Origin of the sequence: Salidesulfovibrio brasiliensis JCM 12178 (genome assembly GCF_001311825.1) — a bacterium.
In the GTDB taxonomy this organism is placed as follows: domain Bacteria; phylum Desulfobacterota; class Desulfovibrionia; order Desulfovibrionales; family Desulfovibrionaceae; genus Pseudodesulfovibrio; species Pseudodesulfovibrio brasiliensis.
The window spans coordinates 1-52,511 of the sequence record NZ_BBCB01000013.1 but is presented as its reverse complement, the minus strand read 5'-3'; the positions used below and the strand labels follow the sequence as shown (position 1 = coordinate 52,511).

The following is a 52,511-nucleotide window of genomic DNA, read 5'->3' as shown; positions in this document are numbered from 1 at the left end:
CAATCTTGATGACCGCTTGGCACAAATCTTCTGCCGGGGTATACGGGGAATATGATTCATTGGGCCTACGATAAACGCTGGCTGCTCATTGCCTTTGCGCTCGGCTTTGGACTGTTGTTGATGCCTGTTCCGAGCGGCTTGACGCTGCCGGGGTGGAAGGTGCTGGTGATGACGCTGTGCGCGACGGTTCTGTTCATCAAGGAGCCTGTCCCGCTTCCGTCCGTGGCCCTACTAATCATTCTTGGACAGATCTTGTTGCTCGGCATCGACTCGTCCACGGTGGCTGGCAGCCTCATGAAAGATTCCGTGCTGTTCATCATGGGTTCGCTCATGCTCGCGGTGGCGCTGGTCAAGCAGCATTTGGACAAGCGACTTGCCCTTGTCATTGTCCGCTTCACCGGGTCCAACGCATACCGCATCGCGTTCGGGCTTTCGGTTGTGTCGGGTCTGCTGGCCTCGTTTGTCGGCGAGCATACTGTAGCGGCCATGATGCTGCCCGTGGCCCTGACGTTGGTGCAGTTGGCCGAGAAGGATGAAGAGCGTCGCCGAAGGCTTGCGATCCTGTTTCTTTTTTCCATTTCTTACGCATGTTGCATGGCAGGGATCGGCACCCCTTCCGGCGGGGCAAGAAACGCCATTATGATCGACTACTGGCGCGAATTCTTCGTCAAGCCCGGCGACCCCGCAACTGCGATCTTTGATGTCAGCTATACCCGCTGGATGCTTTTTGCGTATCCGGTCTTCATCGTTCAGATTCCCTTGATGCACTGGGTACTGAAGAAGACGTGCCACGCGCCCAAGGAAGACCTTACGCGCGCGGTGCGTCAGCTCAAGGTGCAGGTGGGGCGTGAAGGGGCCATGCAGGGCCGTCATTACGTGGCCATTGCCCTGTTCATTGCGACCTTGTTCTCGTGGATATTCCTGTCCTCGTATGTAGGCATGGGGACCGTTGCCGTTGCCGGAGCCGCAGCTTTTTTGGTGACTGGGCTGGTGCGCTGGCAGGACCTCAATTCCGGCGTCAACTGGGGCGTGGTGCTTCTTTATGGCGCAGCGATTTCCCTTGGTCAGCAAATGCAGGCCACCGGGGCGGCAGGATGGGTTGCCGGGCGGTTTCTTGATCTTCTCTCGCCCATTGGCCTCGGCACGGGCGCAGGTCTGCTCGCGGCGATCATGCTTCTGACCACCGCCTTGACCAACACCATGTCCAATGGCGCGGCGGTAGCCGTGCTCGGGCCGGTTGTGTTGAGCATTGCGGTGGAGGCGGGCATCAACCCGCTTGCTGCCGGATTTGTCACCGCGCTGGCTTCGTCCTTCGCCTATTTCACGGTCATCGGCACCCCGGCCAGCACCATCGTGCATTCTTCCGGGTACCTTGCCGGGCCGGATTTCATGCGTGTGGGCTGGCGGCTCGGGGGCATGTCCTTCGTGATCCTCATGCTTTTCGCAACCCTTTACTGGCCGCTGTTGGGAGCCTAGGAGACGATCATGCAATCCAGACTCAAGATACTTGTCAGCATCGGCGGCGGCCCTGAAGCATATTCCGCGCTCGCCTTTGCCGCGCTCCTGAGCCGAAGGGAGTGCGCGGACATCAGCCTGCTGACCGTTCGCGAACCGGACCGGGGGCTCAGTTCCGGCGGTCTGGAGCTACGCGTGGCCCGAGAGCACATGCTCGGCTGGGGGCTTGAGCTGCCCGGCTTGCGACGGCTCAAGAAGGCGCGCGACATCTTTGCCGAGCTCGGGGAGATTCCCGGCGACAGTCCGGAACAGTGGGAACACCGCTCGCTCAAAGGCGACCCGGCAGGGGAATACGTCGTGTCCTATCAGACGCCTTGCGGTGGAACCGTCAGCCTGCACCTGCAGACAGGAACGGACCTTCCCGGCATTGTGGCCGATCAGTGCGACCGGGAGAATGTGTCCGTCGCCGTTGTCGGCGCACCCGGTGACAACCCCTCCGGCATCAAGCGACTGGTGCAGGGCAAGCCTCTTGCCTACCGGATCGCGCAGCGAACGCAGTGCCCGGTCATTGTGGCCCGCAACCTCGACGCCAAGAACGGCATTCTCGCCGTGCTCGACGGCTCGGAACGCGCATCCCGGTCCCTTTCTTTGCTTGCCCGAGTGGCTGTGTCCTGCATGACGCATCTCTCCATCGCCACCACTGCCGGGACCGAGGTTGTTGACCGCGCCCGCAAGGCCTTGCCTCTGGATACGGCCCCAATCCACGAGGTGTTTGAGATACACTCAGACGCCGAAGCCGTGGTTCAGGCTGGCAAGGACTACTCCCTGATCGCCGTACCAGCCCCGGAAGGCAAGTTCCGTGGCAGCTTTGCGGAGAATGTCCTGCACAAGGCCGGAAATTCCGTGATGCTGCTTAAGTAGAGTGCTGTCCTGACTTGGCTGGAGGCTCTTGCTTTGGCAGCAAGGCCTGCCTGCATCGCGAACAACAACAAACTGCAAGCCACTCTGCAATAGAGCACAAAAAAACGGAGAAGGGTCATAACACCCTTCCCCGTTTGGATATCCGGTTGTTGAACGGCTACGGAATCCGCTCTTTGTACCAGTTGAGGCGGCCTGTGCTGTTGCGGAGTTCCTTCCAGTCCGGATAGGCCTTCAGCTCTCCGTTGAGCTTGGCGATGCGCTGGTCGAGGGGCGGGTGCGTTCCGTACCACGAGCCCTTGACCGTGGAGCCTTTCTGGCGCTCCTCGAGAATCCTGAGGACTTCGATCATGGCGTGCGGAGAATAGCCGGTGCGGTAGGCGGTCTGCATGCCCAGACGGTCTGCCTCGAACTCCATGGAGTGGCTCAGCCCGGTATCGAAGAGCGTGGTGGCCATGTTGCTGACCGCCTTCTGGAATTTGCGTCCCTCCTCGCCCTGCATGCCTGCGGCGGTCATCTGGGAGAGGCCTTGCAGAAGCTGGCCCTGCTGGATGGTCTTGACCGCGTGCTTTTGGGCAACGTGGGCGATCTCGTGCGCCAGAACGTTGGCGAGCTGGCCCTCTGTCATAAGACTTTTGACCAGCCCTGATGAGAGGATGATGATGCCGCCGGGGCAGCTGAACGCATTCTTGAGCGGGCTCTTCACCACCACGAAGTGATACGGGATGTCCGGGCGGTTGGAGTTCATGGCCAGCGCGTTGCCCATGAGGTTCACGAAGCGGCGCACGTGCTTGTCCTCCACGGGCATGCCGTAGCGTTCAAATCCCTTGAGGGCGAGGCTTTCACCCAAAGCGAGTTCCGACTTGTAGTCGAGGCCCTGCGTGCTGCGCATGATGGTGCCAAGGCCTTGAAGCAGCTTGCGCTCCGGGCTGCCTTCCTTGGTGTGTTCCTTTCCGATGGCGTCAAAGAGGCCGCTCTGGGCCTTGGCCGGGGCGGACATGCTCAGCATGAGGACCGCCGCGAGAACTGCGAGTACTGTTTTCTGCATGGTCATGTCGTCCCCTTACTGTGCGAATTCGCCGATTTTGCCTTTCCTGAGGAATTCAATGACCTCTTCGCGCGTCACTTTGAGCGCCATGACCGAATCAAGCGCCTTCTGGTATTCCTCGGGCGTTTTCGTGGCCTTGGCGTAGGCTTCGGCCTCTGGAGAGAGGCCGCGCATGGCGCGGTCCGTGCTGGCCCGGTTGGCGGCGATGTCGGAGTCGAGGCTGCCGAACAGGCCGGGGGCACCCTTGGCCTTTTCACGGGCGGGCTTCTGGGAACTGATCCGGCCACGGTAGACCCAGCCGCTCTTGCCTGCGTCGGTCTTGACCTTGTACCAGCGACCGGCACGGTCGAGCACGCTCAAGCGCTCATCAAGCTTGAGGTCCACCACCACGGCGGACGCTCCCTTGGGTTCGTTCTTGAGTTCCGTTCCTTCAGAAGCCACCCACACATAGCGGGCAGCGAGAGCAGTGACGGCAAGCGCCACGAAAAGGAGTGTCATTGGAATTATTCGTTTCGTCATAAATATCTCCCGTTTTGGAGCGATCAGTATAGCCCCTCGGTGGGGGAATGCAACCACCGCTTTTTAATTGTCGCGAGTCCGGCAAAACATAGCTGACTATACATCAATATATAGCAAACTATTCTATCGAGCGCACAGAGCCTCTAACACCACGCTATTTAAGGACTTCCAAAATCTGAATCCGTGCCGCCTGCCACGCGGGGTATGCTCCGGCGATAATGCCGAGGGCAAAGCTCGCAAGCAGGGTCCCGAACACCACGAGCGGGTCGGCTATGTACGGGAATCCGCCGAATTTGGCCACCAGCCCGGCAAGCCCGACCGACAGAAGCACCCCGCCCGTGCCGCCGATGCCGGACATGAGCGCGGCCTCAAAGAGGAACTGACGGACGATGTCGCCCTGCTTGCCGCCCACTGCGCGGCGGATGCCGATCTCGACACGGCGGGCGCGGACCATGAGTATCATGATGGAAAGGATGCCGAGGCGCCCACGGCGAAAGACACGCCCGAGGCTATGCCGCCGAGCGTCTGCATGAGATCGAGAGCCTGTGTTTGCAGTTGGATTGCATCCTTGGCAGAGAGCGTGCTGAAGTCGTCATCCTCGCCCGGCCCGATTCTGTGCCGCCGCCGCATGATGTCATTGACCGACTCGTCGGCCATTGCCCGGTCAGCTCCCTTGGCGAGGGTCATGAACACCCCGTCGATCCAGTACTGGTTGCTGGCCCGGCGCATGAAGGTGGTCAACGGCATGAGCAGAATCTCGTCCTGATCGTCGCCGGAAAGATCCCTGCCCTTCTCCTCCATCACACCGATGACCCGGAACCCGGCCCGATAGATGTAGACCATGCGTTCAAGCGCTGCTTCGGGCGTGCCGAAAAGCCGGGTGGCGATCTTTCGTCCAAGCACGCAGACCTTGGCGGACCGCTCCACCTCTTCTCGCGTGAAAAATCGACCTATATCCGGCTTGTGGCTGCGTATATCCGTGTATGATTCCCACGAAGCCGTCACTTCCGCTGTCACGGCATTGCCGCCGCCTCGGACCGGCATGCCCTGAACGACAAACGGGGTGTAGTTGAGCACCGACGGGACGCCCGCAGCCAGCGCCTTGGCGTCGGAGACCGTAAAGGTGCGGGCATAGTTGAAGATACGTGCGCTGCCGCTTTTACGGAACCGCACCTTTCCGGCTACCACGGCATAGAGGTTCGGGCCGAGCTTTTCCGTCTCGATCTCCGCATTGCGGACCATCATCTGAGAGATGTTCTGAACCCCAGTAAACGCCAACGCGCCGAGAAAAACGCCGAGCATGGCAAGAATCGCCCGCAGCTTGTGCGCCGAGAGCGAAGAGATGGCGATGCGAAGATTCAGTGGAAGCGCCACGTTCAGCCCTCCACCGGGTACGACTCGCGGTTCCACACCTTATAGCCGTTGAAGATCAGGTGCCACAGCCGCTCGAAAGCGTGCCCTGTGTTATGATGATCGCCGGGGTCGGCCTCGATGAGCGACAGGGCGTATTCGTAAAAGGCTCGCGGCCGGGTACGAATGCGCTCCGCCCTCACGGCGAAATTACCGGTCGCGCCTCTGGCAATGAACCGTTCGGGCGTCTCGGCAGCGAAGAGCTTTTCAAAGATTTCTGCAACAGGGATATCCCGCCCCCAGCCGTTCCAGCGGCCTTCGTTTTCCGGCTTTTTCAAGTCATGGGGCCTGCCCAGCCCGTCACAGTCGAGCTTGAACCACGCCAGCCCGGTGAACGGACGGTTCATACGCCGACACCCGGCAATGGCCGCGCGCAGATCATCCGGTGTTCCGCCATGCGGGAACAGGTGGTCAAACGGACCTCCTTGCAAAAAGACATTCAGGTCTGCCAATTCGTCGTAATGCCTGATGATGTGCGTCAAATACGTGTGTGCCTCCCGGCCAATGTTCGGCAAGGGGACGGTTCCGGGAAGGGGATCGCCGCTTTTGTCATAGACGGTGGCCGGGTAGCCGAGGGCGTCGACCCATTCCACGTCTTCGCGATAGCGGGCTATGATCAGGTGCACACCGTTCATGGTTTTCTCCGAACTCTGAATCTAGGCGTGATTGGCGTGATCGTAAAGCGCCGCGCGTAGAAAAGTAGGGTTGTCGTCGCTTGATCTGGAGCCTGACCCGAACCCAATGCCCCGCAATGCTCCGCAAGGCTCCTCTCCGAAGCGATCGACAATGGTCCGCAACAGGGCAATCCCTGTGGGCGTAGCCCGTTCCGAGCCGCAATCGGAGGCCACCGTGGGCAAAGGCTCGGCCAGCAGCGCAACAGCCGGTGCGGGCACAGGCAATGTGCCGTGGGAAAAGGTCACGAACCCCGAGCCGAGGTCAATGGCAGACGCAAGGATCTCGTCGGCCCCGACAGCTTCCACAAGAAGCGAAACCCCAACCATGTCCGCAACCGTATCCACCGCGCCGATCTCATGAAAATGTACGTCCTCCAAAGGCACCTCATGTACCTGGGACTCCGCTTCTGCCAACAGTTCAAGGGCAGAGAGCGCACGGGTACGCACAGGGCCGGTCAGCGAGGACTCTGTCAGAATCCGCCGAATATCGGCAAAGGTCCGCAACGGCTGTCTGGCGGTTTCAACAATGTCGACACCAACAGTCTGCGTCCCGGCGACGTTTCGCCTGAGACTTCGTACTTCAAAACCACGAATGCCGGTTTCCGCAAGGCCGTCCTGCAGAGCCTTAAGCCCGCTTCCGGGCTGTCCGTGCAGCTCGTCCAGCAGGTCGATGAGGGCGGCCAGCAGCATGTCGCCGCTGACGCCAGTACCGCAGTCGAGATAAAGGGACCTTTCAGGCGTGATCAACAAATGACTCCAAACTATTCTGCAACGTTTTTGGTGAAATTTCGGTCTTTGCCGGTTCGTGAGCGGAGGTTGATCTTGTGGGCCATACACGCCGCGCCGAAGCCGTTGTCGATATTGACCACGGAGACACCGGGCGCGCAGGTATTGAGCATGGATAAAAGCGCCGCCAGCCCTCCGAATCCTGCGCCGTACCCGACACTTGTGGGGACAGCCACCACCGGTGCGGGGCTGACTCCCGCCACCACCGAGGCCAGCGCCCCTTCCATGCCCGCAACCGCGATCACGGCAGCGGCGTCCACAAACTCTTCGGCGCACTTCGCGACCCGGTGAATTCCCGCAACCCCGCAGTCATAAGCGCGGACCACGTGACTTCCGAGATATTCCAGCGTCCCTGCGGCTTCCTCGGCAACGGGCAGATCGGACGTACCGGCAGATACCACAACCACTTTCCCGAAAGGCTCGGAAACGCGTCCGGCCCGAAGCAGTTTCGACACCGGGTCGTAGGAGCAGTCCTTCAAACCGCGAACCGCTGCGACGTGTTCCGCAGTAGCCCGGGTGCCGAGGACACTGCCCTGCTCGCTTGCCAGCCGGTACATGATCTCCGCCACCTGCCCCGGTGTCTTGCCTTCACAAAACACGACTTCCGGCACGCCAGTGCGCTCCCGACGGACCACATCCAGCTTTGCGCAGGCAGTTTCAGCGACTCCCACGCCCTGCAATCGGCGCAACGTGGTTTCAAGGTCAAGCTCTCCGGCCCTGAACGCCCTGAGCAACGCTTCTCCGGATTTTTTTACCATGGAACAAACTCCGGTGCGGACATGCCCGCTGCACGGCAAAGCTCGTGAGCACGGCGACGCAGATCATTGGACAACGGTCCGTTTTCATTGGAATAACGAACGCTCATCATCATATCATCAAGCCGTGCACGCACCCCGGTAACGTCTTCGGAATGGAGCAGGGCCTCCACCGCTTCAACCAGCTCCAGACGTGCGGCAGTCAGACGGGTCCCCGTCCGAACTCTCGTGGCGAGGCAACTGTCGGGCTCCACGTCCCAACCGGGTGACCGGAGTTCGCGGGCCAGTGCGGAGACTTCCTTTTTGGTCAGGCCGAGCTTTTCCAGCGGGGACACCACTCCGGCTTCGACAGCCGCGCGGCGGCCGGGTCGTTCGGGGTCATCATCGGCCGTGGTGCCGTCGCAGAGAACGGCCCCGGACCGTGGCTTGAGCAGGGAAAACACGTTTTGTTTGCAGTAATAGCAGCGCAGTTCGTCGTTGACGGCCAAAGTCTCGTCGCTGACCGGGCACAGCTCGTGGATGACCTGCGGCAGGTTGAGCGAGGACGCACCGAACATGGCGACTGTGCGTGCGCGGGTGGAAATGTGCGGACCGACCACGGTGGCGAGCGTCACCTGAACTCCGGCGTCCAGCAGGGCCCGCGCCAGCAAGCCGCTGTCCATGCCGCCGGAAAACGCTACCACGGCGCGTGGCCCGGTGATCCGGGCAAGGTCACGAAGAATCAGGCGTGCGTCCATGGGTGCGACACTACCCGACCCCCTGCCGGAGTCAAGAATCTCCACGCTCCAGTATGTCCAAATCCCGCCAGACCCCGCTCCTGTATCGCCAATAGAAGACCCCGGTGAGAAGAACAACATACATCAACAGACAAGCCCACGCCGCCTGATACCCGAAGCCCATCCACTTCACCAGAACGGTCAAGGGGAGTATCATCCCGAAAACAGAACACAATCCCATGGTCTTCATGATGAAGCGGGTATCGCCTGCTCCCTTGAGCAGCCCCATGATGCTCATGACCACCGCATCCAGAATAGTGTAGGCCGCAACCCAGCGCATAAGCACCACGCCTGCTGCAAGCACAGCCGCCCACTCGGCATCACTCAGGTTTTCGCTTCGGAACCAGTTCACGAACATGTCCGGCACCAGCACGAACAGGAGCCCCATGAAGCCCATGTACACCAAAGTCAGGTGCATGACCGAGTTCATGGCATAGGACGCCTCTTCCGGCTTGCCCCGACCCATGGCCTGCCCGACCATGACGCTGCATGCGATGGACATGCCGATGGCCGGAAGGAAAGCCAGCGTGTCGATGCCGATGGCAATGTTGGTCGCGGCCAGACCGACCCAGTCGAACCAGCCGACCACCACCCCGAAATAGGAGATGGCCAGCATGTCCAGAAAGAACTGCGCCCCGCCGGGCAATCCGTACTTCAGAAACCGCCGGAAGAGGTTCGGATCGAACCGTCTTGCCGACCGGATTTTGTAGCATTCTTCGTATTTGGCCCGGAAGACCAGCCCGGCCATGACCGCGAAATTCACGAAGTAGGCGCAGGCCGTGGCCAGCGCCGCACCGGTGATTCCAAGCTCCGGGAAGCCGCCGTACCCGTTGATGAGACAATAGTTGAGCGGGATGTTCACCAGCGCGGAGAGCATGTTGGCCACCATGACCGGACGGGTGATGCCCCTTCCTGAAAAGAAGCATGACAGCGCCACGGCTCCGAATCCGAACACACTGCCAAAGGAGAGCGTCTGGAAGTAGTCCACCTCGAGCTGTCTGATATCTGCGCTATGCCCAGCCAGTTCAAAGAGTTCACCGCAATAGATGCCGACGACGATCATGAACACCGAAGCCGGAATCACGAAGTAGAGCCCCTGCCATACGGCCGCACCCACACGCTCCGGCCTGTCCGCGCCTGTGTATTGGGCCACGAACACGCTCACGTACTCAAGCGTTCCGAGGAAGAAGGAATAGAACAAGAAATAGCTGATGGTAGCGGGGAACGACGCGGCCAGCGTCTCCACCGAGTACCAGCCGAGGAACATGCGGTCCGCAAAGATCATAAGCGTGGTGGATGCCATGCTTATGACCAGCGGCAGGCCGATTTTGAGGGCCTCTCTGTACCCGTTTGGTGCGCTCCAGCGATGTATCATGAGTTTCTCGTATTGTATTCGGGCAGCATGCGCCTCAGGTTTCTTTTGAACTTGACCGAATGAATCGTTTTTCCAAATAAAACGGCCGGGACGACGACGTCGCCCCGGCCGGAATCGTCTGTCTCTCGTCTATGATGATTCGGGGCTTTTGCCGCTCTGGGTCTCTTCCTGCGAGATGATCTCGCGGACCATGTACGGCCGGGTCTGCATCACGCTGTCCATGGTGTCACCGAGGGCTTCGAGGATGAACCCGGTGGACATGAAACCGAGCGAGGTGATGTAGAACAGAATCGCTGCGAGGAACGGCGGCCTTGTTCCCATATGCACCCCGAAGAAGACCTTTTCAAACAACACCCACGCCGAAAGCAGCGAGGCGGTGATGAAAAACCCCAAAGCGATGCGGCCGAAGAGGTATACCGGACGCTGCTTGAAGGCATTCTGGAACCACAGGGTCACGATGTCGAAAAGCACGTCGATGCTGCGACTCAGCCCGTAGTGGCTCTTGCCCGCGAAACGGGGCGGCGCGGAGGTGGGCACCTCGGTGACGGACCCGCCCAGCCGGTAGACGAGGGCCGGGATGATCCGGTGATGTCCCTCGCGCAGTTGCAGGCTGCGGGCGATGTCCCCCTTGAGGCAGGACAGCCCGCCCATGTCGTGAATCTCGCACCCGCTGGCGCTGCGGATCATCCAGTTGGCGATTTTGCTCGGCACCAAACGCAGCCATTTCGATTCACTGCGCTTCTGACGCATTCCGGAGACGAGATCCCAGCCTTTCCTGATCTCCTCAACCAGCGAGGGGACTTCCTCGGGCTTGTGCTGCAGGTCGCCGTCCATGATGACCACGTAGCGGCCCCTGCTGTGCTGCAGCCCGGCATAAATGGCCGTACACTGGCCCCGGTTACGCGATAGGCAGACACAGCGCACGTTGGGGTCCACTGTGCTGATCTGGCGCATGAGCTGTTCGGTTCTGTCCGTGGACCCGTCGTTCACCAGAATGATTTCGTGCTCGTAGCCCGCGCCCTGCATGGCCGCGCTGATGCGGCGGTGAAATTCCTCGATGCAGAGTTCCTCGTTATGCATCGGGGTGACGATGCTGACTTCGATATCCCTCACGGCTGGCTCCGTTTATCCAAGGTCCGAAAAGCGGACCAGTGTGGCGTTCAGTTCGGTAAATGCGTCCTTCCATGCCGGATCGCTCAGGGCTTCATACTCGTCTTTCCACTGCGCGTCCACGCGCATGGTCCCGTAATCCGACGAAAGTGGCGGATCGCCCGGCTCCGGCAGCCCCGGATGGCAGCAGATTTCCACCACCGCGTCCTGCCGGTCAAGCCCGTTGCGCCTTACATAGTCAATGAAATACTCCGGCCGAAGCCGCTTCCCCTGATCCGCAATGCCCCAGATGGAATCGGGCCATGATACGGACGTCGGTTTCTGCTGGAAGAAGGAGCAGACGCGCAGGAATCTTACCCGCACACCGCCTTTGTCCAGACGCGACAGCTGCGAGCACTCAAGCGGCCTGCGAATCCAGCCGATATTGAAACGCTTGGCGACCCTTGCGGCCACGCCCATGAGCGTGGGCCACGCGTGAATGTGTTTTTCGCTGTCCAGATGATCGGGCGTGATGCCGAGCTCGATCAGCCGCTCCACCTGAAGCACCCACTCGTGGTAGACCTCTTCGGGATCGACGCGTCCCGTGACGTAGCGACCGAACAGACGACCGTAGTCGCCCAGAAACATGCCGTCGTCATCAACAAGCGTGGTCAATGCGTCAGGATTGCCGAGCGGCCTGCCTCGCAGAATGTTCAGATGCGCGCCAAGTCCGGCCCCGGATATGGACGCGGCATCGTGTGCGTGATGCCCGTTGGCCATGACCGTGGCCGACGAGACCGTGCCGAGCGCCGCAAGCGACTCCACAGCCCTGTTCACTGCCGGATGCAGCCCGGCGTCGTCCACATTCACGATGATTTTCATCCCGGTTTTCTATCCCTAACGACTCCGCCCGTAAAGGCACAATTCCCTTGTTTGCACTCATATTGCCTGCTATCCAGCAAAACATGGCTGACGATCTTTTTACTTCGGAAACCGATTCCGCCTTTCTGCTGCAATCGCTTGACCGGCTCTCCCGTCTCAACACCCGCTGCCTGTCGGAGCGCCTCAAGCCGTATGGCTGTGCCCCCGGCTACACCGCCATTCTCGACGCGCTCGCTGCAGGCGACGGGATAACGCAGAAGGAACTGCTTGATCGACTCTCCATCGAACAGCCGACGCTCTCAAAAAGTCTTGACCGCATGGAGCGGGACGGCATTCTGACCCGCAGCCGGGACGACCGTGACAGGCGCCGCCTCGTCATTCGTCTTGAAGAACGCGGAAAGCGGCTCATTTCTGTCGTTTCCAACGCACGCAAGGAGCTCGACACCGTTGCATCGCAAGGGCTCACCATCAACGATATCAGATACTTCAAGCGCATCTCTCGCCAGATAGCTGCATCGCTGGAACAGGACGCCGACTCCCCCTTGCTCGTGTTGGCCGATGTTCTGGACGAGTAGCCCTGTTGCCAAGCGCCTCAAGGACGGGTATTCAACCCCCGAATCGTTGTTCGGATCACACGTCGCTTCACACCAGCGGCTTAGTCGCCACCACAGTCAGGCGTGGTTTCCGGACAGTTCATGAGCGCGTGAACGACAAGTGTCGTATTCATGTAACGGCTACGCCAACAACTCAGAAGGCATTCATGCTGATCGTGTTGCAGAATTGACAGGCAAGGCGAGCACCCTCAAGGAAACCAAAGTCGATCAACGGAGCCTACCCGTGAACATATCTCAATCTTTCCGCACCCGTCCCGACATTTGGGCAGCAGTTCTCATCATAGTCACGTTTGCCATTCGCTTGTGGTTCGTGGCTACCGGCCAGCTCAATCTGGTCCAGGACGAATCGCAGTACTGGGACTGGACCCGGCATCTCCAGCTCACCTACTATTCCAAAGGCCCGCTCATCGCATGGATCATTCACACTTGGACCTCAGTTTTCGGTGACACTGAGCTCGGGGTACGTTTCGGCTCCATTCTCGGCATGGCGCTGACGCAGATCGTTCTCTACATCGGCATCTCCCGTCTCTTTCTGCGCCCCGGCATTGCCCTGCTCACCCTGTTCATCACCGCCACCATGCCGCTTTTCATGGCGCTCGGCATCCTGATGACCACCGACAATTCATTCGTCTTCCTCTGGACAAGCGCCATGTTCTCGCTCTACGCGGCCTCTCTGCCGGAAGGCAACCTTCCTCCGGTACACAGCCGAGTCCGCACCTGGCCGTTCATCCCCATAGCCCTCTGCTTCGGCATCGGGATACTCGCCAAGTATACCATGCTCGGGTTTGCCGGACTCGCCGTTGTTTACGGCATTCTCCTTCATTGGCGGCGCATGCTCCCTTCCGGCTTCTGGCCGCGCCTGTTCCTTGCCCTGTCAGCAGGTATTGTCATCGGCTTTCTCCCAACGTTCATCTGGAACCTTCAAAACGATTTCGTCGGCTACAAACACGTTTTCTATCTCATCGGCGTATCCGGCAAGAAAGCCAGCCAGTTGATCCGCTTCGACCGCTTCCCCGACTACATCGGCTCACAGTTCGGACTGGCCACACCCTGGTGGATGATCTTCGCCCTCATCGGCGGCGGTTCCGCGTTCTTTCGCTATTTTGATCAGAAACCGGCCATCGTGGATTCCGAGACCCCTCGCATGAACGTCAGGCAGGCCACGCTGCTGGCAGTGTTTTTCTGGCCCATGTGGCTCTTCTTCCTGCTCTGGAGCTTCCACGCCAAAGTCATGCCCAACTGGACCACGGTCGCTTACGTATCAGGGTCCATTCTCGCGGCATACGCCTTTGCCGGGTTCTCCCGAAAACAGGGCAAGGCAAAGGTTGTCCGTAACTCCGTTGTCGGCGTTTCCATCTTCTTCTATGTGCTCATTAACATGGCTCCGCATCTGCCAATCCCGGCCGAAATCAACATCACGAACCGGCTCAAGGGCTGGACCGAACTCGGCCACAAGATTGAAGAGATCAAATCTACCAGCTTTGAGGACCCGGACAAGGTGTTCATCTTCTCCGACCTCTACGACATGACGGCCGCCACGGCCTTCTATTCTCCCGGTCAGCCTCGGACCTATTGCGCGTGGATTCACGACCGGCGGATGAACCAGTACGACCTTTGGCCCGGTCCTCAGGACAAGGTAGGCTGGGACGCCATCATGGTCCGCAAGCATGAATATGGGAATCCGCACAAAGAAGTTGTAAAAATGTTCGAGTCGGTTTCCGATCCAATTGTATTTACCGCCACTTACAACGGCCAACCTACGCGGACCTTTACCTTGTACATCTGCCGCAACTATAACGGCTACTGGCCGTCACGCGAAGGCAAGTTCTAGCGTTTTCAGCAACATACCACAGCACCCTCTCCGCAAGTCTATATTTCTAGACTTATTTTAGACTTGTTGTGCTGCGTTGTACTTTGTTGACAATGGCTGTCATACTGTGTCATCCGGTGTTCAGTGATTGAAACCGCTGGAAAGTACGCTCATGGATACGAACAGCAAGACGCCTGTGCTATTGACAGTCAACGAAGTCGCAGACATCTTGCGCGTCCACTACCGAACCGCGTATCGACTTGTGATCGGCGGGAAGATAAAGGCCATCAAGATCGGAACCCAGTGGCGCATTCCTGAGAAGGCGCTGATGGAATTCATCGAGGAAGGCTGGAAAGAGGCGGTGCCGTCGAAACGCACAAAGACGGCTCCCGGACCGCAGCAACTGAAGCTGCCCTTCGACAAGGAGTAGAACAATGGTGAGAAAACCCATGGCCGGATTCAACCCCGGCACCGATCCCGTCGTCGACATCACGCTTCCCAACGACTTCGGGAAGAACATCAGCTTCACCGGCAAACTCGTTGACGAGGAAATGTACTTCAATGACGACACCGGCATGTTGACCATGGAAAAGCTTTACCACGATGACAATGACACCTACGCATACAGCATCATCTCCGCTATTGGCCACGCTCGTGAGCGCCGGTCCTACCGCGTCACGCCGGGCGAAGAACTGACCCGCGTGGACAATGGCACACTGGAGCTTGATATGCCTACCGACCTGCTCTTCGAACTGCTGGCCCACGCCATCCAGACGGAGAACTCCAACGAGGCGCAATCCAACGAACACGTTCGCAGACGTCTTGCGGTCAACGAATAGTTTTTTCAGAACAGGAAAAAAACAGCCGGAAGGAGTGATCCTTCCGGCTGTTTTTCTTTGCGGTGTATTGTGGACCTGTCACCCTTACAGCAGGCTGCGTACCTCAACCTCGGGCAACTCATCAATGGAGTCGACAACCTGCCCGGGCGATGCGGTGGCCGCGCCGATCTGGCCGACCACGATTCCGGCAGCATGATTGGCGAGCGTTGCCGAATCCACGAGGGATCCGCCAGCTGCGAGTCCGAGGGCCAGCGTCCCGATAACAGTGTCCCCTGCCCCGGTAACGTCAAAGACCTTTCTTGCAAACGTCGGGATGTGGCTGACGGTTTCGCGGTCATGGAAGAGCGCCATTCCGTCACGGCCAAGCGTCACCAAAAGATGCTTGCACTCCAGCCTGTCGAAAAGCTTCTGCCCGGCCAGTACGGCCGATTCCATGCTGTTGACCGCCATACCAGCGCCCTCTCCCGCCTCCTTGGTGTTAGGGGTAAGAAGGTCCACGCCGGTATACAGATCATAGTTCACGGTCTTGGGGTCAACGAGAACGTATGGCCTTGACTTCAACGACTGCAACGCTGTCCACAATCTGTCCATGAACGGCCTGCAGATAAGGCCCTTCCCGTAATCCGAGAGGATTACCACCGGCGCACTCTCCAAGTCCTCCGCAATGAGTTCAAAGAGTTCGTCAAGCTCGGCGTCGCTGGGCTGGCCCAGGTCTTCATGGTCGACCCTGACGATCTGCTGGTTGGCGGCCATGACCCGGGTCTGACTGTGGTTGGTCGCGACTCAGAGGCGAGGACGCGGGTGGCCAACCCTGCCGACGAGCAGTGGTCTTTCAACCTCTGGCCGTGAATGTCCTTGCCACGCATACCGGCCAGGACCGGCTTGCCGCCAAGCTCGGCGATGTTCCGCGCCACGTTTCCGGCCCCGCCAAGTACGTGGGTCTCCTTTTCGACCCGCACCACAGGCACCGGCGCTTCCGGTGATATGCGCTCAACCGTCCCCAGGAGGTAATGATCGAGCATCAGGTCGCCGATGATAAGCACTTTCTGCCCTGCAAGACGGCCGAGCAGTCTTTTCAAATCTTCCCGCATAGGTCTATGCCCTGCCTATTCTCTCTTCATTGTCGATCACGCTACTATCACCCTACTCTTCAGGCCACGCTTCGCCGAGCATTTCCACAAGAGACCGCAATTCTTCTTCGGTGCCAAATTTAATTGACAGTCGACCTTTCTTCGTGCTTCCGGACAAAGAGACTGCAACATTCAGCGAAGAGCTCAGGGATTGCTGCAATTCGCTCAACACAGGATCAAGCTCAGCTTTTCCGCTCGACTGCGACGGTGCTTTTCCCCGTGGCTCTTCACCGGTACCGGGAAGGCGTCCATTCTGCTTCCAGAAAACACCTTGCGCCTCAGCCTGTCGCACAGTCAGCCCGTTTTCAGTAATACGCCTGTGCAACTGCTTCTGAACTTCCGGATCAGTCACGGCCATAAGCGCACGGCCATGCCCGGCAGAGAGGTTTCCTTCGGATATGTCCTTGCGTATCTCGTCCGGAAGATTCAGCAAACGAAGCGCATTGGCAACAGCTGATCGGCTTTTTCCGACCTGCTGCGAGAGTTCGTCCTGACTTAATCCGAACTGCTGCTGCAACTGCTGGTAGCCGAGTGCTTCTTCAACAGGGTTGAGATCTTCACGCTGCAGGTTTTCGATCAGGGCGACCGCGAGACTCTCCTGATCGGTCATCTCCTTGATCAGGGCGGGAATGCTCTCCAGACCTGCGAGCTTGGATGCTCGCAAGCGACGTTCACCGGCCACAAGCTCATATCGATCATCACCGAGCGGTCGAACGAGCACTGGCTGCAACACGCCCTGACTGCGAATTGAGTCCGCAAGGTCTCCAAGGGCAGCTTCGGAAAACTCCCTGCGAGGCTGATTCGGGTTGGCGACGATATCCGCCACCGGAAGCGAGGTGACGGACGCCGCATCAACTCCCTTCTGCTGATCTTCACGAACGCCGCCCAGCAGCGCGTCAAGCCCGCGCCCCAAGCCTTTTTGCATAGAACTCATGGTTAATTCCTCCATCTTTTCAGGCCGCGGCTCTTGCCCACCTGCTGACAAGCGCCTATATACCTCTTGGCCCAGAGAGCCAGTTACTTCAAAAAGGACCCATTCATGAAAGAGCACATTCGCGAACTGTATGACAAGGACGGCACCCTGATCGGCTGTCTTTTGACCGCCGAGGCCTGGCAGGCCGCCGGAGATCAGATCAAAGAGCTTCTCGGTCTCAAGGAAGAGGTGCAGCAACCCAAAGCCAAAGAGCCTGTTCAAGAGTGGAACACGCTCAAGGAATACTGGGACTTCCCCTACCAACCCAAAAACGACGTCCGTTGCGACGAATGTGGCAGCTCAACCGAAGACTGGCTTCAGGACGAGCCCCGCAAGTTCACCATGACCTCAGCCACTCTTGGCGGACTTGTTTCCTATCGTTGCGAGAAATGCCGGTCCCGGGTTCAGAAAAAACATTTCAAAGACGAAGTGGTCTTCGAGTGCACTCCGTACCTGGACAGCAAGACAGAACGTCTCGAAGCCAAGTACTAGCCGAAAACGGGGAGGCTAGCCCTCCCCGCCCTTTCTCACCACTTCCTGCGCAAGAGCAAGATACGCCTCGGCCCCCTTGCTCTTTATATCGTAATTAATCACCGGCTTGCCGAAGCTCGGTGCCTCGGAGAGTCGCACATTTCGCGGGACTATCACCTCAAAAAGATTCTCGGGAAACGCCCTTCTCACCTCGTTCTTCACCTGCCAGGACAGCCTGTTTCTGGCATCGTACATGGTCAGCACCACGCCGAGAATATCCAGATCCGGGTTCAGGCGTTTTTTCACCAATTCGTATGTCATGAGCAGCTGCGCAATGCCCTCCAGTGCGTAATACTCGCACTGCAGAGGGACCAGCAATTCCGTGGCTGCGCAGAGAGCGTTCACGGTCAAAAGGCCGAGAGACGGTGGGCAATCGATGATGATGAATTCGTAATCATCATCCAGCGTCAGCAGCAGATCCTTGAGATAGAATTCGCGGCCGAGCTTGTCCACCAACTCCACTTCCGCCCCGACGAGGTCCTGCGTTCCTGGAAGAATATCAAGATACGGAACGCTTGTTTCGTAGACCGCCTTGCGGGAATTCTTGTTGTCAAAAAGCACCGAGTAGATGTTGTCCCGGCGATCGCCCGGATAGAAACCAAGTCCGCTGGACGCGTTCCCCTGAGGATCGCAATCAACGATCAGGACCCGCTTTTCCATCACGGCCAGTGATGCACCAAGGTTGACCGCAGTGGTTGTTTTTCCAACCCCGCCCTTCTGGTTTGCTACGACAATTCGCCTCGCCACGTTGAGCCTCCTTCTTGAGGTCGAGCTACCGACATGAATTGTTTCACGTGAAACACCGATCAGGTGATCACCATTTGGTGTAAGTGCTCTGAAGAATGATGGCAAGAAAAACAAACCGAGAGGCACAAAAAAACCGGCCCGAAGGCCGGTTTCAATCACTTGATGATGAACCGATTATTCGCCGTAATAGTCGCGGTACCAGTCTACGAACTTACGGATTCCCTCTTCAATGCTGGTGTCCGGCTTGAATCCGACATCTGCCTGAAGGTCGGACACGTCGGCCTCGGTGGCGGGAACGTCGCCGGGCTGCATGGGCATCATGTTCATGATGGCCTTCTTGCCAAGGCACTCCTCAAGCACTTCAATGTAGCGGGAAAGCTCAACGACCTGGTTGTTCCCGATGTTGTAGACACGGAACGGGCAGGAGCTGGTAGCCGGGTCAGGTTTATCACCGTCCCAGTCCGGGTTGGGCTTGGCCGTATTCTGGGTTACTCGAACAACGCCTTCGATGATATCGTCGATGTACGTGAAGTCGCGGCGCATCTTGCCGTGGTTGAACACGTTGATGGGTTCGCCTGCAAGAATGTTTTTGGTGAACAGGAACAGCGCCATGTCCGGGCGTCCCCAGGGTCCATATACGGTAAAGAACCGCAGCCCGGTGGTGGGCAGGTCATAGAGGCTGCTATAGGAATGCGCCATCATTTCATTAGCCTTTTTGGTGGCGGCGTATAGCGACATCGGATGGTTGACGCTTTCATGTGTGGAAAGCGGCATATGCGTATTCAGTCCGTAAACGGAGCTGGAAGATGCGTAGACAAGGTGCTCTACCTTGTTGTGTCGGCAGCCTTCAAGGATGTTCAAAAAGCCGACCACGTTGGAGTCTATGTATGCTCTCGGGTTCTCAAGGCTGTAGCGGACCCCTGCTTGCGCTGCGAGGTTGACGACATGAGTGAAGCCCTCTTCCCGGAACAGAGCGTCCATAGCTTCTGTGTCGCCAAGATCAATGTGCGCATGGCTGAAGGAAGGCTGATCCTTGAGGATAGCAAGCCGGTCCCACTTGACCTGAGGGTCGTAGTAATCGTTTACAATATCAAGGCCGACCACTTCATGTCCCATGGAGAGAAAGCGGTTGGACAGGTGGAACCCGATGAATCCGGCTGCGCCGGTAACAAGAATTTTCATCTACTCTTCCGTCGTTGTTTTCAGGTGATTGTCATCCGCAATCACGGTCGCTGTCTGCCTGTTGGACGCGAACATGTTGATCATGTCCAGCGGAACCGGGATTACGGTAGAGGCCTTGCCGTCGGAAGTCATCTCCCGAAGCGTCTGGAGATACCTGAGCTGAAGCGCTTCCGGGTAACGCGAGATTATGTCTGCAGCCATGGAGAGCTTTTCCGAGGCCTGATATTCACCTTCAGCGGCAATGACCTTGGCGCGGCGTTCACGCTCGGCTTCCGCCTGCTTGGCCATGGCACGCTGCATCTCGCTCGGAAGGTCGATGTACTTGACCTCAACAGTCGTGACCTTGATGCCCCACGGATCGGTGTGATCATCAAGAATGGACTGTATCTGGCTGTTGACCTTATCCCGCTGTGAAAGCAGATCGTCCAGCTCGACGCCACCACATACGCTACGAAGGGTGGTTTGGGCAAGCTGCGAGGTGGCGAACATATAATCCTCAATCTCGAGAATCGCCTTCACCGGATCAATGACGCGGAAATAGACAACCGCGTTCACGCTTACAGACACGTTATCCTTGGTGATGACGTCCTGATTTGGCACGTCCAGGGCAAGCACCCTGAGGGAAACCTTGACCATCTTATCAATGACAGGGATCAAGATGATGAGGCCGGGCCCTTTGTGTCCGATGCAGCGGCCGAGCCGAAATACAACGCCACGCTCATACTCGTTGAGCACCTTGAGAGCTGCCGCAAGGAATAAAACAACAAAAATGATGATTGGAAGGAACGTATACATACTGTGACTCCTTGTTAGCCGTTGGTATTTGTGGGTTCCGAGCCTAGAGGCTCAATTTCTGCCGTAAGGCGCTCCTACCGGAAATTCTGACCCTGAGTCCGGGAGAAGGCACAAAATCGCCCTGAGAGGCCGTAGCGGCCCATATTTCGCCTCTGACGCGAATCTGACCCTTTCGACCATCCCATCGGATGACGTTTCCCTCCATTCCGACGATGGTGTCGCCATCAGCAATGTACCGCGTCTTGCGAGATCGAATCACCAGCCAGAGAATGACGGAGATGAACGCGCTGAATACGACCGACGGAATCAGGATGTAGAAAACGGGAATGTGAAGGTATCCATACGGATCGCGGAAGAGGAGCATGCCGCCCATGAACAGGGACACCGCGCCCGCAACCGTCAGCAACCCGAAACTCGTGATGGAGACTTCAAGCCCCAACAACAATAATGCGAAAAGAATCAGCAGAACGCCTGTGACAGACGTCGGAAGAATGGAGAGCGCGTACAGGGCGAGAAGCAAACAGATGCCGCCGAGCACACCGGGAAAAACAGTGCCCGGGTGGGTGATCTCTATGAACAGACCAATCATGCCTCCTAAAAGAAGGAAGTAGGCGATCTGGGGATGGAGAAGCCATGAAAGGATGGAATAGCGGATTCCGGGATCAAAGGTTTCAAGCACGACCTGATCCCCGGCAAAGGTGATTGTCTGTCCCATGTGGGATATGCCCCGCTCCCCCACCGCGTCCAGAAACGAAGGTACGGAGGGGGCGACAATCTCAACGACCTTCATCTCGGCGGCTTCTTCAGCGGTGATGCTGGCGGCAGTCTCCACAGACGATGCATACCACTCAATGTTGCGGCCGCGCCGAGAGGCAACGGATTTCAGCAGGCTGACGAAGTCGTTCTTGATCTTCATCTGCATGGTCTCTTCGATGTCGTCTCCGCCGAGTGAAACGGGCGAGGCTGCACCGATGGTAGTGTACGGGGCCATACCAGCCACATCAGACGCAGCAACGATGAAGACACCGGCGCTGGTGGCGCGCGCACCAGAAGGGCCGACCCAAACCGCCACAGGCACAGGCGAATTGAGAATGGCCTTGACCATGTTTCGCATGGACTCACCAAGGCCGCCGGGCGTATCGAGCCGGATGAGCAGAAGGCGTATATCGTTGTCACTGCAGTAAGAAAGACTGTCGTTAAGCAGTTCTTCCTGCGCAGGGCTGACCGCGCCTGTCAGGTCAACCTGAACAACGCGAAACGGCTCGGCAAAAGCAGACGAAGCTGCCATGACAACAAAGACCACAACAAACAACAGTAATCGGCGCATATTTCTCCTCCGATACCGTCATTGTTCGCACAAAGCGGAAATAATGGGAAGCTATAAACGAATTTCAGAGAGTCTGTCCAAATGGATCAAACGCTCATGGGGGAGCATGGGGCCGAGTTCAGAAAGAGAAGGAAGAACAAGGATGGAAACATCCCCAACGGAAACATACCCTCTTCCTTCATGGTCTGGACAAAGGATATCCACCGCATCGGTTCCGAGGGAAACCACAGTATGTGCGCCGAGACGATCAATCGCCGCCCACGAAGACGAAGCATCCGGTACGATAACACCTTGGTCGGGAAGTCCGACAGGAACAAACCCCGAAGAACCTTTGGGCCAGCGCAGATGGGCAATCAACGAACGTAGCAGCTTTCCCCGCTGCGGATCAGCCTGCCCACAAAGGTCAAAGCCAAGCTCAAAATAGGTCCAAACAACCTTGGGGGACTTGGGCGATTTGGAAAGGACGGACTTCCATTCGTCGGAAAAAGAAACTTTTTCAGGCGGTTGCGAGTCCTTTGCAGACGTTTCATGTGAAACGCTTGGCAGAAGATACTCCAACCCTGCGCAATGCCATGCCCGTAGATGCTCGGGAACGTTTAGCCTATCTGAAGAATATCCCATAAACGCCACGCTACTTCGGTTTTCGGCAGAAGCGGCCACGTTTCACGCCGGCCGTCAGCAGTGGCGACAAACATCTCATTGGTGCGCACACCAAACCCGCTGCCCTCCTTGTCAATACGGTTGGCTGCGATGACATCGAGATGCTTTGTCGTCAGTTTGCGAAGCGCTTCGTCACGGGGGTCTCCGGTCTCAGCAGCAAAACCAATCAGCTTTCGATCACCCTTGTCATCACCGAGCGAGCGAAGGATGTCGGGATTGGACGCAAACTCCACGGTCAAGGTTTCGGCTCCAGCTTTCTTGAACTTGTCAGAACCGTGGGGAGTGGGCCTGAAATCAGCAACCGCTGCGGTGCAGACGCCGACAGTCATCCGAGGCCAGACATCCAAACAGGCAGCATGCATTTCACGGGCTGAAGTGACAGGAATCACGTTGATATCGGGCGGGAATTTGCAATCAACAGGGCCGCATACAACGGTGACGTCCGCGCCACGGAGCCAAGCGGCAACAGCAAGGGCTGCACCCATTGAACCTGTAGAGGGATTGGACCAGAACCGGACCGCATCCCACTGTTCACGAGTCGGGCCGAGGGTGACGAGCACCTTCTGACCGGCAAGATCCTGTTCGGTCACCAACTTGAGTATGGAGAGATGGATAGTGTCCAGATCGGCCAGTCTGCCCTTTCCAATATCCCCGCAAGCCACATGGCCGGATTCGGGTTCGATACAGACCCAGCCGTCCTTTTTGAGCGTCTCCCAGTTACGCTGCACCGCAGGCGAGGCCCACATGGCCGGGTTCATGGCCGGGGCGATCAATCGGGGTCCGGGAAAGGCCATGGCCTGGCAGGAGAGCATGGTGTCCGCTATGCCATTGGCTATCTTGCCGATAATATCTGCCGAAGCAGGAACGAGGGCCAGCGCGTCCGCACTCTGACCGGGTTCAAGATGGGCAAAGGAAGTGTCGGGTCCGGCATCAAACATGCCGGTATAGACAGGAGATGCACCCAATGCCTCAAAGCTCAACGGGGTAACGAAACGGCAGGCTGAATCGCTCAATGTGGCGGAAACAGTGCAGTCAGACTCCTGAAGCGTGCGGCAGAGGTCTAGCGCCTTGTATGCGGCAATGCTGCCGGATATGCCAAGGTGAACACGGCGGCCCATGAAGCCGCCAAAACGGTAATGATTCTGCATTATTCGTTTAAATTCGAAACCGAAGGCGCATCGGACTGAGCGTCCTTGGCCTCGGCGGCGATGATAGTGACCTTGGCGCTGGCAAAGCTGTCCTCGACCTGAATGATGCAGCTCTTGTTGAACTTCTCAAATGAAAGAACGGAAATCTTGCCCTTGACCGAAGCGATCTTTTCCCAATTGTCCTTGGCCATGTTGTTCAGGAAAAACTGAATGAGATCCTGAATAACAACCCGACCCTTGAACTTCATGATGCCGACGCGGAACTTGCGGTTGTCCAGCGTGTAGGATTCCTCATCCACATATTCGAGTTCGCTCGGAATAAGGATGTCCTCGAAGTCGTAGTAGAAATTCGTCTGGGAATACTCACGCTGGGGAGAGTCGGTCTGTTGGCCGGAGGTGGTGTTGGACGAAGTGGTGGTGCAACCGGCAAACAGGCAAAGACCTGCCAGAAGAACAAAGACTTTGGCAAACGTACGCATAACAACTCCTTGAAAAATTATGTATCGGCTTCTGATTTGAGCCTGTCGATCTTGTCTTGAAGGTACTTTTCCATTTCGCGGCGGTCCTTGCGGAGCCGAACCAGCTCGGATTCAAGCGTTTGAAGCTTGACCTTGATGTCGGAAGCGTCAAGCGAAAGGCTCATGGCCATTTCCTCAAGCTCCTGATCCTTCTCCTCAAGTCTCCGATAGGATTCCACAAGCTCGGCCGGTGGTTCGGCCGGAGCAGGAAGCGACTTGATGCGCTTCTGGCTACGGGCGAGCATCACAAACGCTGTCTTGAGCTTGCGAACATCCTCCTGCTGACTCTCGATGACCTGCTTCTGGTCCGCGATGGTTTCCATGCAGGAGGCGACCCTGTCCATTACGTCGGTAAACGCTTGGCTTAGCTCGGAATTACTGAACGGAACCGGAACAGAACAAGGTTCGGACGCTTCAACATCGATGGTTCTGGGCAGCTCGGACCGCAATATATCCTCAATCTCATGGGTAACGCGGCCCTCGGAATAAAGCTGGGAGATCCTGTTGAAGACCTGCACGGACTCTTCTGGATACTTGGTGACCCGACCGACCTTGGTCCCGCAGAGAAAATCCTTGAACAACGAAGCGTAACGACGCGCCGTTGGTGCAGGGATGCGGGTCATCTTGGAGATATCGGCCACCGACAACAGATTCATTGTTTTCAAATACCACGATTGCACAGAAATTCAAGATATTGGAGAGGGTTATGAACAAAACACCGCAACAAACCGGAATATATGGAATTTACTCAAGCTTGCCAGCCGGATGATTCAACAATAGTATGCCGCACGCGAGAAAACACCATGAAAAAAATCCCAAGACAATACAATCTCAATACGTATAATTTCGAGCTTCCGGAAGAACGCATCGCCCAACAGCCCGCAGACAGACGGGACGGGTCGAGGCTGCTCGTGCTCGACCGTGATACCGGCAACCGGACCATAGCGCCCTTTTCGGAGCTCGGCAGGCACCTGCCGGAAAACGCCTTGCTGGTGGTCAACAACTCCCGGGTGTTCCCGGCGCGGATGTTCGGCACCAAGCCTACAGGCGGCAAAGTGGAGTTCCTGCTGCTTACCCCCCTACCACGCATCATCTGTACGGAAGGATCATGCGAATGGAAGAAGGCGCGAGTGCAAGGGCTGCTTCGTTCATCCAAATCGCCCAGACCGCACGAGCTGATCACGTTCTCCGACGACTTCAAACTCGTGCCCAGAGAACGCGGCGACTTCGGCAAGTGGGTCGTGGATATCGAGTGGCATGGCGACCTCGAAGAAATCATCGGGCGGATCGGCTGCATTCCCCTGCCGCCCTACATCGGCCGGGACAGCGATGAAACCGATGCCGAACGCTACCAGACCACCTATTGCCGAAAGGACAAAGCCGGTTCCGTCGCAGCCCCTACCGCCGGTCTGCATTTCACGCCGGAGCTCAGAAAAGAGCTGGAAGACGCCGGACACGACTGGGCCGAAGTAACCCTCTACGTGGGCTACGGTACGTTCAGCCCCGTGCGGGAACGCGACATCAGAAAGCACGCCATGCACTCCGAGTTCATAGAGGTCGGCGAAGAAACCGTGCAAGCGGTCAAAAAGGCGAAATCCGAAGGGAGACCCGTTGTCGCCATCGGCACTACCAGCGCACGGGCACTGGAAGGTATGGTAAAGGAGGCTGGAAAAATAGAAGAATTCCGGGGTGAAACGGATATTTTCATCACGCCCGGCTACACCTTCAAGGTCGTGGACTGCCTGCTGACCAATTTCCATTTGCCAGAATCAAGCCTCATTATTATGGTATCTGCCCTAGCTGGCATAGATACAATCAAGGAAGCGTACAGGGACGCCCTGGACAACGGCTTCCGGTTCTTCTCCTACGGAGACGCCATGCTCATACGGTAGCGGCCCTGCCGCACAATAATCGGAAGGAGATCGTTATGTCCCGAATCGCGGTTCAGGAAGACCGGTGCAAAGGCTGCATGCTCTGCTCCACGGTCTGCCCTGTCCAGATCATCGTTCAGTCAGAGCGGTTCAACCAGAGCGGCTACAAAGTCGCCGAGGTGCCCGCCGAGGACATGGAAAAATGTACGGGCTGCACGTCCTGCGCCCTCATCTGTCCGGACCTCGCCATCAGGGTCTACCGCACCCCGAAGAAAAAGAAGGGGGACGAGTAAATGAGCAAGACAGTCAGAATTTTCGTCAAAGGCAATGAAGCGGTCTCCCGCGGCGCACTCGCCGCAAAATGCCGCTGCTTCTTCGGCTACCCCATCACGCCCCAGAACGAGATTCCGGAATTCATGAGCTCCGAAATGCCCAAGGCAGGCGGCGAATTCGTGCAGGCGGAATCCGAAGTGGCCGCGGCAAACATGCTGCTCGGCGCAGGTGCCTGCGGCGTACGCGCCATGACCAGCTCCTCCAGCCCGGGCGTCTCCCTCAAGCAGGAAGCCATCTCCTACATGGCAGGCTCCGAAATCCCCGCAGTCATCGTCAACATGAACCGCGGCGGACCGGGTCTCGGCGACATCGGCCCGGCACAGGGCGACTACTACCAGTCCACCCGAGGCGGCGGACACGGCGACTACCGTCTGCTCGTCCTCGCCCCCTCCACCGGGCAGGAAGCCTACGACATGACCATTCAGGCCTTCGACCTCGCCTTCAAATACCGCAACCCGGTCATGGTCCTGGGTGACGCCATCCTCGGCCAGATGAAAGAACCCATCACCCCGTGGATTCCGGAAAACATCGAATCCGAAGGCGGCGAAGACTGGCGGCTCGACGGCGCAAACGGCCGTGAAAAACGGCTCATCAAGTCCCTCTTCCTCGAAGAAGGCGCCCTCGCCGGCCAGAACCAGAAGCTGCAGGCCAAATACGACGCCATGAAAGAAATGGCGGACGCCGAACTCTTCGACACCGAAGATGCCGAACTCGTGGTCTGCGCCTACGGCTCCATCGGCCGCATCGCCAAAAGCGCCGTGCGCAAGCTCCGCAAGGAAGGAAAAAAGGTCGGCCTCTTCCGGCCCAAGACCCTCTACCCCTTCCCCGAAAAGCCGCTGCTCAAGCTGGCCAAGGAAGGCAAACGCTTCCTTACCGTCGAACACAACCTCGGCCAGATGGTCGACGACGTCCGTCTGGCCATCCGCACCGTTGCCGACTCGGACTTCTTCCCGATCTACCCCGGCAACCTGCCCACCCCGGACGATTTCGAGGAACCCATCCTCAAGAGCCTGGAGGGTAAATAAATGTCTGAAATGAACGAAAAGCTCGTCTTCGACAGACCCAAAGCGGTCATAGACAGACCCACCCACTACTGCCCCGGCTGCCACCACGGCGTGGCTCACCGGCTCGTGGGCGAACTGCTGGAAGAACTCGGCGTATTCGAGGACACCATCCTCGTCTCTTCCATCGGCTGCTCCGTCTTCCTCTACAACTACCTCAACGTCGATGCCGTCGAAGCACCCCACGGACGCGCACCCGCTGTCGCCACAGGCGTCAAGGCCGCCCGCAAGGACAACTTCGTCTTCGCCTATCAAGGCGACGGCGACCTCGCATCCATCGGCATGGCCGAAATCCTGCACGCTGCCAACCGCGGCGAAAAAATCAGCGTGGTCTTCGTCAACAACACCGTCTACGGCATGACCGGCGGCCAAATGGCACCCACCACGCTCATCGGACAGCGCACCACCACCTGCCCGTCCGGACGCTGCCTCGAACACGAAGGCGCACCCATCCGCATGACCGAAATCATCGCCGGACTCGGTGGCACCGCCTTCGCCGCACGCGGATCCCTCGACAACGTCAAAAACATCCGCCAAGCTAAAAAATACATGCGCAAAGCCTTCGAATGCCAAACCCAAAACAAAGGCTTCGGCTTCGTCGAACTGCTCTCCGCCTGCCCCACCAACTGGAAAATGACCCCAGTGCAGGCAAACGAACGCATCCAGACCGAAATGATCCCCTACTTCCCGCTCGGCGTCTACAAAGACACCGACGAAGGAGGTGCCTGCTAATGTCCCGCTACCTCGACTCCATCATCGCAGGCTTCGGCGGCCAAGGCGTCATGCTCATAGGAAACCTGCTCGCTTACGCCGGAATGCAGGAAGGACTTAACGTCACCTACATCCCCGTCTACGGACCCGAAATGCGCGGCGGCACCGCAAACTGCACCGTCGTCCTCGCAGAAGAGGAAATCGGATCGCCCATCATCAGGCGACCCACCAGCCTCATCATCATGAACCGCCCCTCACTGGATAAATTCCAAACCAGACTGCAAGACGGCGGCATCAACATCATCAACTCCTCGCTCGTGGACATGGAACTGGCAGATACCAAACGCGTCAACTGCTACGCCGTGCCCGCAAACGAAATAGCCGACAAACTCGGCAATACCCGCATGGCAAACATGGTCGCACTCGGCGCATTCATCGAAGCAACCAAAATCATGCCCCTCGACGCCGTCGTCAACTCGCTCGACAACGTCATCTCCGCACACTACTCGCACCTGATCCCCAAAAACGCCGAAGCCCTTCAGGCAGGCGCCGATCACATCAAGTAATAACGAGTAGATACGTACTTAAAGCAGGTCCATGGATTGATCCGTGGACCTGCTTTTTGTGCCTCCGGCGGCTTAAACCCTTTTCCAAAAGGGTTTAAGAATCCCAAAACGTTTTGGCTTGCCAAGCCGCTGGCTCACTAGCCGACAACAAGAAACCTATTTGCGGCTTGGCGGGGTTCTCGATTTCGCTCAATAAGAGATCAGAATACTTGATATTCGACCCGGCTAAACAACAAGACCTGTGTTTCGTGTGAAATGACATATAGGTTGTTATTTGGTCGGGATATTCCACAAAAATGCTTTTTTGTGCCTCCGGCGGCTTAAACCCTTTTCCAAAAGGGTTTAAGAATCCCAAAACGCTTTGGCTTGCCAAGCCGCTGGCTCACTAGCCGACAACGAGAAACCTATTTGCGGCTTGGCGGGGTTCTCGATTTCGCTCAAATAAGAGATGAAACATCCAAAACCCGCCAAACTGCAAGAACTATGTTTCGTGTGAAACGTCACGGAGGGTGCAGTTTGGCAAGCCAAAAAGTTTAGGAGATTCCAAAGAACCCTTTTCAAAGGGTTCTTTGGCCCCCGGAGGGCCGCCGGAGGCAAAAAAAAAGCCGCACTCCCGGGGGAATGCGGCTTGAGCATGTATTGTTCTTGCGCCTAGATGCTGATGATATCTTCTTGTGCTTCGGTGAGGAGGAATTTTCCTTCTTCGATCCACTTTTTGAGCTCATCGGCGATTTCGAGTGACATGGTATAGCTGGTAAGCGGCACGGTGGGTGTGAGCTTACCGTTGACGGTCACTTCGCCGGATTTGAGTTCTTCGAAGGTGGCGTGTCCGAGCACTCGGGGCAGGCCGTTGGGGTAGTCGTAGCCGTAGTCTTTGAGCGGCATCTGGATGTCGCTGTCGTCGACGCCGGTGAACCAGGCTATTTCCTCGTTGAGGATGGGTATGGGGATACCGACGCCCACGTTGAGGGAGCAACCGTAGCCGACGAAGCTGAGGCCGCGTACCCAGCGCGGGTTCATGCCTTTCATATCGCCTTTGAGCATGAGGGTGCCTGAGGGCGAGGTGGGGATGCCTCGTTCGTTTCGTGCGGGTTTGGTCACGTGTTGGGTACCGGAGCCGAGAACCCAGCCGATGCCGCCGCCGAGGAATATCTTTGTCCCCAGCCCGATGGTCTTGAAGTAGGGGTCGTTGAATGCGGGCGAGAGCTTGCCGGCGGTGGCGAAGTTGACGTTGTGGCAGTTGGGTTTGAGCGGCCCCATGTAGGTATAGATGGTTCTGCTCGTCATGTTCACGGCCGCGTTGTAGTTCTGGTAGCAGTTGCGCGGGTTCATGAGCCAGGCATTGGGCAGGTCCGCGAGGGTGATGTCTTTGGACAGTTCCTTTCGCGGGTAGCAGTCGGTGCCGTAGGCTTCTGCGCGCAGGTGGACGGCCTTGCCGCTCAGCAGGTCTTCGATGACGTGTCCGCCGCCGTAGGCGAAGCGTCCCGGGGGTACTTTGTTGAGCGGGTCGTCTTCGCTCGGTTCGGTGCAGCCGAGGTAGGCGTCCACTGCGGCCAGTCCGGAATAGCAGGGCACATTGTTGAGCCACATTCGGGAGACTTTCATGACCGGGGGCTGCTGCCCTATATTGAAGAGCATGCCGGAAGAGCACATGGGAGAGAACGTCCCGGTGGTGACGACATCGACCTGCTGGGCGGCTTTGACCTTGCCATCCCGGCGGACGAGTTCCGTCATCTCTTCGGCGTTGAGCACGACCGCTTTGCCTTTTCGGATGCGATCGTTGATCTCTGCGATAGTCTTGTTGACTTGATGCGAACCCATTTGAAAACCTCCATGTAGCCGCTATTTCGGGTTGCGGCGCAAGACCTCAGATATTGTATCAAAATCAAGCGCAAGGCAAATCATTTGTCCAACCGTTTAATCGGGTATCACTTGGCATTAGGCACAAAATCAGCTATAACTCACAGCTGATCGAATCATGTGGAACCCCTGTGAATAACGTAGTTTAAACAGCAATAAAAACAAACACTTGAACAATCATCAACTGCACATCGGATAAAACGTGAAACAGGCCCTTCGCGAACACTTCAAAAAAACCTGCTCGGAAGAAGAGCTTGCACGCTGGTTCGACCCTCTGAAACTGGCCGTTTCGGCCGAGAACAAGACGGTTACGGTGGATTTTCCCCACCAGTTTTTCGCCCAGTGGTTTGAAGGATCCATTCAGGACCGCTTCGAGGCGCAGCTCAACCTGTTTCTGGGTGCGGGGTATCTGGTTCGTTATTCCAACGGCGGATCGATCGGTACCGGGACGGTTACACCGGGCAAACCGGTCACAAAAAAGATAGACTTTCCTTTTGACAGCCAGTTCAGTTTCGACACGTTTCTGATCAACAAAAAGAACTACTTCCCGCTCGCCTCGGCCCGCGAGGTTGCCAAGCAGTCGGGATCACTCTTCAATCCGTTCATCATCTGCGGCCCGAACGGCTCGGGCAAGACGCACCTGCTCAAGGCCGTGGCCAACGAGATCAGCAAGCGCCATGACAGCTCCACCATCTACCTTTCCAATCTGGATGAGCTGCATACGTTGTTCAACGTCCGTTTCGGCGGGGATGCAATCCGGGCCAGAAACCACCTGTTCGAGCACGATTTCATGTTCATCGACGATTTCCAGCAAATCCGGGCGTATCCGGCCATGCAGCGTGAAATCATAAATATATTCAACCATTTCTACGACAACAGAAAACAGATGGTCATCGGGTGCCGGGATAAGGTATCAAGTCTTGATTTCCTTGAGCCCAACCTGCAGTCGCGTCTCGGCTGGGGGCTTGTGGTCACGCTCAAGGAGCCGGACCTTGAAATCCGCATAGGGTACATTCAGCAGCAGTGCAGGGACAAGAAACTGCCGCTCTCGAAAGAGCAGATTCTCACGCTCGGGCAGCGGTTTTCCGACTTCCGGTACCTTCAGGGAATCCTGCTCAAGCTTTTCGCGTTCCGGGAGCTTGTGCACAAGGACCTCTCTCAGAAGGACTTTGAGCACATACTGAACAACACCGAGGAAAAAGCGCATGATGAGCTGACGCCCAAACAGATCATGTCCGTGGTGGGTGACCACTTCAACATCAACGTGCGCGATCTTGTTGGCTCAAAGCGGCACCAGCCGGTTGCTCAGGCAAGGCAGGTGGCCATGTACCTGTGCAGGGAGTTGCTGAATATCTCCTACCCGGCCCTTGGCCGCGCGTTTGGTGGAAAGGACCACAGCACGGTCCTGTACTCTGTTAAAAAAGTAAAACAATTACGGGAAGATGATAGCAGTTTGAACCAAATGTTGAAAATGCTGAAGAATAAATGTCGCCACAGTGCCGGACAGTGATCAAAGCCGAAAAAGTGTTCGGACAGTTCATGAGCGGTCACTTTGAGTGTCATTATTTTTAACCAATATATCAGCGTATTATGAGAGTTGGTAACATGGCTACAGAGAATACTAAACCTTCTATGAAGGAGTAATTCAATATGTTTTTAAAAGTGAACAGGGATGAAATCATCGAAGGCTTGCAGAAATCGGCCAACATCATCCCGGCCAAGACGGGCGCGGCCTTTCTGAGGACGATTTGGCTGAACTGCGAGAACGGTGCCCTGAACATCATGTCCACGGACTCCAATCTGGAGTTTCTCGGCTCGTACCCCGCGGAGATCACCGAGGACGGTCTTGCGGGCGTGCAGGGGCGCGCTTTCTATGATCTGGTTCGTCAGCTTCGCGGCGATCAGGGCGAGCTGGTGATCAAGACCGACGGCGAGAATCAGAACGTGCTGGTGGAGCAGGGCTCCAGAAAGTACAAGTTCCCTGTGAACGACCCTGAGTGGTTCCAGAAGTTCTCCACCTTCCCTGAGGAAGGCTCGGTATTCTGGTCCGGCGATTTTCTGGACGAGATGATCGACAAGCTGGCTTTCTGCATCTCCGAAGAGGACTCCATGGAAGCCATCGCCTGCCTGTACATGGCTCCTCGCGAGGATGCAGGTGAGCGGATCATCGAGGTCTGCGGCCTGAACGGGCACCAGTTCGCCATGTTCCGGTTCGTCAATGACGACATCCACTCCATGCTTCCCGAGGAAGGGGTGCTTATTCAGCGCAAGTATCTTGCCGAGCTGAAGAAGTGGCTGAGCGCGAGGAGATCGAGATGAACATCTCCGAGAAGCGCCTGTTCTTCCGCACCGGGGACAAGCGCGAGGCCTTCACCCTGCCGCTGTCCTACTACCAGTATCCGAACTACCACAGCTTCCTTGCCAAGCTGGGGGACGACGACGTCTGCAAGCTCAAGGTCAAGCGGGCCGATCTGGTGGACGCGCTCGGCCGCATTCATCTGTTCAACACCGATTCCAACCGCTGCGCGTATTTCAGCTTCTCCCCGACCGAAGTGACGGTCCATGCGCAGGGACAGGACACGGGCACGGCGCGCGAGGCGCTGGACGCGGAATACTCGGGCGAGATGGAGCGCATCGCGTTCCCCACCCGCAACCTCATAGAGATTCTGAACCACTTCAATTCGGAAACCGTGACGTTCACCCTGACCGGCGCCGAAGCTCCCTGCGGCATTACCGGCGAGGACGATCCCGACTACCAGGTCATTGTCATGCCCATGATGATTCAGGAAGAGACCTACTACACCGAGGAAAACGCATAAATGAGCAACCAGTACACTGCGGAAAGCATTACCGTCCTTGAGGGGCTTGAGGCGGTCCGCAAACGTCCGGCCATGTATATTGGCTCCACGGACATCCGCGGGCTGCACCATCTCGTCTATGAAGTCATAGACAACTCCATCGACGAAGCAATGGCGGGCTACTGCGACAAGATCAAGATAACCCTGCACATGGACAACTCGTGCACGGTCTCGGACAACGGCCGCGGCATCCCGGTGGAGATCCACCCGAAGGAAGGCGTCCCCGCCGTCCAGCTGGCCATGACCACGTTGCACGCGGGCGGCAAGTTCGACAACGACTCCTACAAGGTGTCCGGCGGGCTGCACGGCGTCGGCGTCTCCTGCGTCAACGCCCTCTCCGAGTTCATGGAGACCACGGTCAAGCGCAACGGCATGACCTACCGCATGAAGTTCGAGCGGGGCGTGCCAACCGTCGAAGGACTGGAAGAAGTTGGTCCGGCCCATTCCACGGGAACCACGCAGCGGTTTCGTCCTGACGAGGAAATTTTCGAGGTCAACCAGTTCGATTTCGAGGTGCTGAAAAAGCGCTTCCGTGAACTGGCCTACCTCAACTCCGGACTTGAAATCGAGTTCAAGGACGAGCGTTCCAACGAGCGCGAGGTCTACAAGTTTGACGGTGGTATCATTCAGTACGTCAAGGACCTCAACGCCTCCCAGACCAACATCGGCGACATCATCTATGGTCAGGGCGAGGCAGAGAACGTGCTGCTTGAGTTCGCCATCCAGTACACCACGGCGTTCAAGGAAAACACCTATACGTTCGCCAACAACATCCGCACCATTGAGGGCGGAACGCATCTGGCGGGCTTCAAGACCGCGCTGACTCGCGCCATCAACAACTACATCACCAACGCCGAGCTGCCCAAGAAGCTGATCAAGCGCCTGAGCGGCGAGGATGTTCGCGAAGGGTTGACCGCGGTCATCTCGGTGAAGCTGCCTGATCCGCAGTTCGAGGGCCAGACCAAGACCAAGCTCGGGAACTCCGAGGCCACCGGTCTTGTTTCCGCGCTTGTGTACGAGAAGCTGAACACCTTCTTTGAGGAGAACCCGAAAGAAGCCCGGTCCATCATCGAGAAGGTCGTGGACGCAGCCCGGGCCCGCGAGGCCGCCCGCAAGGCGCGCGATCTCGTTCGCCGAAAGGGTGCGCTTTCGGACAACTCGCTGCCGGGAAAACTGGCGGACTGCCAGTCCAAGGACCCGTCCACCTCCGAACTGTTCATCGTTGAGGGTGACTCCGCAGGCGGCTCGGCCAAACAGGGCCGCGACCCCAAGAACCAGGCCATCCTGCCGCTTCGAGGCAAGATCCTGAACGTGGAGAAGACCCGCTTCGACAAGATGCTTTCCAACAAGGAAATCCGTGCGCTCATCACGGCCATGGGCGTAGGCATCGGCAGCGAAGAGGAAGAAATGGACTACGACAAGTTGCGCTACCACAAGATCGTCATCATGACTGACGCCGACGTGGACGGATCGCATATCCGCACGCTTCTCTTGACCTTCTTCTATCGCCAGTACGAGGAATTGATTTCGCGCGGACATCTTTACATCGCCCAGCCGCCGCTTTTCCGCGTGCACAAGGGCAAGTTCGAGCGGTTCATCAAGGACGAGCCCGAGCTGGAAACCTTCCTGCTCAACCGGGTCGGCGGGGACATCACGCTGATTACCAAGAGCGGCCGCAAGGTGACTGGCGAGCCGCTTCTGGAGACGCTCGACACCATCCGCTTCATCAAGAACAAGTTTGAAGAGGCGGACAACATGGGCATCACCCCGGACCTCTTCCTGACCATGCTGCACTATCCCAAGCGGATACAGTTCAAGCATTTCGAGGAGAACGACCCCGAGGAGTTCAAGAAGGACTTTTCGGAAAAGGGTTTCAAGACCGACATCATCACCGAACATGACTACGAGTCCGAGAAGGAACGCGTGTATGTCGTGTTTGAGGACGACAACGGCCGCCGGACGAGGTTGGGTATGGAGTTCTTCCATTCCAAGCTTTACAAGCGAGCCTACGAAGCCTTGGGCAGTCTCAGGGAAGCCTTCGGCGAGTTCGAATTCACGCTGGAGGTCAAAGGCGAGCAGCGTGACGTGTTCGACATCTTCGGCGTGTACGATACGGTCATCAGCGAAGCGCACCGCGGCTGGCAGATCCAGCGCTACAAGGGTCTGGGTGAGATGAACCCCGACCAGCTGTGGGAAACCACCATGCACCCGGAGCAGCGCACCATGCTGCAGGTCAATGTGGAGGACGCGGTCGCGGCCGACGCCATCTTCACCGACCTCATGGGCGACGAGGTGGAGCCGCGCCGCCAATTCATCGAAAAGAACGCACTCATGGTGCAGGAACTGGATATCTAGTCACCGGAAAAGGCAGACACAATCATGAACAATACGATTTCCATCGAAAGCGAACTCAAGAAAAGCTATCTGGAGTATTCGCTGAGCGTCATCATAGGGCGCGCCATTCCGGACGTGCGTGACGGGCTGAAACCGGTCCATCGCCGCATCCTCTTCGCCATGCACGACCTGGGCAACACCTTCAACCGGCCCTACAAGAAGTCGGCCCGCGTTGTCGGTGACGTCATCGGTAAATACCACCCGCACGGCGACTCCGCGGTGTACGACGCCCTTGTCCGCATGGCGCAGGAATTCTCCATGCGCGACCCGCTTGTCGACGGTCAGGGGAACTTCGGTTCCATAGACGGCGACGCGGCAGCGGCAATGCGTTACACCGAAGCCCGCATGGCCAAGCTCTGCGGCGAGTTCCTCTCGGATATCGAGAAGAACACCGTGGACTTCCGGGCCAACTACGACAACACGCTGCAGGAACCGGCGGTGCTGCCCACCAAGGTTCCGAACCTGCTGCTCAACGGCACGGCCGGTATCGCGGTCGGCATGGCCACCAACATCCCGCCGCACAACCTCGGCGAGCTCATCAATGGCACCGTGCATCTTCTGGACAACCCGGAGTGCGCCGTTACCGACCTGATGAAGCACATCAAGGGGCCCGACTTCCCCACCGGCGCCATGGTCTATGGCGGCAAGGGGCTGGAGGACGCCTACCATACCGGGCGCGGTTCCATCCGCATTCGCGGCGTGGTGGAGCGCGAAGAGCGCAAGGGCAACCGGGAATCCATCATCATCAAGGAAATTCCCTACGCCCTGAACAAATCCACGCTGGTGGAAAAGATCGCCCTGCTCGTCAACGAGAAGAAGATCGAAGGCATTACCGACCTGCGCGACGAATCGGACCGCACCGGTATCCGCATCGTCATGGACCTCAAGCGCGGGGCCATCGCGGACATCATCATCAACGCCCTCTACAAGTACACACCGCTTGAAACCAGCTTCGGCATCAACATGATGGCCGTCGTGGACAACCGGCCCATGCTCCTGAACCTCAAGCAGGTTCTGGAATACTTCCTTGAGCACCGCCGTGAAGTCATCATCCGCCGCACCAAGTTCGACAAGGACAAGGCGGAAAAGCGCGTTCATGTGCTGGAAGGGCTCAAGATCGCGGTGGACAACATCGACGAGGTGGTCAAGCTGATTCGCGGTTCCTCCTCGCCGGAAGAAGCGCGCAACAAGCTCATCGAGCGTTTCGAGCTGAGCGAGATTCAGGCCCGCGCCATTTTGGACATGCGGCTGCAGAAGCTCACCGGGCTGGAACGCGACAAGCTGCTGGAAGAACTCTCCGAGCTGCTCAAGCTCATCGAGTACTACACCAGCATTCTGGAGAACGAGGAAGTGCTCAAAGGCGTTATCCGCGAGGAGTTGCAGGAAATTCATCAGAATTACACCACACCTCGCCGAAGCGTCCTGCTGGACCACAACCCGTCGGAAATCGACATCGAAGACCTCATCGCCGACGACGACGCGGTTATCACCCTCTCCCGCCGGGGCTACATCAAGCGCACCCCGCTTTCCAACTATCAGGCCCAGCGCAGGGGTGGAAAAGGCATCGCAGGGGTGCAGACAGGCGACGGGGACTTCATCCTCAACTTCCTGGTCACCACCAACCATCAGTGGCTGCTTCTGTTCACCAATCAGGGCAAGATGTTCAAGATCAAGGCCCATCAGGTTCCGGAAGGGAGCCGTTACGCCAAGGGTGCGCATATCGCGAACCTGCTGCCGCTGCACAAGGAAGAATACGTGGCCGCGGCCATCAGCCTGCGCGAACTCTCCGAAGACCGGTTCTTCCTGTTCGTGACCCGCAAGGGCATGATCAAGCGCTCCAGTCAGGACCTCTATGCCAACTGCCGCAGCAGCGGCCTCAAGGCCGTGAACCTGCGTGACGGCGACGAGCTCATGAGCGTTATGGAAGTGTACCCGCAGTCCGACTGCATCCTTGCCACACAGGACGGCACGGCCATACGGTTCAACATCCGCGACGCCCGCCCGATGGGACGGGCCACCGCAGGCGTGAAGGGCATCTCCCTGCGCGAGAACGATCGGGTCGTGGCCGCTGTCGTCACCTCGGACGACGACCGCACCCAGCTGCTGACCGTGTCCGAAGGCGGTTTCGGCAAGCGTACCGGCATCGACCAGTACCGGGTACAGACGCGCGGCGGCAAGGGTATCCTGAACATGCGCCTGACCGCCAAGACCGGCCAGGTTCTTGGCGCGCGGCTTGTGAATGAAACGGACGAGCTGATGCTGCTCACGTCCACCAACAAGATAATCCGCCTGCGAGCCGACGACATCAGCCTGACGCGCGGCCGTGCCACGCAGGGCGTGCGTCTGGTGCGCATGGACGAGGAAGGCACCGTGATCGGCTTCGATCTGGTGCGCGAAACCGAGATAGACAAGGACTAACAGTGACCGGACGATTCAAAGCGGCCAGCCTCGTGCTGGCCCTTTTTCTCCTGGTCCTGACCGGGTGCGGCAACGGAAGCGACCCCGGGGAAGAGGATATCGTCAAGGCTCGAAAGAGCTTTGACAACGGGTTTTTCCTTGAGGCCGAGGCAGGATACGAACGGTATCTTCAACTCGCGCCTCAGGGAAACCACCGCAAGGAGGCCTGGAGCAGGCTTCTTGACATCGCGCTGAACATCAAGGGCGATCTTGATCGCTCCGTGGCGCTGCTTGAGGCCATGTATCTGGAGCAGAGTTCGGACAAGGCCGACGCGAGCAGCATCATGTTCCGGCTCGGCCAACTTTACCAGCAGCTCGGCAACAGGGACAAGGCGCTCGACTCCTATGAAAAGGCTCTGCGTCTGGCGCAGGGCATGCCGGACAGGATGGTGCCCATCCAGATACGTCTTGCCCGGCTGTACCGGCAACTCGGCAGCTATGATCTGGTGCTTGAGACGCTGGATTCCTGCGTGAAGATTGCGGCCATACCCGAAGAGCGGGCCCAGTGTCTGTACGAGCTGGCCCAGAGTTACAGCCTGATTTACAGCTGGACGCAGGTGAAACGCGCCGTGAGCCAGCTGCTTTCCATCGATGAGGCTTCCGAGGAGCTCAAGGCCATGGGCATCCTCATTCTCGCCGACATGCACGAACACAACAACGAATACGACAAGGCCAGGGAGCTTCTGGAATCCATCAAGGATACCTATCCGAACCCCATGGTCATCAAGAGCCGTCTGAAGAGTCTGCAGTAGAAACAAGAGGCCGCAAAAGCGGCCTCATTGTTTTCGGGAAGCACGCAACCAATCCGGTTGCCCCGGGGACTTTTTCAAAACCGCATTTCCTTGAAAATACATTGCGAAAAGCAGTTGGTCGGAACTGATGGCACCGTTCCTGTCAGCGGGTGATGGTTGCAGGACGCTCAACCAATGGCCGCAAGACTGCTCTGACTGAAAAACAGTTTTTCCGGGTTGTTGAAAAAATTATAGAGTTTTTCAGGATCGATGTTTTGCCTTCGGGAAGCTCAATCCGAGGTCGCTGGGTGTCGTCTTTTTGGCTTGATGCGCAGAAAAGCGCGGGCTTGAATTCACCGAGAAAAACAGCGGCCGGTATTAGAGGATGGGGGAGAGCAGCCGTGCGATTTTCACCAGAACCTTGAACGGTGTGCTGGTACGGTCATACTCGTCCGGCCCGGTCTCGATGCAGTCGGTGAAATCCTTTTCGAACATTTCGCGAATCTGCCCGCAGAATCCCTTGTCCTCCACGAGCATGGTGATCTCGAAGTTCAGCCGGAACGAGCGGTTGTCGAGGTTGGCCGTGCCCACGCCACACAGGAAATCATCGCAGAGAAAGACCTTCTGGTGCAGAAAGCCCCGCCTGTAGCGGTACACGCGGATGTTGTCCATGTGCAGGTCCTTGAGAGCGGCGAATCCGGCCAGCCAGACGACCTTGTGATCCGGCTTCTGGGGGATGAGGATGCGCACGTCCACGCCGCGCAGGGCCGCGAGTTGGAGCGCCTTTATGACGGAGGAGTCGGGCACGAAGTACGGGCTGGCGATCCAGATGCGCTCCCGTGCGGCGTTGATTGCCCGCACGAACATGAGCGAGCAGCTTTCCACGGGGTCGGCCGGTCCGGTGCCGAGGGCGAGCGCCCCGGCCGTTCCGCGCGGGCCGGGAATGACCCATGTCATGTCCAGCACGGTTCCGGTGGCCCAGTACCAGTCTTTGGCGTAGTTGAGTTCCACCCCGAGCACTGCAGGCCCGCTGCACCGGATGTGCGTATCGCGCCAGTGCCCGAAGCGTCGGTCCTGCCCCACGTACTCGTCACCCACGTTGTGACCACCCACAAAGGATGTGTGCCCGTCCACGATGACGATCTTGCGGTGGTTGCGGAAGTTGAGCTGAAAGCGGTTTCCCCGGCCTCTGGTGGACAGGAAGGGGTAAACGTGAACCCCGGCCTCACGCAGGCTCTTCCAATAGCTTGAGGGCGTTTTTCGGCATCCTACCTCGTCGTAGAGAAAACGAATGGTCAGGCCCTGCGAAGCCTTTTCGATCAGCAGGTTCTTCAGGCGATTACCGAGCCGGTCGTCATGCACGATGAAGAACTGGATGAGCACGTAGCTCTCTGCCTGCCTGATGGCGTCGAAGATGGCCCCGAACGTGATCTGTCCGTCCACCAGAAGCTCAAGGTCGTTATCCGGCAGGAAAGGCAGCCCGGCGAGGTGTTCGAACACGCAACGGGCATGGTCCGCGTCTTCGCGCTCAAAGGGCGTCGCCGGTGTCGGGAGCTGGTTGCGGCCGTCCGAAATGCGGTCGTATTCTTCGCGGGCCACGCGCATGGCTTCGACATAACCGTTGAACTTGCTGCGGCCGAACACCCAGTAGAGCGGCACGCCCACCAGCGGGGTGGTCACGAGGAACAGCGCCCACGCGATGGCCCCCTGCGAGGTCCGGGTGTCGCGCACGGCACGGATGGCCGTCCAGATCCCGAGGACTTCCACGGTGGTCCAGAAGAGACCGGCAAGAATCAGAAGCATGGAGGATTCCATGGCTTTCCCCTACCAGATTGCTGCGGGAAAGGAAACGGTCGCAAGCGTTTGACAAAGCCGTTCGGCGGGACCATCATCCGGCGCATGAAAAACGACTCGTTACAGGAACTCACGGCCCGGATGCGCCGCTTCGTGGAGGAGCGGGAATGGCAGCCCTATCAGACGCCCAAGAATCTTGCCATGGCCCTGTGCGGCGAGGCCGGAGAGTTGGCTGCCGAGATGCAGTGGCTTGGCTCGGAAGAGAGCCGTGACCCATCTCCCGGGAAACGGGAGCGCATCGGCTCGGAAATGGCCGACGTGTTGTTGTATCTGGTCAGGATCGCGGACGAACTGGATATTGATCTGGTGGACTGCGCCATGAGAAAATGTGACGCCAACGCGCGCAAGTATCCTGCGGACATGGTCCGCGGAACGCTCAGGCTGCGCGACGAATACGAGGAGAACGACAATGGGTAAGGGAATCTGGACACTGACCATAACCCGGGATTTTTCCGCATCCCACCAGCTGCGAAATTACGGCGGCAAGTGTGAGCGGATGCACGGGCATAATTTCGGCGTGGAAGTGAACGTGGAAGGGGAGAAGCTGGACGAGAAGGTGCAGTACCTCATGGACTTCAAGGAGCTCAAGAAGCTTACGGATGAAGTGCTCTCCGAGTTGGATCACCGGCACCTGAACGAGCTGGACGCATTTACCGAGTCCAATCCGTCCTCGGAGAACATCGCCATGCACATATACAGGGGCTTGGCTCCGCGGTTGCCTGAAAATGTCCGTCTGGCCTCGGTTTCGGTGTCCGAGAAGGCGTCCTCCAAGGCCACGTACCGGGAGGTCTAGATGAAGCTCGTCATCCAGCGCGTCACAGACGCCAAGGTTGTTGTGGACGGTGAAACCGTGGGCGAGATCGGCAAGGGGCTGATGGTGCTGGCCGGGTTCGGCCGCGAGGACGGCGAAGACCTGCCCGGCTCCCCGGTCTGGAAGAAGATTATAGACAAGCTGATCAATCTTCGCATTTTCACGGACGACGCAGGCAAATTCAACCTGAGCCTTTCCGACGTTGGCGGAGACCTGTTGCTGGTCTCCCAGTTCACGCTCTATGCGGATTGTCGCAAGGGACGGCGTCCTTCCTTTACCGGAGCCTGCCCTCCGGAGTTGGCGGATACCCTTTTTGAACGCTTTGTCGAAGACCTGCGCGCCAGCGCGCCAGCAGCGGTGGAAACCGGCGTTTTCGGCGCTGAAATGTTTCTGGATTTCACCAACTGGGGTCCGGTAACCATCACGCTTGATTCGGATGAGATGTAGATACCCGACAATAATACGCTTGATTTTATATTGAACAGATAATAGATATTCGACTCCCAGTATAAGATGGACGCAAAGGGGGTCGAATGTCCAAGCCAAGTGCGAGAAAGAGCCTTGAGCGGCTCAAATCGGAACAGTATCGGGACCTGATCCGGGAAAACGCTTCGTATGACGGGGGCAACCAGTCCCCGGCCAGCGACCAGACCACGCTCAGCTCCACTGAACAGGGTATCGTCAACGACTGCGTGGACATTCTGCGCACCGAGCGCGTTGCCGCCGAGGAACGCCTTGCAGACCACAAGCGTACCCTCATGGGTGGTAACGGCGCGTGCGATGTGCGTGCTGACCGCGCCCTGAAGCGGCTGGATAACGACATCCACCATCTCAAGGAGTCCGAGACCCCGCACCTGATGCACCTCATGAAGATGCGTAACGAGCGGGCCGTGGAGTTGCAGGTCTTCAAATCCCGCCACAAGATCAACCGCCCGCCGGATTATCCGGAAAACCGCATCTGGACCGTGGCGCTGCTCACCGTGGTGCTGGTGCTGGAGTCCGTGCTCAACGCCAACATGCTGGCCAAGACCAATCTCTACGGCATCGTGGGCGGCTGGGCGGAGGCCATCTTCATTTCGCTGGCCAACATCTTTTTCGGCTTTTTCACCGGCCTGCTGCCGGGCCGGTTCATCTGGTATCGCAAGAATCCGACTGTCCAGTCCGTGGCCAAGTGGGTGCTCGGCTTCGGCATCGTCTTCGCCATCATTTTCAACTTCGTCTTTGCCCACTACAGGCTGACCGGCTCGCCGGAACTGACCGGCATCATGAGCAAGACGCTGGAAAACATCATCAACCGTCCCCTCTCGGTATTTCTGGACATCAAGTCCTTTGCGCTTTTCATCGTGGGGCTTGCCTTCTGCGGTCTTTCCGGCTGGAAGGGTTTCGGCTGGGATGACCGCTACCCCATGTACGGCAGGATTCATCGGGCATGGGATAAAGCCAATCAGGAGGTCATGGGCGCACAGGATGCCATCCGCAACAGGTGCCGGGATATCATGGCGGGTATCCGCAAAGAATTGAGCAACAACGGGCGGGATGCGCTCACCCGCGCAGACCGGGCCGATTCGCTGGAGGATGTTTGCCTCAACGAGATGAACGGCTTCAACGGGCTTGCCGAGACGGTCAGGTCCCTGATGGTTCAGCTCCTTTCCGAATATCGGGATATCAACCGCAAGAGCCGCAAGACATCTGCGCCAGCCTACTTCGACACCATGCCGGAGCTGCCGGGCAAGGAAATCAGGCTGGATTGCAATCTCGACAAACTGCGGTTGGACATTGAGGAGTGCAACACCCGCAACAAGTCGGTGGACAGCGAGGTCAACCGCGCCATCGACATGATCCTCGACTCGGAGCAGGAGATAACCAGCAGCCTGACGGCGTATTTTGAAGAGCTTGAAAAGGCGTGTGAAAGCCCGGCCGGGCAGGCCGGGACAGAAGAGGACGACTTCTGGGACGAGGCGGCCTGATGCGACTGTCCGGGAAGAAACACAGCTTGATGAAGGACAAGGTGCTGCCCGTGCTGGTCATTCTGCTTGCGCTGGCGACCATTGGAGGTGCCACGGCTTTTTTCGAGTCCATCAAGAAGAACGACGCGGTTGCGAGCCTTGTGGTGCCGACCTCGCACACGGTCATTCTCATCGACCAGACCGACACCCTCAGTGCGCGCTGTGTGGCACGGCTGGAGAGTATGCTGAAAACCCTGCCGGAAACCATCAAGCCGGGCGAGACGGTGAGCGTTTTTGCCATTCACGCCAATTCGGACATCGCGGTGACGCCGCTCCTGTCAGTGCGAAATCCGGGTCGGGAAGCGAACGAATGGATCGAGAACTACCGTCTCAAACACGAGGCGTTCGACAAGGAGTTTCTTGAACCGATCAGCGAGGTGAGCAGCGGACTCGGGAACCGGCCCACCAGCTCGGCTTCGCCTATCATCGAGACCGTCAACCGCATCGCAGAGTGGCACAAGTTCTGCGACAAGGTGGGCCACCGGCGCATGGTCGTCTTTTCCGACATGCTCCAGAACTCGCCCAACTGTTCGGACTATTCCACATCGAAGGTGGTACATCCGGCGTCCACGGGCTGCCCGGAACTTGTACCGCTCACGGGCGTGGAAGTGGACATCAACTACGTCATGCGCCGCAACAAGACCGGAATTCAGACCGCAGCACACCGGGAACGCTGGAGAAATCTCTTTGAAAAGGCCGGGGCCGAGGTGCACATCACCCCCACCATGTGACCCTCGCGCTCCCGGTTCAAAATTTCGGCCTCCTGCGGGACTATCTCGCAGGAGGTTGAATTTTTTTTACCGCAGACAGCTTGTTGAGCGAGTACTGCCTCGTCTATAGCCTCATTATAACACACCGAAATATAATCAAATAAAAATATTTTCGGTCTTTTTGAAGAGTTTGGCACGGCAAGTGCTAGTAATAAAGCATCCTTCTTTTGCAATACGAGAAACACAATGGCTCTTTCGGGATGGTCCCGAGAGAGCCTTCTCGTTTTCAGAGGGTCGGATGAATATTTTCCGGTTCTTTGAGAGCGCATGAAAAAAGCGTCGACGGGTTGCCCCGCCGACGCTTTTTGTGTCTTTGCCCGATTCGGCTAGCAGCCGCAGGCGCAACCGGAGTTGCAGTCGCAGCCTCCGCCGCCCACCGGGTTTTCCGAGACGACCTGGAAGCCGTATTCGTTGGCGTCCACGGTGATTCCGCCGGTCACTTCCAGCAGTTCCTGCTGGGTGAGCACGGTGACGTTGCCGAAGCTGAATTCGGTGTCGCCTTCTTTTTTCTCGTCAATGGCCAGCATGAGCTGCGGGCCAGCGCAACCGCCGCCGCCGAGGTAGACGCGGATGGGCTGCGGTTCCTTGTCTCCAAAGTGTTCGCGGATTTTCTCTGCCGCGATTTCAGTCATTTTCAACATGTGTCCTCCTAGGGGTTCATCAAGAGGTAAGCACGGTTCGGGGGTGCGTCAAATCGAAATCCGCAATGCCGCGCCCGCCAGACCATAGAGCAGGGCGTGAACTCCCCTACAACAGGAACTTTCCGGTTACGAGTCCGGGTTGTCGATAATCTCCTCGGGCGTTCCCGAGGCCACGATCTGCCCGCCGTGCTCTCCGCCGCCCGGACCGAGGTCCAGCACGTGGTCCGCGCTCATGATGATGTCGGTGTTGTGTTCGATGACGATGACCGTCGCGCCCTTGTCCACCAGCTGGTGCAGCACCTTGATGAGCTTGCCCACCTCGTGCATGTGCAGGCCTGTGGTGGGCTCGTCCAGAATGTACAGCGCGCCGGGCAGCCGCCGTTTGCCCAGCTCGCGGCTGATCTTGATGCGCTGGGCCTCCCCGCCGGAGAGAGTGGTGGCGGGCTGGCCGAGGTGCAAATATTCAAGCCCCACCTGCTCCAGCACCGAGAGCCGCCGCTTCAGGGCCGGATGGTTCTCGAAGAAGACGCCGGCCTGCCGCACGGTCATGTTCAGCACGTCCGCGATGTTTTTCTCGCGGTACGTCACTTCCAGCGTCTGGGCGTTGTAGCGCTTGCCGTGGCAGGTGTCGCAGGTCACATACACGTCGGGCAGAAAGTGCATCTCGATCTTCAGCTGGCCGTCGCCCCGACATTTTTCGCATCGCCCGCCCTTCACGTTAAAGCTGAAGCGTCCGGGCTGGTAGCCGCGCTTCTTGGCCTCCTTGGAGCCTGCAAAGAGCTTTCGTATTTCGTCAAAAATCTTGGTGTAGGTGGCCGGGTTGGAGCGCGGGGTGCGGCCGATGGGCGTCTGGTCGATGGCGATGACCTTCTCCACTTCATCCAGCCCCTCGATGCCGCCGATCTTGCCGGGGTTGTCCGCGCGGTGACCCTGATGCAGCTGCAGATGCTTGTAGAGCGAGTCCACCACCAGCGAGCTCTTGCCCGAGCCGGAAACCCCGGTCACGCAGGTCAGCACGCCCAGCGGGATGTCCACGTCCAGATCCTTGAGGTTGTTGGTGGAGACCTTCTTCAGGCTGATGGCGCCCTTGGGCTGGCGTCGTTCCTTGGGAATCTCGATCTTCAGGTCCCCGCGCAGATATTTTCCGGTCAGGGAGTCGGACGTGAGCAGCTTTTTGGTGTCGCCCTGATAGACGATCTCGCCGCCGAGCATCCCGGAGCCGGGGCCGAGCTCGATGACGTGGTCCGCGTGGCGGATGGTTGGCTCGTCGTGTTCCACCACCAGCACGGTATTGCCGCGGGACTGGAGCGAGCGCAGGGTGTTCAGGAGCCGCTCGTTGTCGCGCGGGTGCAGGCCGATGCTCGGCTCGTCCAGCACATAGGTCACGCCCACCAGCCGGAGCCGAGCTGCGAGGCCAGTCGGATACGCTGGGCCTCCCCGCCCGAGAGGGTGGCCATGTTGCGGCCGAGGTTGATGTAATCAAGCCCCACGTTGACCATGAAGCCCAGCCTGTGGGTCAGCTCCTTCATGAGCGGCTCGGCGATCAGGGTTTCGTGGCCCTCGAAGGTCAGGGATTCCAGCCAGTCAAGCGCGCGCCGGATGCTCATGCTCACGAACTGGAAGATGTTGTGATCGCCCACGCGCACTGCCAGTGCTTCGGGCCGCAGTCTCGCGCCTTCGCAGGCCGGGCAGGGTCGCGTCTGGCGGAAGCTGGCCAGCCAGTGGTCCCACGCGTCGGCCTGACGGAAGCCGAACTCCAGAACCGGGACCACGCCCTGCCAGCCGGTTTTTTCACTGCCGTAGAAGAGCGCGTTCCACGCCTGCTCGGAAAACTCGCCCAGCGGCGTGTCAGGGGTGAATCCGTAGGCCTTGCCGAGCTTCTTGAGCGCCGGGCCGTACTGTTTCTGGCGGTAGGGCGACTTCCACGGGATGATGCCGCCTTCGGAGAGGGAAAGCCCCTTGTTGGGCGCGACGAGGTCCGGTTCAAAATATTCAACCGAGCCGATGCCGTTACACGTTTTGCAGGCTCCCTGCGGGCTGTTGAAGGAAAAAAGCTGCGGACTCAGCCGGGGCAGGGAGATGCGGCACTCCGGCAGGTGGAGAGCGTGGACATGGGAATCTCCTCCCCGTCCCGGTCCCCGCCGACCACGGCGATGATGAGCCGCTCCTCGCCCTGTTTCAGGGCCAGCTCCACGGAATCGGCCAGCCGCTTCTTGATCCCGTCCTTGATGACGAGGCGGTCCACCACCAGCTCGATGGAGTGGCGCTTGTTCTTTTCAAGCTCCGGCAGGTCGTCCAGCGTATAGGGCCTGCCGTCCACGCGAACGCGCACGAAGCCTTCCTTGCGCAGCTTGTCGAAGAGGTCCTTGTGTGTGCCCTTCTGGTGCTCCACCATGGGCGCGAGCAGCATGAACTTGGTGCCGACCTCCATGTCCAGAATCGTGTCCACGATCTGGTCCGTGGTCTGGGCTTCGATGGGCCGGTCGCACTCGGGGCAGTGGAACTTGCCGAGCCGCGCGAAGAAGACGCGCAGGAAGTCGTAGATTTCGGTGACGGTGCCGACGGTGGAGCGCGGGTTGCGGCTGGTGGTCTGCTGTTCCAGCGAGATGGCCGGGGAGAGGCCTTCCACCTTGTCCACCTCGGGCTTGTCCATCTGGGGCAGGAACTGCCGGGCGTACGCGGACAGGGACTCCACGTAGCGGCGCTGGCCTTCGGCATAGACGATGTCGAACGCCAGCGTGGATTTCCCGGACCCTGACGGCCCGCAGACCACCACGAGCTGTTCCCGCGGGATGTCCAGATTCAAGTCCTTGAGATTGTGGTGCCTTGCGCCTTCTATGTGGATGCTGTCGCGTTTGGGATCGGTATTCATCGACCGATGATAAGCATTCCTGAGAGAGTGGCAAGCGAAGATTATAGCTACTTCATGTAATTTTGTAAGCCCTCGTCTACCGCTTTTGTTAAGGCTTGAATCGAAACTATTGCTTTATGTGTGTTTTGATAATTTGATGGAACCTTGTCACCTTCTTGAACTGAGAAGAACTCACCGTAGTTCCTAGCAAAGGTAGAATCAATTTCTCCTTTGTTGTGAACAATTAGGTGGCGGAGCTCGAAAAAAGGCAAAGCTTCAGAAAGCTCTTGATGTGCATTAATATTGAATTTTGAGATGATTCTCTGCAACATTTTTTTGGTGCTTCTTTGCGACTCAAGGCCTTTAAAAAACACATCAAGAATGTGATCGTATAGTTTTTCTAAAGTACTAAAATTAAATATGTCTCTATATTTAATTGAAAACTCATTATCTGAAAGCATTAAGACAGCATAGGGGCGAGTGTCCAACACTTCACGCAGTGAACACTTTAAATAATTACTAAATATAGAATGTAGCTCTACAAGAGCATTTTTGTGCAGCGTGGATTTAGAATAATTAAATATTCGATAACTCTCTGTGGTAGGGTGGTTGAGTCGCGTATAATGCTTTTCTACGGCTAGGGCATCGTTAATAGTTGAAGCTTCAGAATTACTATGAATTGCTGACAATGCTGTTTTAACGGATGCGTCCATAACCGATAGATGAGTGTGTAGGTATTCAATTCTCTGTCTGAATGATTGGTGGGATCGTGTTTCTGGCATTGGTAATCCTTTTTGTAATCTTCTATACAATATAGGATGCCGTTTCAATGAAAATATTCGCTTCCTCTGTCCCCTCCTCGGGTGCCCACGGGGCGAAGTCCTTGTCCGTGGCCTTGGTGTAGGGGCCGGGTTTGACCTCGAAGGCCACGGTGTCCGGCTCCAGCACGATCCATGTGTGCCAGACGCCCGGTTCGATGTCCGCGCCGAAGACCTCCGACCCGGCACGGATCACGAACGAATCCGTCACCGTCCCCTCGTCATCGAAGAGAAGCTGGCGTACCGCGCCGGAGAGCAGCACGAAACACTCGGCCTTGGGCGGATCAAGGTGGCGGTGCGGGCGAATGTAGGTCCCGGGCTGCAAGCAGTTGAGCATCCGGTGCAGCGTGGCGTCCGCGTCCTTGTGCAGCGGCTGGATGACCCGGCCGCGCGGGCTCCTGCGCGAGACGTCCAGCGCTGTGTCCAGCATGGCGCGGTCCAGTTTCGAGACGTTGCCCTCGGGTGCGTCAAGGGCCATGGGAAAGGCTGGCTTGCTCATGAATGGTCCTCCGGTGCGTTCGTTTTTGCGATACCGTGCGAACATGGGCCATTTCCTGCCTCGGCGCAAGGCGGCTTTGTCTGCACGACGAGTGAAAGAAATATGCGCAGGAGTGTTCGTTTTGCGTTCTTTTGTTTATGGTCGGAAACAGACGCGCCGTGCATGATGCTGAAAAGCTTGGCCGGTCCGGAAGGACATGGCCCGCGCGTCGAACCTTGAAAAGGACGGTATGATGCAGCATTTCAATACACTGCGGGAGATTCACGAGCACCTCGGGTGGCCTCCGCCCCTTCATCCCATGTTCAGCATAACGCCTTTCGGCGAAGCTGCGGAAGGGCGCGCCGGGTGCAGCGGCACCGGCTCGGCCATCAGCGGCGACTGCTACCTGATCTCCATCAAGCGGCTCATCAGGGGAGAGCTCTATTACGGCCGCACCAGATACGACTTCACCCACGGAACCATGAAGTTCATGGGCCCCGGCCAGCGGCTGGAGTGGGTGGACGTGGAGATCGAGCCGTGGGGTTACTGCATCATCATGCACAAGGATTACGTGCGCGGGTACGACATCGAATCGCGCATCCGCAAATACGGGTTTTTCTCCTACGCCACCAACGAGGCCCTGCACCTCTCGCCGCGCGAGGAAGAAACCGCGTTGTCCATTTTCGGGGCCATCGAGGGCGAATATCGCACCAACCCCGATGAATTCAGCAAAGAGATCATCCTCGCCCATCTGGATACGCTGCTCAAGTATGCGGACCGCTTCTACAAGCGCCAGTTCACGGACCGCAAGGCGCTCAACTCGGAACTGAGCGAGCGCTTTGAGACCATCCTCAGGGAGTATTTCGAGTCCGGCCGGTTTGCCGAGGACGGCACCCCCGGCATCGAATGGATCGCGGACCAGCTCTCCCTCTCGCCCCGGTATCTTAGCGACACGCTCAAGGCCGAGACCGGCAAGACCGCCAAGGAACACATCCACCTCTTCCTCATCGACACCGCAAAAAGCCTGCTGCTGTCGCCCGGCATGACTGTCTCCGAGACCGCCTACCGCCTCGGCTTCGAGTACCCGCAATACTTCTCGCGGCTGTTCAGGAAAAAGACCGGCTTGTCCCCAAGGCAGTACCAGACGGAAAACGCCGTTCAGTAGTTACGGGCTTCGCAGCCTCCGGAAAAGTGTTCGTTATCCGGGGTTTTGTGCATGGCCGCGACTCGTTTGAGCGTGCACTGTTCAGGCATGACGATGTGCCGGAATCATCCGGCCAAATCGACAAAGGAGAATCACAATGGAAAACTTCGTTTTCAGCATTCCCACCGTGGCATATTTCGGCAAAGGCCAGATCGAGAGCCTCGGCAGCGCCATCAGGCGGTTCGGCGGCAGCAAGGTCCTGCTGGCCTACGGCGGCGGCTCCATCAAGCGAAACGGCGTGTATGATGACGTGGTGAAACAGCTGGACGCGGCCGGGCTTCCCTATGCGGAACTGAGCGGCATCCAGCCCAACCCGCGCCTCAAGAGCGTTGAGGAAGGGGTGGCCCTGTATCGCGAGAGCGGCTGCGATTTCATCCTCGGCGTGGGCGGCGGCTCCACCCTTGACGCCTGCAAGGCCATCGCCGCGGCTGCGGGCTATGAAGGAGAGGTCATGGACCTGCTCGACGGAACGGCCGAGGTTTCGGGGGCGGCCCCGCTCGGCACGGTGCTGACCATGGCCGGGACCGGCAGCGAGATGGACTCCGGCGGAGTCATCACCGTGGGGGAGGACCACAAGAAACACGTGATCTTTCATCAGGAGCTGTACCCGAAGTTCTCGATTCTCGACCCGGAATACACCTTCACGGTGCCGCAGTGGCACTCCATGGCCGGGGCCGTGGACATTCTCAGCCACCTCATGGAGCAGTACTTCACGCCCGACTGCGGCACCGAGGTGCAGGACCGCATGAACGAGGGCCTTATGAAGGCGGTCATCGACAACACGCCGAAGGTTCTCGAGAACCCCGAAGACTACGATGCCCGGGCAAACGTCATGTGGGCCAGCAGCATGGCCCTGGCCGGGTTCCAGTTCCGGCTCGGCAAGCCCATGTTCCCGTTCCCGGTCCACTACATCGGCCACGAGCTGTCGAGCCTCAATGACATGACCCACGGCGTCAGCCTCGCGCTGGTCACTCCGGCGTGGATGCGCCATACAATGCGGAAAAACCCGGAAAGCACCCCGGTCTTCGCCCAATTCGCCAGAAACGTCTTCGATGTGCGCGAGGCGGACGACGCCAAGGCCGCGGAACAAGGCGTTGTGCTGCTGGAGCGGTTCTTTGCCTCGGTCAAGATGCCCGCGAACCTGCGGGAAGCGGACGTACCCGAGGACAAGCTTGAATATCTGGCGGAAAAGGCCGTGGAGCATGGCGAGCTCGGTATTCTGGCGAAGCTGGACCGGGACGACGTGCTCCGGATTCTCAAGGACGCATACTAGAACCGCAACATACACCAACAATGAAGAGCCCATCGTGAATACTATCAGCATTGATTCTGACAAGTGCAGGAAAGACGAAATCTGTATGGAGGAATGTCCCTTCAATCTCCTTGTGGATGGGGGAGATGGGATTCCCACCCCGGTGGAGGCAGCAGGGGAGATGTGCGTCAACTGCGGCCACTGCGTGGCAATCTGTCCGGGTGATGCCATAGCCGTCAACGGCATGACCGCAGAAGACTGCGACGAGGTGGACCCGGCAAAGGCCGTTTCCGCCGAACAGGTGGAGCAGCTGTTCCGTTCCCGCAGGTCCGTGCGGGTTTACAAGGATGAACCCGTGGAACGCGAGACGCTGGAGCGGCTGCTGGACATGGCCCGCTGGGCACCCACGGCGCGGAACAAGCAGCCCGTGCACTGGCTGGTCCTGACCGACCGCGACGAGATTGCGGAACTGAGCCGCATGGTCGCGAGCTGGCTGCGGGAGGTCGGGCGGTATCTGCCGATTGCCGATGCCGTGGACAAGGGCAAAGACATGGTCAACCGTGACGCGCCGTGTCTGCTTATCGCCCACGCGGGGCCGGATGCGCTTAAGCCGGTGGAGGATTGCAGCATTGCCCTGACCACCATTGAGGCCGCGGCCCCTGCCTTCGGGCTGGGCGCGTGCTGGGGCGGGCTGTTCATGGCCGCCGCGCAAAACTGCGAGCCGCTTCGCGACCGGCTGAATCTGCCCGAGGGTCACACGGTGTACGGCGCGCTCATGCTGGGCAGACCCAAGTTTCGTTTCCGTCGCATCCCGCCGCGCGAGGCCGTCAAGGTCACATGGCGCTAATCCCATCATAGCCAAAACAACAAAACCGGGCGGTGCACAACCATGCACCGCCCGGTTTCATATAAATGTTCCTGTTCCGAACCCCGCCAAGCCGCCTACCAGCCATCTCAAGCTACATATCCCGTACCAGCGGCTTGGCAAGCCAAAAAGCTTTGGAGTTCTTAGAACCTTTCCCG

Annotated in this window: 52 protein-coding genes and 4 pseudogenes; 25 read left to right on the top strand and 31 right to left on the bottom strand. The window is 58.1% G+C overall.

Annotation, left to right across the window (positions count from 1 at the left end; all coding sequences use genetic code 11):
- Window positions 1–51: 51 nt before the first annotated feature.
- Both JCM12178_RS05950 and JCM12178_RS05945 read left to right on the top strand, forming a co-directional pair.
- A complete protein-coding gene (locus JCM12178_RS05950; protein WP_054649609.1) occupies window positions 52–1,476 on the top strand; it encodes an SLC13 family permease in 1,425 nt (474 codons plus the stop codon).
- A 9-nt stretch (window positions 1,477–1,485) separates the two neighbouring features.
- Complete coding sequence (locus JCM12178_RS05945; protein WP_054649607.1) at window positions 1,486–2,376, top strand: universal stress protein; 891 nt, start codon at window positions 1,486–1,488, stop codon at window positions 2,374–2,376.
- A gap of 157 nt (window positions 2,377–2,533) precedes the next feature.
- Here JCM12178_RS05945 and JCM12178_RS05940 read toward each other — a convergent pair whose 3' ends face one another.
- The 11 genes from JCM12178_RS05940 to JCM12178_RS05895 form a co-directional block, all read right to left on the bottom strand.
- A complete protein-coding gene (locus JCM12178_RS05940; RefSeq protein WP_245628648.1) occupies window positions 2,534–3,421 on the bottom strand; it encodes a M48 family metalloprotease in 888 nt (295 codons plus the stop codon).
- A 15-nt stretch (window positions 3,422–3,436) separates the two neighbouring features.
- Entirely contained in the window at window positions 3,437–3,940 is a 504-nt protein-coding gene (locus tag JCM12178_RS05935; RefSeq protein WP_083465756.1) for an SH3 domain-containing protein, read from the bottom strand.
- A 154-nt stretch (window positions 3,941–4,094) separates the two neighbouring features.
- Window positions 4,095–4,403: an ABC transporter permease gene (locus JCM12178_RS20720; protein WP_369404468.1), complete on the bottom strand. Its 309-nt coding sequence runs from the start codon at window positions 4,401–4,403 to the stop codon at window positions 4,095–4,097.
- Window positions 4,400–5,314, bottom strand: a complete 915-nt coding sequence (locus JCM12178_RS05930) for an ABC transporter permease (protein ID WP_369404467.1) — start codon at window positions 5,312–5,314, stop codon at window positions 4,400–4,402. The genes JCM12178_RS20720 and JCM12178_RS05930 overlap by 4 nt, the downstream gene beginning before the upstream one ends.
- Before the next feature lie 2 nt (window positions 5,315–5,316).
- The gene (locus JCM12178_RS05925; RefSeq protein WP_054649601.1) at window positions 5,317–5,985 is read right to left on the bottom strand and encodes a DUF3431 domain-containing protein; all 669 of its coding nucleotides are present in this window, start codon (window positions 5,983–5,985) and stop codon (window positions 5,317–5,319) included.
- A 21-nt stretch (window positions 5,986–6,006) separates the two neighbouring features.
- A complete protein-coding gene (gene larC, locus JCM12178_RS05920; protein ID WP_245628647.1) occupies window positions 6,007–6,771 on the bottom strand; it encodes a nickel pincer cofactor biosynthesis protein LarC in 765 nt (254 codons plus the stop codon).
- A 14-nt stretch (window positions 6,772–6,785) separates the two neighbouring features.
- On the bottom strand, window positions 6,786–7,568 hold the full coding sequence (gene larB / locus JCM12178_RS05915) for a nickel pincer cofactor biosynthesis protein LarB (protein ID WP_054649599.1): 783 nt from the start codon (window positions 7,566–7,568) through the stop codon (window positions 6,786–6,788).
- Window positions 7,562–8,347: an ATP-dependent sacrificial sulfur transferase LarE gene (larE, locus tag JCM12178_RS05910; RefSeq protein WP_157054780.1), complete on the bottom strand. Its 786-nt coding sequence runs from the start codon at window positions 8,345–8,347 to the stop codon at window positions 7,562–7,564. The genes larB and larE overlap by 7 nt, the downstream gene beginning before the upstream one ends.
- Window positions 8,334–9,716, bottom strand: coding sequence for an MATE family efflux transporter (locus tag JCM12178_RS05905; protein ID WP_054649595.1), 1,383 nt, complete (start codon window positions 9,714–9,716; stop codon window positions 8,334–8,336). The genes larE and JCM12178_RS05905 overlap by 14 nt, the downstream gene beginning before the upstream one ends.
- A gap of 129 nt (window positions 9,717–9,845) precedes the next feature.
- Complete coding sequence (locus JCM12178_RS05900) at window positions 9,846–10,829, bottom strand: glycosyltransferase family 2 protein (protein WP_245628646.1); 984 nt, start codon at window positions 10,827–10,829, stop codon at window positions 9,846–9,848.
- A gap of 12 nt (window positions 10,830–10,841) precedes the next feature.
- A complete protein-coding gene (locus tag JCM12178_RS05895) occupies window positions 10,842–11,687 on the bottom strand; it encodes a ChbG/HpnK family deacetylase (RefSeq protein ID WP_054649593.1) in 846 nt (281 codons plus the stop codon).
- 83 nt (window positions 11,688–11,770) lie between these two features.
- Here JCM12178_RS05895 and JCM12178_RS05890 point away from each other — a divergent pair, with 83 nt between their 5' ends.
- The 4 genes from JCM12178_RS05890 to JCM12178_RS05875 all read left to right on the top strand — a co-directional run bounded on the left by JCM12178_RS05890 (window position 11,771) and on the right by JCM12178_RS05875 (window position 14,950).
- On the top strand, window positions 11,771–12,262 hold the full coding sequence (locus JCM12178_RS05890) for a MarR family winged helix-turn-helix transcriptional regulator (RefSeq protein WP_054649591.1): 492 nt from the start codon (window positions 11,771–11,773) through the stop codon (window positions 12,260–12,262).
- Window positions 12,263–12,524: 262 nt separating this feature from the next.
- Window positions 12,525–14,132 carry an ArnT family glycosyltransferase gene (locus JCM12178_RS05885; protein WP_054649589.1) on the top strand — a complete coding sequence of 536 codons (1,608 nt, stop codon included), beginning with the start codon at window positions 12,525–12,527 and terminating at the stop codon, window positions 14,130–14,132.
- Between the two features lie 151 nt (window positions 14,133–14,283).
- Complete coding sequence (locus tag JCM12178_RS05880) at window positions 14,284–14,541, top strand: helix-turn-helix domain-containing protein (protein ID WP_054649587.1); 258 nt, start codon at window positions 14,284–14,286, stop codon at window positions 14,539–14,541.
- A 4-nt stretch (window positions 14,542–14,545) separates the two neighbouring features.
- The gene (locus JCM12178_RS05875; protein ID WP_054649585.1) at window positions 14,546–14,950 is read left to right on the top strand and encodes a hypothetical protein; all 405 of its coding nucleotides are present in this window, start codon (window positions 14,546–14,548) and stop codon (window positions 14,948–14,950) included.
- An 84-nt stretch (window positions 14,951–15,034) separates the two neighbouring features.
- Here JCM12178_RS05875 and JCM12178_RS05870 read toward each other — a convergent pair whose 3' ends face one another.
- The 3 genes and pseudogenes from JCM12178_RS05870 to JCM12178_RS05865 all read right to left on the bottom strand — a co-directional run bounded on the left by JCM12178_RS05870 (window position 15,035) and on the right by JCM12178_RS05865 (window position 17,014).
- Window positions 15,035–15,703, bottom strand: a complete 669-nt coding sequence (locus JCM12178_RS05870) for a bifunctional heptose 7-phosphate kinase/heptose 1-phosphate adenyltransferase (protein ID WP_369404466.1) — start codon at window positions 15,701–15,703, stop codon at window positions 15,035–15,037.
- A gap of 74 nt (window positions 15,704–15,777) precedes the next feature.
- Window positions 15,778–15,972, bottom strand: a pseudogene (locus JCM12178_RS20715) (PfkB family carbohydrate kinase); the annotation flags it as partial.
- Window positions 15,973–16,093: 121 nt separating this feature from the next.
- Window positions 16,094–17,014 carry a ParB/RepB/Spo0J family partition protein gene (locus JCM12178_RS05865; protein ID WP_054649583.1) on the bottom strand — a complete coding sequence of 307 codons (921 nt, stop codon included), beginning with the start codon at window positions 17,012–17,014 and terminating at the stop codon, window positions 16,094–16,096.
- 105 nt (window positions 17,015–17,119) lie between these two features.
- Between JCM12178_RS05865 and JCM12178_RS05860 the strand changes: the two genes are divergently transcribed.
- Complete coding sequence (locus JCM12178_RS05860) at window positions 17,120–17,545, top strand: hypothetical protein (protein ID WP_054649581.1); 426 nt, start codon at window positions 17,120–17,122, stop codon at window positions 17,543–17,545.
- 15 nt (window positions 17,546–17,560) lie between these two features.
- Here the strand turns inward: JCM12178_RS05860 and JCM12178_RS05855 are convergent, their stop codons facing one another.
- From JCM12178_RS05855 to JCM12178_RS05820, 8 genes are all read right to left on the bottom strand, one after another.
- Window positions 17,561–18,331: a ParA family protein gene (locus tag JCM12178_RS05855; protein WP_054649579.1), complete on the bottom strand. Its 771-nt coding sequence runs from the start codon at window positions 18,329–18,331 to the stop codon at window positions 17,561–17,563.
- 174 nt (window positions 18,332–18,505) lie between these two features.
- A complete protein-coding gene (locus JCM12178_RS05850) occupies window positions 18,506–19,513 on the bottom strand; it encodes an NAD-dependent epimerase (RefSeq protein ID WP_054649577.1) in 1,008 nt (335 codons plus the stop codon).
- Window positions 19,514–20,308 (bottom strand): slipin family protein, encoded by a 795-nt coding sequence (locus JCM12178_RS05845; protein ID WP_054649575.1) that lies wholly within the window; start codon window positions 20,306–20,308, stop codon window positions 19,514–19,516.
- Between the two features lie 43 nt (window positions 20,309–20,351).
- Entirely contained in the window at window positions 20,352–21,635 is a 1,284-nt protein-coding gene (locus tag JCM12178_RS05840) for an NfeD family protein (RefSeq protein ID WP_054649574.1), read from the bottom strand.
- A 51-nt stretch (window positions 21,636–21,686) separates the two neighbouring features.
- Entirely contained in the window at window positions 21,687–22,193 is a 507-nt protein-coding gene (locus JCM12178_RS18205) for a hypothetical protein (RefSeq protein WP_157054778.1), read from the bottom strand.
- 38 nt (window positions 22,194–22,231) lie between these two features.
- Window positions 22,232–23,443, bottom strand: coding sequence for a bifunctional phosphopantothenoylcysteine decarboxylase/phosphopantothenate--cysteine ligase CoaBC (gene coaBC, locus JCM12178_RS05830; protein ID WP_054649569.1), 1,212 nt, complete (start codon window positions 23,441–23,443; stop codon window positions 22,232–22,234).
- The gene (locus tag JCM12178_RS05825; RefSeq protein WP_054649567.1) at window positions 23,443–23,922 is read right to left on the bottom strand and encodes a hypothetical protein; all 480 of its coding nucleotides are present in this window, start codon (window positions 23,920–23,922) and stop codon (window positions 23,443–23,445) included. The genes coaBC and JCM12178_RS05825 overlap by 1 nt, the downstream gene beginning before the upstream one ends.
- A gap of 17 nt (window positions 23,923–23,939) precedes the next feature.
- The gene (locus JCM12178_RS05820; protein WP_054649565.1) at window positions 23,940–24,617 is read right to left on the bottom strand and encodes a hypothetical protein; all 678 of its coding nucleotides are present in this window, start codon (window positions 24,615–24,617) and stop codon (window positions 23,940–23,942) included.
- 147 nt (window positions 24,618–24,764) lie between these two features.
- Between JCM12178_RS05820 and queA the strand changes: the two genes are divergently transcribed.
- From queA to JCM12178_RS05795, 5 genes are read left to right on the top strand one after another with little or no spacing between them, the layout of a single operon-like run.
- On the top strand, window positions 24,765–25,853 hold the full coding sequence (queA, locus tag JCM12178_RS05815) for a tRNA preQ1(34) S-adenosylmethionine ribosyltransferase-isomerase QueA (RefSeq protein WP_054649563.1): 1,089 nt from the start codon (window positions 24,765–24,767) through the stop codon (window positions 25,851–25,853).
- A 35-nt stretch (window positions 25,854–25,888) separates the two neighbouring features.
- Window positions 25,889–26,125 carry a 4Fe-4S binding protein gene (locus JCM12178_RS05810; protein ID WP_054649562.1) on the top strand — a complete coding sequence of 79 codons (237 nt, stop codon included), beginning with the start codon at window positions 25,889–25,891 and terminating at the stop codon, window positions 26,123–26,125.
- Entirely contained in the window at window positions 26,126–27,190 is a 1,065-nt protein-coding gene (locus JCM12178_RS05805) for a 3-methyl-2-oxobutanoate dehydrogenase subunit VorB (RefSeq protein ID WP_054649560.1), read from the top strand.
- Window positions 27,191–27,958: a thiamine pyrophosphate-dependent enzyme gene (locus tag JCM12178_RS05800; RefSeq protein ID WP_054649558.1), complete on the top strand. Its 768-nt coding sequence runs from the start codon at window positions 27,191–27,193 to the stop codon at window positions 27,956–27,958.
- Window positions 27,958–28,503: a 2-oxoacid:ferredoxin oxidoreductase subunit gamma family protein gene (locus tag JCM12178_RS05795; protein ID WP_054649557.1), complete on the top strand. Its 546-nt coding sequence runs from the start codon at window positions 27,958–27,960 to the stop codon at window positions 28,501–28,503. The genes JCM12178_RS05800 and JCM12178_RS05795 overlap by 1 nt, the downstream gene beginning before the upstream one ends.
- 651 nt (window positions 28,504–29,154) lie before the next feature.
- Here JCM12178_RS05795 and JCM12178_RS05790 read toward each other — a convergent pair.
- Window positions 29,155–30,324 (bottom strand): homocysteine biosynthesis protein, encoded by a 1,170-nt coding sequence (locus JCM12178_RS05790; RefSeq protein ID WP_054649555.1) that lies wholly within the window; start codon window positions 30,322–30,324, stop codon window positions 29,155–29,157.
- Window positions 30,325–30,565: 241 nt separating this feature from the next.
- Here JCM12178_RS05790 and JCM12178_RS05785 point away from each other — a divergent pair, with 241 nt between their 5' ends.
- The 5 genes and pseudogenes from JCM12178_RS05785 to JCM12178_RS05765 all read left to right on the top strand — a co-directional run bounded on the left by JCM12178_RS05785 (window position 30,566) and on the right by JCM12178_RS05765 (window position 38,824).
- On the top strand, window positions 30,566–31,873 hold the full coding sequence (locus tag JCM12178_RS05785; protein WP_054649553.1) for a DnaA ATPase domain-containing protein: 1,308 nt from the start codon (window positions 30,566–30,568) through the stop codon (window positions 31,871–31,873).
- Window positions 31,874–32,013: 140 nt separating this feature from the next.
- Window positions 32,014–33,182, top strand: a pseudogene (gene dnaN, locus JCM12178_RS05780) (DNA polymerase III subunit beta).
- A complete protein-coding gene (gene gyrB, locus JCM12178_RS05775) occupies window positions 33,183–35,576 on the top strand; it encodes a DNA topoisomerase (ATP-hydrolyzing) subunit B (RefSeq protein ID WP_054649551.1) in 2,394 nt (797 codons plus the stop codon).
- 24 nt (window positions 35,577–35,600) lie between these two features.
- Entirely contained in the window at window positions 35,601–38,033 is a 2,433-nt protein-coding gene (gyrA, locus tag JCM12178_RS05770; RefSeq protein WP_054649549.1) for a DNA gyrase subunit A, read from the top strand.
- A 2-nt stretch (window positions 38,034–38,035) separates the two neighbouring features.
- Window positions 38,036–38,824 carry a tetratricopeptide repeat protein gene (locus tag JCM12178_RS05765; protein ID WP_054649547.1) on the top strand — a complete coding sequence of 263 codons (789 nt, stop codon included), beginning with the start codon at window positions 38,036–38,038 and terminating at the stop codon, window positions 38,822–38,824.
- Window positions 38,825–39,181: 357 nt separating this feature from the next.
- On the opposite strand, the gene cls is transcribed toward JCM12178_RS05765, so the two are convergent.
- A complete protein-coding gene (cls, locus tag JCM12178_RS05760) occupies window positions 39,182–40,618 on the bottom strand; it encodes a cardiolipin synthase (protein WP_245628645.1) in 1,437 nt (478 codons plus the stop codon).
- Between the two features lie 48 nt (window positions 40,619–40,666).
- Here cls and JCM12178_RS05755 point away from each other — a divergent pair, with 48 nt between their 5' ends.
- The 5 genes from JCM12178_RS05755 (at window position 40,667) to JCM12178_RS05735 (ending at window position 44,205) form a co-directional block, all read left to right on the top strand.
- Entirely contained in the window at window positions 40,667–41,074 is a 408-nt protein-coding gene (locus JCM12178_RS05755; RefSeq protein WP_245628644.1) for a nucleotide pyrophosphohydrolase, read from the top strand.
- Window positions 41,067–41,450, top strand: a complete 384-nt coding sequence (queD, locus tag JCM12178_RS05750; protein ID WP_054649545.1) for a 6-carboxytetrahydropterin synthase QueD — start codon at window positions 41,067–41,069, stop codon at window positions 41,448–41,450. Before JCM12178_RS05755 ends, queD begins: the two co-directional genes overlap by 8 nt.
- A complete protein-coding gene (gene dtd, locus JCM12178_RS05745) occupies window positions 41,451–41,915 on the top strand; it encodes a D-aminoacyl-tRNA deacylase (RefSeq protein WP_054649543.1) in 465 nt (154 codons plus the stop codon).
- 86 nt (window positions 41,916–42,001) lie between these two features.
- Window positions 42,002–43,435 (top strand): hypothetical protein, encoded by a 1,434-nt coding sequence (locus tag JCM12178_RS05740; protein WP_054649541.1) that lies wholly within the window; start codon window positions 42,002–42,004, stop codon window positions 43,433–43,435.
- A complete protein-coding gene (locus JCM12178_RS05735; RefSeq protein WP_054649539.1) occupies window positions 43,435–44,205 on the top strand; it encodes a hypothetical protein in 771 nt (256 codons plus the stop codon). The genes JCM12178_RS05740 and JCM12178_RS05735 overlap by 1 nt, the downstream gene beginning before the upstream one ends.
- Before the next feature lie 365 nt (window positions 44,206–44,570).
- On the opposite strand, the gene JCM12178_RS05730 is transcribed toward JCM12178_RS05735, so the two are convergent.
- The 7 genes and pseudogenes from JCM12178_RS05730 to JCM12178_RS05715 all read right to left on the bottom strand — a co-directional run bounded on the left by JCM12178_RS05730 (window position 44,571) and on the right by JCM12178_RS05715 (window position 49,053).
- Window positions 44,571–44,885, bottom strand: a complete 315-nt coding sequence (locus JCM12178_RS05730) for an IscA/HesB family protein (RefSeq protein WP_054649537.1) — start codon at window positions 44,883–44,885, stop codon at window positions 44,571–44,573.
- Window positions 44,886–45,011: 126 nt separating this feature from the next.
- Window positions 45,012–46,277 (bottom strand): excinuclease ABC subunit UvrA, encoded by a 1,266-nt coding sequence (locus JCM12178_RS19460; RefSeq protein ID WP_245628643.1) that lies wholly within the window; start codon window positions 46,275–46,277, stop codon window positions 45,012–45,014.
- Entirely contained in the window at window positions 46,268–46,657 is a 390-nt protein-coding gene (locus JCM12178_RS19455; RefSeq protein WP_245628642.1) for a hypothetical protein, read from the bottom strand. Before JCM12178_RS19455 ends, JCM12178_RS19460 begins: the two co-directional genes overlap by 10 nt.
- Window positions 46,658–46,729: 72 nt before the next feature.
- Window positions 46,730–46,816 (bottom strand): annotated as a pseudogene (locus tag JCM12178_RS19450) (hypothetical protein); the annotation flags it as partial.
- A 275-nt stretch (window positions 46,817–47,091) separates the two neighbouring features.
- Window positions 47,092–47,757, bottom strand: a pseudogene (locus JCM12178_RS20710) (ATP-binding cassette domain-containing protein); the annotation flags it as partial.
- Window positions 47,758–47,804: 47 nt separating this feature from the next.
- Window positions 47,805–48,518 carry a hypothetical protein gene (locus JCM12178_RS18200; RefSeq protein ID WP_157054776.1) on the bottom strand — a complete coding sequence of 238 codons (714 nt, stop codon included), beginning with the start codon at window positions 48,516–48,518 and terminating at the stop codon, window positions 47,805–47,807.
- Window positions 48,519–48,540: 22 nt separating this feature from the next.
- Window positions 48,541–49,053 carry a WbuC family cupin fold metalloprotein gene (locus JCM12178_RS05715; RefSeq protein ID WP_054649613.1) on the bottom strand — a complete coding sequence of 171 codons (513 nt, stop codon included), beginning with the start codon at window positions 49,051–49,053 and terminating at the stop codon, window positions 48,541–48,543.
- 196 nt (window positions 49,054–49,249) lie between these two features.
- Here JCM12178_RS05715 and JCM12178_RS05710 point away from each other — a divergent pair, with 196 nt between their 5' ends.
- The 3 genes from JCM12178_RS05710 to JCM12178_RS05700 all read left to right on the top strand — a co-directional run bounded on the left by JCM12178_RS05710 (window position 49,250) and on the right by JCM12178_RS05700 (window position 52,335).
- Window positions 49,250–50,197 carry a helix-turn-helix domain-containing protein gene (locus JCM12178_RS05710; protein WP_218185630.1) on the top strand — a complete coding sequence of 316 codons (948 nt, stop codon included), beginning with the start codon at window positions 49,250–49,252 and terminating at the stop codon, window positions 50,195–50,197.
- 136 nt (window positions 50,198–50,333) lie between these two features.
- Window positions 50,334–51,509, top strand: coding sequence for an iron-containing alcohol dehydrogenase (locus JCM12178_RS05705; RefSeq protein WP_054649532.1), 1,176 nt, complete (start codon window positions 50,334–50,336; stop codon window positions 51,507–51,509).
- A 34-nt stretch (window positions 51,510–51,543) separates the two neighbouring features.
- Window positions 51,544–52,335 carry a nitroreductase family protein gene (locus JCM12178_RS05700; protein WP_054649530.1) on the top strand — a complete coding sequence of 264 codons (792 nt, stop codon included), beginning with the start codon at window positions 51,544–51,546 and terminating at the stop codon, window positions 52,333–52,335.
- Window positions 52,336–52,511: the final 176 nt, after the last annotated feature.

Excerpts from the sequence above, each read along its gene's own strand:
- JCM12178_RS05950 (WP_054649609.1), top strand. The coding sequence starts at position 52 with ATGATTCATTGGGCCTACGATAAACGCTGGCTGCTCATTGCCTTTGCG.
- JCM12178_RS05945 (WP_054649607.1), top strand. The coding sequence starts at position 1,486 with ATGCAATCCAGACTCAAGATACTTGTCAGCATCGGCGGCGGCCCTGAA.
- JCM12178_RS05940 (WP_245628648.1), bottom strand. The coding sequence starts at position 3,421 with ATGCAGAAAACAGTACTCGCAGTTCTCGCGGCGGTCCTCATGCTGAGC.
- JCM12178_RS05935 (WP_083465756.1), bottom strand. The coding sequence starts at position 3,940 with ATGACGAAACGAATAATTCCAATGACACTCCTTTTCGTGGCGCTTGCC.
- JCM12178_RS20720 (WP_369404468.1), bottom strand. The coding sequence starts at position 4,403 with ATGATACTCATGGTCCGCGCCCGCCGTGTCGAGATCGGCATCCGCCGC.
- JCM12178_RS05925 (WP_054649601.1), bottom strand. The coding sequence starts at position 5,985 with ATGAACGGTGTGCACCTGATCATAGCCCGCTATCGCGAAGACGTGGAA.
- larB (WP_054649599.1), bottom strand. The coding sequence starts at position 7,568 with ATGGTAAAAAAATCCGGAGAAGCGTTGCTCAGGGCGTTCAGGGCCGGA.
- JCM12178_RS05905 (WP_054649595.1), bottom strand. The coding sequence starts at position 9,716 with ATGATACATCGCTGGAGCGCACCAAACGGGTACAGAGAGGCCCTCAAA.
- JCM12178_RS05895 (WP_054649593.1), bottom strand. The coding sequence starts at position 11,687 with ATGAAAATCATCGTGAATGTGGACGACGCCGGGCTGCATCCGGCAGTG.
- JCM12178_RS05890 (WP_054649591.1), top strand. The coding sequence starts at position 11,771 with ATGGCTGACGATCTTTTTACTTCGGAAACCGATTCCGCCTTTCTGCTG.
- JCM12178_RS05880 (WP_054649587.1), top strand. The coding sequence starts at position 14,284 with ATGGATACGAACAGCAAGACGCCTGTGCTATTGACAGTCAACGAAGTC.
- JCM12178_RS05875 (WP_054649585.1), top strand. The coding sequence starts at position 14,546 with ATGGTGAGAAAACCCATGGCCGGATTCAACCCCGGCACCGATCCCGTC.
- JCM12178_RS05870 (WP_369404466.1), bottom strand. The coding sequence starts at position 15,703 with ATGGCCGCCAACCAGCAGATCGTCAGGGTCGACCATGAAGACCTGGGC.
- JCM12178_RS05865 (WP_054649583.1), bottom strand. The coding sequence starts at position 17,014 with ATGAGTTCTATGCAAAAAGGCTTGGGGCGCGGGCTTGACGCGCTGCTG.
- JCM12178_RS05860 (WP_054649581.1), top strand. The coding sequence starts at position 17,120 with ATGAAAGAGCACATTCGCGAACTGTATGACAAGGACGGCACCCTGATC.
- JCM12178_RS05850 (WP_054649577.1), bottom strand. The coding sequence starts at position 19,513 with ATGAAAATTCTTGTTACCGGCGCAGCCGGATTCATCGGGTTCCACCTG.
- JCM12178_RS05845 (WP_054649575.1), bottom strand. The coding sequence starts at position 20,308 with ATGTATACGTTCCTTCCAATCATCATTTTTGTTGTTTTATTCCTTGCG.
- JCM12178_RS05840 (WP_054649574.1), bottom strand. The coding sequence starts at position 21,635 with ATGCGCCGATTACTGTTGTTTGTTGTGGTCTTTGTTGTCATGGCAGCT.
- coaBC (WP_054649569.1), bottom strand. The coding sequence starts at position 23,443 with ATGCAGAATCATTACCGTTTTGGCGGCTTCATGGGCCGCCGTGTTCAC.
- JCM12178_RS05825 (WP_054649567.1), bottom strand. The coding sequence starts at position 23,922 with ATGCGTACGTTTGCCAAAGTCTTTGTTCTTCTGGCAGGTCTTTGCCTG.
- JCM12178_RS05820 (WP_054649565.1), bottom strand. The coding sequence starts at position 24,617 with ATGAATCTGTTGTCGGTGGCCGATATCTCCAAGATGACCCGCATCCCT.
- queA (WP_054649563.1), top strand. The coding sequence starts at position 24,765 with ATGAAAAAAATCCCAAGACAATACAATCTCAATACGTATAATTTCGAG.
- JCM12178_RS05810 (WP_054649562.1), top strand. The coding sequence starts at position 25,889 with ATGTCCCGAATCGCGGTTCAGGAAGACCGGTGCAAAGGCTGCATGCTC.
- JCM12178_RS05805 (WP_054649560.1), top strand. The coding sequence starts at position 26,126 with ATGAGCAAGACAGTCAGAATTTTCGTCAAAGGCAATGAAGCGGTCTCC.
- JCM12178_RS05800 (WP_054649558.1), top strand. The coding sequence starts at position 27,191 with ATGTCTGAAATGAACGAAAAGCTCGTCTTCGACAGACCCAAAGCGGTC.
- JCM12178_RS05795 (WP_054649557.1), top strand. The coding sequence starts at position 27,958 with ATGTCCCGCTACCTCGACTCCATCATCGCAGGCTTCGGCGGCCAAGGC.
- JCM12178_RS05790 (WP_054649555.1), bottom strand. The coding sequence starts at position 30,324 with ATGGGTTCGCATCAAGTCAACAAGACTATCGCAGAGATCAACGATCGC.
- gyrB (WP_054649551.1), top strand. The coding sequence starts at position 33,183 with ATGAGCAACCAGTACACTGCGGAAAGCATTACCGTCCTTGAGGGGCTT.
- gyrA (WP_054649549.1), top strand. The coding sequence starts at position 35,601 with ATGAACAATACGATTTCCATCGAAAGCGAACTCAAGAAAAGCTATCTG.
- cls (WP_245628645.1), bottom strand. The coding sequence starts at position 40,618 with ATGGAATCCTCCATGCTTCTGATTCTTGCCGGTCTCTTCTGGACCACC.
- queD (WP_054649545.1), top strand. The coding sequence starts at position 41,067 with ATGGGTAAGGGAATCTGGACACTGACCATAACCCGGGATTTTTCCGCA.
- dtd (WP_054649543.1), top strand. The coding sequence starts at position 41,451 with ATGAAGCTCGTCATCCAGCGCGTCACAGACGCCAAGGTTGTTGTGGAC.
- JCM12178_RS05740 (WP_054649541.1), top strand. The coding sequence starts at position 42,002 with ATGTCCAAGCCAAGTGCGAGAAAGAGCCTTGAGCGGCTCAAATCGGAA.
- JCM12178_RS05735 (WP_054649539.1), top strand. The coding sequence starts at position 43,435 with ATGCGACTGTCCGGGAAGAAACACAGCTTGATGAAGGACAAGGTGCTG.
- JCM12178_RS05730 (WP_054649537.1), bottom strand. The coding sequence starts at position 44,885 with ATGTTGAAAATGACTGAAATCGCGGCAGAGAAAATCCGCGAACACTTT.
- JCM12178_RS18200 (WP_157054776.1), bottom strand. The coding sequence starts at position 48,518 with ATGCCAGAAACACGATCCCACCAATCATTCAGACAGAGAATTGAATAC.
- JCM12178_RS05715 (WP_054649613.1), bottom strand. The coding sequence starts at position 49,053 with ATGAGCAAGCCAGCCTTTCCCATGGCCCTTGACGCACCCGAGGGCAAC.
- JCM12178_RS05710 (WP_218185630.1), top strand. The coding sequence starts at position 49,250 with ATGGCCCGCGCGTCGAACCTTGAAAAGGACGGTATGATGCAGCATTTC.
- JCM12178_RS05705 (WP_054649532.1), top strand. The coding sequence starts at position 50,334 with ATGGAAAACTTCGTTTTCAGCATTCCCACCGTGGCATATTTCGGCAAA.